The 42,826-nt window shown below is 39.3% G+C and carries 38 protein-coding genes and 1 pseudogene; 24 read left to right on the top strand and 15 right to left on the bottom strand.

Annotated elements, in window-relative coordinates; genetic code table 11:
* Positions 1-8 precede the first annotated feature (8 nt).
* Positions 9-842: an IS5 family transposase gene (locus tag ACVBDU_RS11850; protein WP_447177729.1), complete on the bottom strand. Its 834-nt coding sequence runs from the start codon at positions 840-842 to the stop codon at positions 9-11.
* Between the two features lie 125 nt (positions 843-967).
* On the opposite strand from ACVBDU_RS11850, the gene ACVBDU_RS11845 reads away from it, so the two are divergent.
* The 5 genes from ACVBDU_RS11845 to ACVBDU_RS11825 all read left to right on the top strand — a co-directional run bounded on the left by ACVBDU_RS11845 (position 968) and on the right by ACVBDU_RS11825 (position 5,301).
* Entirely contained in the window at positions 968-1,525 is a 558-nt protein-coding gene (locus ACVBDU_RS11845; protein WP_447179968.1) for a hypothetical protein, read from the top strand.
* A 95-nt stretch (positions 1,526-1,620) separates the two neighbouring features.
* The gene (locus tag ACVBDU_RS11840) at positions 1,621-1,875 is read left to right on the top strand and encodes a hypothetical protein (protein ID WP_447179967.1); all 255 of its coding nucleotides are present in this window, start codon (positions 1,621-1,623) and stop codon (positions 1,873-1,875) included.
* A gap of 189 nt (positions 1,876-2,064) precedes the next feature.
* A complete protein-coding gene (locus ACVBDU_RS11835) occupies positions 2,065-2,493 on the top strand; it encodes a PH domain-containing protein (protein WP_447179966.1) in 429 nt (142 codons plus the stop codon).
* A 219-nt stretch (positions 2,494-2,712) separates the two neighbouring features.
* On the top strand, positions 2,713-4,914 hold the full coding sequence (locus ACVBDU_RS11830) for a S41 family peptidase (RefSeq protein WP_447179965.1): 2,202 nt from the start codon (positions 2,713-2,715) through the stop codon (positions 4,912-4,914).
* A gap of 210 nt (positions 4,915-5,124) precedes the next feature.
* A complete protein-coding gene (locus ACVBDU_RS11825; protein WP_447179964.1) occupies positions 5,125-5,301 on the top strand; it encodes a BF3379 family histone-like protein in 177 nt (58 codons plus the stop codon).
* 52 nt (positions 5,302-5,353) lie between these two features.
* Here the strand turns inward: ACVBDU_RS11825 and ACVBDU_RS11820 are convergent, their stop codons facing one another.
* The gene (locus tag ACVBDU_RS11820; protein WP_447179963.1) at positions 5,354-5,725 is read right to left on the bottom strand and encodes a hypothetical protein; all 372 of its coding nucleotides are present in this window, start codon (positions 5,723-5,725) and stop codon (positions 5,354-5,356) included.
* Between the two features lie 18 nt (positions 5,726-5,743).
* Positions 5,744-7,522 carry a hypothetical protein gene (locus ACVBDU_RS11815; protein WP_447179962.1) on the bottom strand — a complete coding sequence of 593 codons (1,779 nt, stop codon included), beginning with the start codon at positions 7,520-7,522 and terminating at the stop codon, positions 5,744-5,746.
* A 564-nt stretch (positions 7,523-8,086) separates the two neighbouring features.
* Between ACVBDU_RS11815 and ACVBDU_RS11810 the strand changes: the two are divergent.
* A pseudogene (locus tag ACVBDU_RS11810) lies at positions 8,087-8,830 on the top strand (DUF932 domain-containing protein); the annotation flags it as partial.
* 1,066 nt (positions 8,831-9,896) lie between these two features.
* Here the strand turns inward: ACVBDU_RS11810 and ACVBDU_RS11805 are convergent.
* The gene (locus ACVBDU_RS11805) at positions 9,897-11,093 is read right to left on the bottom strand and encodes an MFS transporter (protein WP_447179961.1); all 1,197 of its coding nucleotides are present in this window, start codon (positions 11,091-11,093) and stop codon (positions 9,897-9,899) included.
* Between the two features lie 73 nt (positions 11,094-11,166).
* Here ACVBDU_RS11805 and ACVBDU_RS11800 point away from each other — a divergent pair, with 73 nt between their 5' ends.
* Positions 11,167-11,604 (top strand): winged helix-turn-helix transcriptional regulator, encoded by a 438-nt coding sequence (locus ACVBDU_RS11800; protein ID WP_447179960.1) that lies wholly within the window; start codon positions 11,167-11,169, stop codon positions 11,602-11,604.
* Positions 11,605-12,739: 1,135 nt separating this feature from the next.
* Here ACVBDU_RS11800 and ACVBDU_RS11795 read toward each other — a convergent pair.
* From ACVBDU_RS11795 to ACVBDU_RS11775, 5 genes are all read right to left on the bottom strand, one after another.
* On the bottom strand, positions 12,740-13,306 hold the full coding sequence (locus tag ACVBDU_RS11795) for a hypothetical protein (protein ID WP_447179959.1): 567 nt from the start codon (positions 13,304-13,306) through the stop codon (positions 12,740-12,742).
* A gap of 2 nt (positions 13,307-13,308) precedes the next feature.
* The gene (locus ACVBDU_RS11790; protein ID WP_447179958.1) at positions 13,309-13,947 is read right to left on the bottom strand and encodes a hypothetical protein; all 639 of its coding nucleotides are present in this window, start codon (positions 13,945-13,947) and stop codon (positions 13,309-13,311) included.
* A gap of 112 nt (positions 13,948-14,059) precedes the next feature.
* Positions 14,060-14,578 (bottom strand): C40 family peptidase, encoded by a 519-nt coding sequence (locus tag ACVBDU_RS11785; protein WP_447179957.1) that lies wholly within the window; start codon positions 14,576-14,578, stop codon positions 14,060-14,062.
* Positions 14,497-14,994, bottom strand: a complete 498-nt coding sequence (locus tag ACVBDU_RS11780; protein WP_447179956.1) for a hypothetical protein — start codon at positions 14,992-14,994, stop codon at positions 14,497-14,499. The genes ACVBDU_RS11785 and ACVBDU_RS11780 overlap by 82 nt, the downstream gene beginning before the upstream one ends.
* Positions 14,995-15,652: 658 nt before the next feature.
* The gene (locus ACVBDU_RS11775) at positions 15,653-16,486 is read right to left on the bottom strand and encodes an RteC domain-containing protein (RefSeq protein WP_447179955.1); all 834 of its coding nucleotides are present in this window, start codon (positions 16,484-16,486) and stop codon (positions 15,653-15,655) included.
* Positions 16,487-16,856: 370 nt separating this feature from the next.
* On the opposite strand from ACVBDU_RS11775, the gene ACVBDU_RS11770 reads away from it, so the two are divergent.
* The 5 genes from ACVBDU_RS11770 (at position 16,857) to ACVBDU_RS11750 (ending at position 20,475) form a co-directional block, all read left to right on the top strand.
* Positions 16,857-17,231 (top strand): DUF7793 family protein, encoded by a 375-nt coding sequence (locus ACVBDU_RS11770; RefSeq protein ID WP_447179954.1) that lies wholly within the window; start codon positions 16,857-16,859, stop codon positions 17,229-17,231.
* 42 nt (positions 17,232-17,273) lie between these two features.
* On the top strand, positions 17,274-18,272 hold the full coding sequence (locus ACVBDU_RS11765) for a helix-turn-helix domain-containing protein (RefSeq protein WP_447179953.1): 999 nt from the start codon (positions 17,274-17,276) through the stop codon (positions 18,270-18,272).
* Between the two features lie 350 nt (positions 18,273-18,622).
* Complete coding sequence (locus ACVBDU_RS11760) at positions 18,623-18,994, top strand: DUF7793 family protein (protein ID WP_447179952.1); 372 nt, start codon at positions 18,623-18,625, stop codon at positions 18,992-18,994.
* Between the two features lie 38 nt (positions 18,995-19,032).
* Positions 19,033-19,938 (top strand): helix-turn-helix domain-containing protein, encoded by a 906-nt coding sequence (locus ACVBDU_RS11755; protein WP_447179951.1) that lies wholly within the window; start codon positions 19,033-19,035, stop codon positions 19,936-19,938.
* A gap of 237 nt (positions 19,939-20,175) precedes the next feature.
* Positions 20,176-20,475: a DUF6520 family protein gene (locus tag ACVBDU_RS11750; protein ID WP_447179950.1), complete on the top strand. Its 300-nt coding sequence runs from the start codon at positions 20,176-20,178 to the stop codon at positions 20,473-20,475.
* A gap of 49 nt (positions 20,476-20,524) precedes the next feature.
* Here ACVBDU_RS11750 and ACVBDU_RS11745 read toward each other — a convergent pair whose 3' ends face one another.
* The 3 genes from ACVBDU_RS11745 to ACVBDU_RS11735 form a co-directional block, all read right to left on the bottom strand.
* Positions 20,525-21,961, bottom strand: a complete 1,437-nt coding sequence (locus ACVBDU_RS11745; protein ID WP_447179949.1) for a TlpA family protein disulfide reductase — start codon at positions 21,959-21,961, stop codon at positions 20,525-20,527.
* Positions 21,962-22,104: 143 nt separating this feature from the next.
* Positions 22,105-23,454 carry a RagB/SusD family nutrient uptake outer membrane protein gene (locus ACVBDU_RS11740; protein ID WP_447179948.1) on the bottom strand — a complete coding sequence of 450 codons (1,350 nt, stop codon included), beginning with the start codon at positions 23,452-23,454 and terminating at the stop codon, positions 22,105-22,107.
* Between the two features lie 45 nt (positions 23,455-23,499).
* A complete protein-coding gene (locus ACVBDU_RS11735) occupies positions 23,500-26,751 on the bottom strand; it encodes a SusC/RagA family TonB-linked outer membrane protein (protein ID WP_447179947.1) in 3,252 nt (1,083 codons plus the stop codon).
* Positions 26,752-27,429: 678 nt separating this feature from the next.
* Here ACVBDU_RS11735 and ACVBDU_RS11730 point away from each other — a divergent pair.
* The 11 genes from ACVBDU_RS11730 (at position 27,430) to ACVBDU_RS11680 (ending at position 39,075) form a co-directional block, all read left to right on the top strand.
* Positions 27,430-27,804 carry a hypothetical protein gene (locus ACVBDU_RS11730; RefSeq protein ID WP_447179946.1) on the top strand — a complete coding sequence of 125 codons (375 nt, stop codon included), beginning with the start codon at positions 27,430-27,432 and terminating at the stop codon, positions 27,802-27,804.
* A gap of 113 nt (positions 27,805-27,917) precedes the next feature.
* A complete protein-coding gene (locus tag ACVBDU_RS11725; protein ID WP_447179945.1) occupies positions 27,918-28,400 on the top strand; it encodes a hypothetical protein in 483 nt (160 codons plus the stop codon).
* A gap of 361 nt (positions 28,401-28,761) precedes the next feature.
* Positions 28,762-29,901 carry a right-handed parallel beta-helix repeat-containing protein gene (locus ACVBDU_RS11720; RefSeq protein ID WP_447179944.1) on the top strand — a complete coding sequence of 380 codons (1,140 nt, stop codon included), beginning with the start codon at positions 28,762-28,764 and terminating at the stop codon, positions 29,899-29,901.
* A gap of 78 nt (positions 29,902-29,979) precedes the next feature.
* Positions 29,980-30,501 carry a hypothetical protein gene (locus tag ACVBDU_RS11715; RefSeq protein ID WP_447179943.1) on the top strand — a complete coding sequence of 174 codons (522 nt, stop codon included), beginning with the start codon at positions 29,980-29,982 and terminating at the stop codon, positions 30,499-30,501.
* 296 nt (positions 30,502-30,797) lie between these two features.
* Positions 30,798-31,799, top strand: a complete 1,002-nt coding sequence (locus tag ACVBDU_RS11710) for a hypothetical protein (RefSeq protein ID WP_447179942.1) — start codon at positions 30,798-30,800, stop codon at positions 31,797-31,799.
* A 459-nt stretch (positions 31,800-32,258) separates the two neighbouring features.
* Positions 32,259-33,062: a hypothetical protein gene (locus ACVBDU_RS11705; protein WP_447179941.1), complete on the top strand. Its 804-nt coding sequence runs from the start codon at positions 32,259-32,261 to the stop codon at positions 33,060-33,062.
* 321 nt (positions 33,063-33,383) lie between these two features.
* The gene (locus ACVBDU_RS11700; RefSeq protein ID WP_447179940.1) at positions 33,384-34,334 is read left to right on the top strand and encodes a hypothetical protein; all 951 of its coding nucleotides are present in this window, start codon (positions 33,384-33,386) and stop codon (positions 34,332-34,334) included.
* Between the two features lie 634 nt (positions 34,335-34,968).
* Entirely contained in the window at positions 34,969-35,103 is a 135-nt protein-coding gene (locus tag ACVBDU_RS11695) for a hypothetical protein (RefSeq protein WP_447179939.1), read from the top strand.
* A gap of 182 nt (positions 35,104-35,285) precedes the next feature.
* Entirely contained in the window at positions 35,286-35,627 is a 342-nt protein-coding gene (locus ACVBDU_RS11690; RefSeq protein ID WP_447179938.1) for a hypothetical protein, read from the top strand.
* Positions 35,628-35,678: 51 nt separating this feature from the next.
* Entirely contained in the window at positions 35,679-38,783 is a 3,105-nt protein-coding gene (locus ACVBDU_RS11685) for a metallophosphoesterase (RefSeq protein ID WP_447179937.1), read from the top strand.
* 169 nt (positions 38,784-38,952) lie between these two features.
* Entirely contained in the window at positions 38,953-39,075 is a 123-nt protein-coding gene (locus ACVBDU_RS11680; RefSeq protein ID WP_447179936.1) for a hypothetical protein, read from the top strand.
* A gap of 270 nt (positions 39,076-39,345) precedes the next feature.
* Here the strand turns inward: ACVBDU_RS11680 and ACVBDU_RS11675 are convergent, their stop codons facing one another.
* On the bottom strand, positions 39,346-40,506 hold the full coding sequence (locus ACVBDU_RS11675; RefSeq protein WP_447179935.1) for an MFS transporter: 1,161 nt from the start codon (positions 40,504-40,506) through the stop codon (positions 39,346-39,348).
* Positions 40,507-40,604: 98 nt separating this feature from the next.
* Here ACVBDU_RS11675 and ACVBDU_RS11670 point away from each other — a divergent pair, with 98 nt between their 5' ends.
* Complete coding sequence (locus ACVBDU_RS11670; protein WP_447179934.1) at positions 40,605-40,964, top strand: winged helix-turn-helix transcriptional regulator; 360 nt, start codon at positions 40,605-40,607, stop codon at positions 40,962-40,964.
* A gap of 569 nt (positions 40,965-41,533) precedes the next feature.
* Here ACVBDU_RS11670 and bfi1 read toward each other — a convergent pair.
* Together bfi1 and ACVBDU_RS11660 are read right to left on the bottom strand one after the other, a co-directional pair.
* Complete coding sequence (bfi1, locus tag ACVBDU_RS11665) at positions 41,534-41,899, bottom strand: Bfi1 family immunity protein (RefSeq protein ID WP_447179933.1); 366 nt, start codon at positions 41,897-41,899, stop codon at positions 41,534-41,536.
* 6 nt (positions 41,900-41,905) lie between these two features.
* Positions 41,906-42,826: hypothetical protein (locus tag ACVBDU_RS11660; protein WP_447179932.1), on the bottom strand; the 921-nt coding region annotated here is incomplete at its 5' end.

Genomic DNA, 42,826 nt, shown 5'->3' with positions numbered 1-42,826 from the left:
GAATTCGTTTAAACTTTTTTCTTTTTGATGGGTTTGAACTTTTTCAAAGCTAACACAATAAAAGCAAGATAGTTAAACCCTGTCCAGCTTGCCACGGTGGTGTCAAACCTGTTTAGTAATGACCGGAAACTGTCCATCCAGGCATTGGTTCGCTCGATGGCATATCGCTGGTCATAAAGTTCTTTGTCAAAATAGTCATCTCTGTCCTTGTCACTGTTACGCCTGTTGAAACAGATATTGGCATTGATTTCCTTTTGGGCACAAGCCTGTCGGAAATCCTTGGAATCAAAGCCCGCATCAGCATTGAGGAACAACCCATCCACACGGAGGTCAGCATCTTCCAGAGTACCAGTGACTACTTCGAACTGCACCTCAATGTTATACAGGTCGTTATGATTGCCGGCAACAGGTTCAGACATAGCTAAAGGTAGTCCCTGCCTTTCGCTAAGGTATAGGGCATTGGTGGTTTTGCGCTTCTTACGGCCTTGGTATTCCACTTGTTCCCCGCCCCTGATGGCCGAGGTGTGACTGCCATCCAGGTCCACACTGGAAAGGTCAAGTTTTGATTTATGGCGGTTGAGGAAGCTCACCCAACAGTCTTTCCAAAAACCGCACAAGCACCATTTCCGGTAATGGTAGTAAACCGATTGCCAACTTAGCACTTTACTGTCAAAAAGGGCTTTTACAGGCACTTGATGCCACTGCACACCGGTCTTGAGCTTGTAGAGGATGGCGTTAACAATCTCAACCAATGGAACGGTCGGGGCAAATCCTCGATGAGTTTTAGGTATGTAAGGAACTATTTCCAATTCTATCGTATCTTTGTCAAGTACAGAGTACATAAAGGGTTGGTTTAGATAATTGTATGTTTCGCAACACAAATATCTTCAACCCTTTTTTATTTTTAAAAAAAGTTTAAACGAGTTCAATAAAATGGCCAATTGTTGTATTAATAATAATTCTTTTTTTGATAAAACCAATCAAAAGTTTAATCAATAGAGTTACCAAAGTTGGATATGGAAATAAATCAATTGAAGCAAGTCAACAAATTGTAACTAAAAAAATTGAAGAGCAAGAAATATCAGCAATCGACAGAGCATTAGGGATATTCAGGCCTGAAACTATTGAAATGTTTACCAATGCTGTTGAAGAAGAAACTGAACTATCAAAGTTAGAATCTAATAATGATAAAATTGAAAGGTTAAAGAATTACTCTACCATTATTTATATTAAGCGTCATTTTGACGCTATTTATTCCTCAATTTTCGGTTCTCAAATAAGAATCTTAGAGAGGCTTAACACTCTTCATCCTGAATCAAAGGAATCTTTGAAGCTCTATTATGAAAATGCCAAAAAATTTAATCCAAAGTTTTACGAAAACTACCCTTACAAAGATTATTTAAACTTTCTATTCAACTTTAATTTGATTAGAGAGGATACTGGGATTGTACAATTAACAATATTAGGGGGTGATTTTTTAAAATACCTGACAGAATCAAACAAAGATGTTAATAAGTTAAATTAAAAAACCACTAACATGTGTGTAGTGCATTAAACATACCATACACTGAACGATGCCGATGGGCGTAATAATTTGGGTAGATATTAAAAAATTGTCTTATGAAAATCAGTTACAGAAACCAAACAGTTCTTAAAATGCTACATACAGGCACCTTGGGACCAGTAGCTATTAATTCACAAGACAAAAATGAATTAACGGATGAGTTATTAGCTGAATTTGGGAAGCTATGGAAAATTAAAGCCGCTTCGTTTAACAAAAATGTAAAAGTTCTTTCGTTACCTTTTGCCGAAGCTGTGAACTGCTTTTTGCTGTCCGTGAGCCGTTTCAAAGTATCCGAACACAAACAGGAATAACGGCAGGGTTGATAAAAAGCAATAATGTTTTAACCATTGAATCACTTATGCCCAAAAACGGAATTATCTTTAGTGATGGGGCAGAGACCGACTTTTTAAGATTCAACAGCGGCGCGATCGTTACTATCGGAATTGCCCCCGAAACGGCTATGCTGGTAACGAAATCGAAGCTATAGATATACTGAAAAAATGAAATTCAAAAGTAAAAAAGACATATTATTCCGCTTTTTGATCCTTGGACTAAACGTATTCCTTGTTGGAATTACGGTTTTTGTCCTTATAATCGGGGAAGTAGACAAACATGAATATTGGGGGCTGATACTGATTCTTGGAGTAGTTGGACTTTTATTTTGGATGTATTTCGGAACAAACTACGAATTGTCGAAAGACAGACTGATATACAGGTGCGGGCCTTTAAAGGGAAAAATAGGCCTCGATTGTATCAAGGAAATTGTTAAAGGGAAAACGCTTTGGGTTGGATTTAAACCGGCGACATCGAGAAACGGACTCATTGTGAAATACGACAAATACAATAAAATCTATATTAGCCCTGAAACTAACGAATCCTTCATCGAAAAAATTTTGGAACTTAACAGTGACATAAAAGTAACAGAATAGAATTCCTCCCGACCGATATAACACTACGTAAATCTGCTTGAAAATGGTACAAATAAATATTTTTCGGAAAAGTATAAAGGATATATTTTCAAGGAATTAGGAACTTCGAATCCCGAAAAATACTTAAAAAAAGATCTTGTTTTTTTGATATTTAACAACTTTTTAGGTATCCTGTAGTAATTTTTTGTCTTTCTTTAAAGAAGGAAAATAAAACGTCTTATGAAAAAATACTACGTACTTCTTTTGCTTTTTATCCATTATGGTATCTACGCACAAACCGAAAATCTGAATTTGAGCTTTGAGGAAGTTGATGGAAAAACACCTGCGGGCTGGAGTCTTTCCGGAAATGATGATTATGATGCCTCAGTTGACCATACAATTTCAAAGGACGGCAAAAATTCTGCGGTTATAGTGTATTATGGGGACAGTCCGAACTTTAAAGCATGGACCTACAGTATCCCGGCCAAATACCAAGGCAAAAAAATAAAGCTTACCGGTTATATCAAAACGGAAAATGTCACGGATGGCTACGCCGGATTATGGTTGCGGATTGATCCCCGGGTTGCATTTGACAATATGCAAGACAGAGGGGTTACCGGGACAACAAATTGGGGAAAACATAAAATCACCCTGGACCTTAGACCGGATAAAGCACAAAAAATTGTTTTCGGAGGCTTGTTGGTAGGAAAGGGTAAAATGTGGATAGACGATCTGCAAGTTACCATAGATGGAAAACCCATTCACGAAGCTCCCTTAAAAGAATTATCAAAGGCTGAAAAGGATCGTGAATTTGATGAAGGGTCCAACATAAAATTCCCTGAACTCAACGATGAGGTGATTTCCGATCTCGATCTACTGGGAAAAATATGGGGATTTTTGAAATATCACCACCCCGAGATCGGTAAAGGAAATTATAACTTAGACTATGAGTTATTTCGGATATTACCAGAATTTCTCAATATTTCCGACAACAAAGAAAGGGATCGTGTTTTACTCGAATGGATTGAAAAATATGGCACCGTCGAAGTTTGCAAACAATGTAAAACTACCGCTAATGATGCTTTTTTAAAACCAGACCTGGATTGGATAAATAAGAGTACATTATCACCTGAATTAAAAAACAAACTTCATTATATCCGACAAAACCGGCATCAGGGAGAGCATTATTATATTGGTGGTGCGGCCAAGGTAGGCAAGCCGGAATTTAAGCACGAGAATCCCTACTCGGAGATGCCTTACCCGGATGAAGGCTTCAGATTGCTGGCACTGTACCGGTACTGGAATATGATTCAATACTACTTTCCATATAAGCATTTAATGGCCAAGGATTGGAATAATACGTTAAAGGAGTATATTCCCCGGTTTATCCATGCCGACGATGAATTGGAATACGAATTAACCGCCCTTCAGATTATAGGAGACATACAGGATACCCATGCTAATATACGGCAGGGAGGTAATGCCATTCAGGATTGGAAAGGTGCGTTTTATGCTCCCGTACAGGTAAAGTTTATAGAAAACAAATTAGTGGTTACCGACTACTATGACGATAGAATGAAAACATTTACCGGATTAGAAAAAGGTGATATAATTACCAAAATAAACGGGAAGCCTGTTGAGATCCTCATTGAGGAAAAGAAACCTTATTATCCGGCTTCCAATTACCCCACTCAATTACGGGATATGGCCAGGGATATCCTGCGCTCAAAGAAAGACACATTACACATAAATTATATAAGAAACAAAGAGGAATTGTCCAAAACCCTACAGCTTTACAATAGGGACTCTCTCCATATGGAATACTGGTATGCACGTGGTAAAAGCGATAAAAGTTATAAACTTTTGGATGGGAATATTGGTTATATTACGTTGAAAAGTATAAAAGATAAGGATATCAACGATATAAAAAAACAATTTAAGGAAGTCAAAGGGATCATTGTAGATATCCGGAATTACCCTAACACTTTTGTCCCGTTTAGCCTGGGGTCTTTCTTTACATCGCAGGTTTCACCATTTGTAAAGTTTACCAAAGCTAATTTTGATAATCCGGGAGAATTTACCTTTACTACCCCTCTTAAAATCCCACCCAAAGGAAAAAGCTTTCAAGGGAAGGTTGTTGTTCTTGTTAATGAAGATTCTCAAAGCAATTCGGAATATACGGCAATGGCATTCCGGGCAGGAGACAACGTAACTATTGTTGGTAGTACCACAGCCGGGGCCGATGGTAATATATCTGATATACATTTGCCTGGTGGACTAGTAACTTATATCTCCGGTATTGGTGTATATTATCCGGATGGTACGGAAACCCAACAAGTGGGTATTGTCCCGGATATTGAGGTTTTACCTACCATTAAAGGTGTAAAAGAAGGGATAGATGAAGTCTTGGAAAAGGCTATCGAAATCATCAATAAGGATTGATTCAAAGGCAGTAGTAAATACAAAGATTATCGTAATCCGTAGGCTCAAATCAAAAGTGGTTATTTAAAAATGTTATCGACGTTTTTTGTTACGTTGTAAAATTTTCTATTGATTTTGCTAGTAAACATTAAAAAGAATATTAACAAAAGGAAAGGGACCAATCCGCAATAAGACTAGGGGATAAACGTTATTATTCCAAAATTAAAAACAATGAAAGACCTATTAAGTAAAATTCAAACGGAAATCGAGACATTCAATGCTGATGCTGCCTCACAAGTGGAAAGTGGCAATAAAGCTGCCGGGACCCGGGCTCGAAAAGCTTCCCTGAACGTCGAAAAACTGATGAAAGAATTCCGGAAAGCTTCTTTGGAAGAAGCTAAAAAATAATTTCCAAAGGGCTGTCCGATTGTGACAGCCTTTTTGGTTGTATCCTAAAATTTCAATTCAGTTTCTCAATTAATGTCTGTACCATCTTTTTAAACCTGAATCTGGCCAGGACTATTCCGGAAATTTTTCCTGTCAAAGAGGAAACCAAAACTACCAGCAGCCCGTTGCCAATCAGGCTCCAGTTGAATATTTTCGACGTGACCAGGGTAAACAGGCAGTAACCTGTCAGGGATAGCACACAAAAAACAGCACCCAATTCACATCCGCAGGCATTGTGCCAATGATTTATTTTTTTTTCATAGGAGGTAGTTTCACTTTCCGTCAGCCGGTCTATTTGCAGTTTTATTTTTCCGGAAAAGTCCGGCCTGTCTTTCGAGACCAGTTCCAAAAGTTTTTTTGAATCATCAATGATAAAATCTTCCATACGTTGCGAATACATTTTTTAAGGAAATAAGCAAGAGTTGGCTGCTACTTTGGTAAGCCACCTCCAGGTTTCTCTCGAATCGTCCAAAGTAAAGGACGGTCCTCCACTAAGTAACAGGTACTCCAAAAAGGTATTTCCGGTAACCTTCTTATCATTTCCTGCGGGAGAGAACATAATATATTCCAAACCGTTATGGTTATCGTGGCATAGCCCGAAATAGTGCCCCAATTCATGCACTAATACCGTTTTAAAGATAAATGCAGGGATCCTGTCGGTAAAGCTTACACCACTCTTCCTTTGGTAGTGTGTGGTACTCTCACCGGGGCTTGAACAAGGGGTTTCGTACGGTGGGGGCCTGAACCAACTGGTCAGTCCGAAACTGGGATCGTCATTTAAATATTGGAATAGGGCCAGTGCCGGAACTTTACAAAGCGGATCGTTAACCCCATTACGTGGAAAATTTGTAAACACTTCGTCATGTACAGTTTTATTCATCGGGATAAACTGATTGTTGGGATCAAACTCCGAATCTATAGGATAATCTTTTATGACTCCCCAGGAAAACTCCAGGCCTAATTGGTGCCCTTTTTCTTTGGCAACCCTCAGGAAGCTTTCAAACCGGTCTAAGCGGATAGGGTAGACCGTAAATTCCGGTACGGCCCCGGGCCCTTCATCCACAAATCGTTTCAGGTCAAAATACGAAACCCTGATGTCGGTACCCGTATATACGACTTCACCCAGAACGGATGCCGTTTGGGTAGCCCATTTTTTTCCGGCACAACCGTTTATTTGCCCGGCCAATGCAAAAAGATTAATGTCCCCCCTTTGGTGCAGTTCCCTTAAATACCGGCCGGAACGGATGGCCATCCTTCTGGCGTCTATCTCAACCGGCAACCCCATCGGGCAGCTGTAAAAACGCATTTCGTCTTTAATGCGTTCAATGCGAGCCTGATCATCTCCAAAGGCTTCTGTAAGAGAGGAATCTATGATTTCTTTAAGCTTCTTCTTACGAACATTTTTGGCAATACCACTTACAAGTACCCATCCTATGATGCCAAAAAAATCGAGAACAACATGTCCGATTCCCGTACCGACGTTGGTCAGGCCGCCACTTATCCTGCATCCGTTAAGGTTCAGTATCCCGAACACTATATCACGAACCCCGCTGAGAAGATCGCAAACAGTCCCAATGAGGTGTTGAACAGCGGTGATCGCCCCGTCAACAAAGCCAAACAAAACCCGTCCTAACCACCCAAAAGATTCGGTGAGTGAGCAGGTAAGAGTTTTAAAATCGTTTAAATACTCAAGAAGGTCACATACAAGCCCCTTTATAAAATCAAAAATATCTTCTACAATATCCAGGATATCTTTCCAGAATTCCCAGATTGATTTTAACGCTTCCAGAGGATCGGTAAAAATACACACCAGGAAAGTAACGAGAAACTTCAGTATCCTTGTCACTAGTTTGACCACCACATCGACTACGATCATTACGATTTTGCATGCCAGGTAAGTAACCCATTTAATGATGGTTACAATAACCCAGGTCACCACTTTGACGACAAGGGTCACGATCCAGCAAAACCATTTGTTACAGCATAAACAGTACCATTTACACTTCCGTTTCTTGCATTTTTTCTCCTGTTTGGAAACCCATTTTTCAATAGGTTTCTTTACTTTTTCTTCAATCTTCTTCTTTACTTCGGTACATTGTTTTTTCGCTTTTTTAATAGCTTTTTCCACAGGTACCTGGACCTTTTCGGTGATCCACTTCTTTACTTTCTTGCAGGCGGTCATGATTTTATATTTTGATCATTAAACGGATAGGAACTTATTCTTGCTTTCATTCAAAAAAATCTTGTGCCCTAATGCACCGTATTTTTTCCTGATCCGGGTCACAGGAGAAAAGTGATGGCGTTAGCGATATCCGGCAGTTTTTGGAATATGTATTTCCCTCAAAAAATGGTGAAGTTCTATATGTTCTTACCAAAAACAATATAAAGATACTGATGTAATCACTTGAACAAAAGGGTGTTATTCCCCTTTTTGCATGAGGGAAAGTCCCCTTTTCACTTCGGTTTCAATGTAGCAAATACCGCTTCCTTCCTTCAAAGTGTATTATTTCAGAGTAGTATGAATAGTGTTTCAAATGGTAGTACACAAGGGGTCCAAATACATATTTTGGGCATCTCCCCTTTGGGGACCGGGCTTTCCGTTCCTATCTTTTCTATGGGAAAAGGATTTCCGCTCTAATCCCTGACGCGGCGTATCAGCTTTCATAAGATTCCTATACGATAACTTTCTTTCACTTCACACGGTTTATTCATCCTGCTTGCGCTACCACCACAACCCTCTGTCACGGATGCCTTTACCTTTTTCGATGCCATCGTAGGGGGCGGCGATGGTATCCTTTACGAGACTGCCGGGGCACTCGGTAAAGGGGAACGCGTTTTTATTACCGCCAAATTGCTCGGCTATATCCGGGTCGGGAACGGAGATGACGTCACCGAAAAATATGTGTTCCTCACGACTTCGCACGACGGTACAGGCAGCATTACCGCAGCTTTTACGCCTATAAAAGTGGTTTGCGCGAATATCTTTAACGCGGCTTTAAAAAATGTGACCCACGTGGTACGTATCCGCCATACGGCCAATGCCAAACAACGGTTGGAAGATGCCCATAAGGTCATGGGACTGGCCAATACCTTCAGCAGTGAACTGGAAGGCATTTTTAACCGTTGGGCGAAAGTGCGTATCAAAGACGAAGAAGTAAAAAAACTCATCCGTATGGCCATGTGCCCCAATAAGGAAACATGGGAAACCCTGAAAAACGGGGATGAAGACAGCCTGTCCACCCTGTTTAAAAATACCACTGATGATGCTTTTTCATACGCGATGATGGCAGACACCCAACAAATGGAAACTACCAAAGGGACTGTCTTTGGCTGCTATAATGCGGTAACGGGCTATTACCAAAATGTCCGCAGTTTCAAGAGCGATGAAGATAAGGTAAAGTCTATCCTTTTGGGAGGGACAGCCCAAAACAGAGCGCAAAAAGCCTTTGACCTCTGTGCTGATACGAAGGATTACTCTACCTTCTTGTAGCCGCATATTTATACAAAGAACTACTCCCTATTTTCAAAAGGGTGCGTTCTTATACGACCAGTTGGATACAGTCTAATTTAGAAAAGCGTAAAAAGAGTCTAGTCAAAAGTCTAAATTATGTCTCGGATAAAAATCCGGCACTAAAAGATATGGTCAAATAGGAGATTGAAAACATAATTTATTCCGATTTAACAGGTTACAATTGGCGTAGGCAGAAGCATTTACAGTTCCTAAACTTTTATAATAAAATTAAAGACAGGATTTCTCTAAAGGATTTTAAATTTTTATTTGGAAACTGCCATATTAGTAAAGATGGAGTTGTTTCGATTAAACCTACCTTTTCTACGAAAATTTATATGATCCAGAATTATATTTTTCTAGTGCTTTCGGTATTGATGTTTTTATGTCTTTTCGTACTTAGTTTTTTGGTTCACAAAGAACCATTTGGGATACAGTTTTTTATAGCTCTTTTATGTGTAATGTCATTGTTTGGAGGTTTCTTTTTATTTGGTGAGATAATGAGAATAAAGAGGCTAACAAAATTCATAAAAGAAAATTATGATAATTATTTGATCCCAGGTTATGAAACTAAATAGGGTATTTAACTGAATTGATCAGAATTTAATCTGACGGTCATAAGTAATTTTCACACAACACAAACAAGACGTAACAACCTATTACCTATTGATCTAAAAACATTGTCACTCTGAGATATCACATAAGAATTCCAAATCCTGTAAGAATTGGTTCGAGATTTGTACCTTTGGGCCCACAACAGCAACCACAAGGCCTCCGAAATTTCGGAGGCTTTTTTATTTCTGCCCGGGTACAACATTCAGGTACAACAAACACACTTCTTATTTTACTTTATTGCAAAAAAGTACAATAGCAGGACACGTTATTGTATTTTTGTGTACTTTTATATAATAACATACTCCCTTAGTATACGCAGAGAAATGAAAGGTTTTAAAGGATCATGCCCAAAAGTTGTGGGCTAGGCAAAATATTGGTTAGTCTGTATAGGAAAGTGTATATACCCTTGGCAAGCATTATTTCTTTTGAATATTTATTTTTTTGTAAAGCCGGATTGTTCTGACCACCACCACAACAGAAACACTATAATCCCTATGGTAGCTCCCAAAATACATACGCCATTCCATCCCCAGTGGGCAAAAACCATTGTAGAAGCAATAGAACCGGTTGCACTTCCCATAGAATAGAATATCATATACCCTCCGGTAATCCGGCTACGGGCTTCGGGATCAATTTTAAGAATAAGACTTTGGTTAGTTACATGTACTGCCTGAAGCCCCATATCAAAAATAACGATCCCCAGGATCAACAACCATAGCGAATGAAACATCAAAGCTATGGGCAGCCAGGATATGAGCATTAGTATCAAGGCAATACCGGAGGTCCACCGGGCATATCCGCGATCAGACAAGCTACCGGCCTTTGCTGCACCAAGTGCTCCTGTGACCCCGGCAAGCCCGAACATCCCGATAGCGGTATGTGAAAAGGAAAAAGGAGGCTGGCTAAGAGGCAATACCATAGGCGTCCATAAAACCTGCCCTGCAGCAAATATCAACATGGCCATAAGGGAGCGTATCCGAAACAAAGGATTTTTGCGGAAAAGGACAAATATAGAGCCGAGCAATCGGGGATAACTTACAAGGTTCTTTGGTTTTTCAGGGTCCGGAAGCGTACGGAATAATATAATACTCATAGCTATCACCATTATTGCCGATATGAGATAAACACTCCGCCATCCTGCTAATTCCGTAAGAGTCCCCGCCACGGTTCGGGCCAATAATAACCCGATAACTACTCCACCTGTAACAGTCCCCACTGTACGCCCCCTTGTTAGGTCATCAGCCATATTTGCAGCATAAGCCACGAGGGCCTGAGTTACTACGGCCATTAACCCTACGAGGAACATCCCGGCAAGCAACATAAAAACGGATGTCGCCAATCCGGCAATTAATAAAAACAATCCCAGCAAAAGGAATTGAAAAAGAATAAGTTTTCGCCCGTTTACCAGATCACCGAGAGGGACCAGTAATAACAATCCTATACCATAGCCTATTTGTGATATTGTAACTATAATTCCCACTTCGCCATGATGGATATGAAACGTTGCTCCCATGGTATCCAGCAGAGGTTGTGCATAATAAACATTGGCGACAGCAAGTCCACAGGCCACTGCCAGTAATATGACATGGGTGGAAGATAAGTTGTTGCTGCTTTTTAGTTCTTTTTTCATACTTTTACACTTGCAAAAAACAAGTACAAAGCAAAACAATAAACTTGCATTTTGCAAGTAATCGTAGGATTTTATGAAAAAATTCACAAACAGGTCTTTATGTCCTATCAGTACAGCATTGGATATATTTGGAGACAAATGGACGCTCCTGGTCATCCGGGATATTATTTTTGAAAGCAAATCATCCTACAAAGAATTTACCCAATCCGAAGAAAAAATAGCCACCAATATTTTAGCGGATCGGCTGAGTATTCTTGAAGCACAAGGATTAGTAGTTAAAGAGAAAACACCGGGTAACAGATCGAGACACCTGTATTACCCTACTCAAAAAGCCATTGCTTTAATTCCTGTTATCGCAGAACTCATCCTTTGGGGCAACACATACTATCCGGATACTTATACACATCCTAAAAGCTTACTTACCGATCTGAAAACGGATAAAACAAATACCATACAAACCTATACGGAAAAATTAATGGCCAATTTAAATCACCAAAAGGAAAAAAGATGAACTTGAAAAAAAATCTAACCCTTGGTATATATAGTTTACACACTTTTGGGGTAGTGTCAAAATTCCTCTTTCTTCATTCTGATAATAGATTGCTCAAAAATTCCAAATTTTCCAAAAATTGATGTGAGATTTGTATCTTTTGGGTCGACAATTGTAAACACAAGGAGGCCATCTAAAAAACTTTTTTAGACGGGCTCTTTTTTATTTTAACAATAAACTCGTTTAAACTTTTTCCATCCCGATATTATCGGGATACCCCGAGGTAGTTGACTATGCTTTTTGAGAAAAGTAAGGTGCGGGCGTGACGCTTGTAGCAGCCAGCCGGATTGCAGATAATATAATCCCTGTTGTTTTTTTGATGGCTACCGGCTTCGCAGCCATTTGACCGGCCGTTGTGTGATTGAATAATTGGTAGAGCGGACCTCATGACAGACACAGCCCCCAGGCATACATACCCATGGCAGGATCAAAACAGTATTCAACCCGTTACTCCCGCTTTAAAGCCCGGAAAACGGTCATAAACACAATCCCGTTTACACTGAAGGGAACTCCGTATGCAGCTGCCCCCTTCCCGTTAACCGTACACCGGTCCCCTTTTGATTCCATCCCCGGTTGCCTTAGCCGCTAACAGGATTGGGGTTATATTGTATTGGGAACGGGTGAACGGCCAGGGGAACCCTGTTTACCGCATACGTACTTACGTTGACCACTTACCGGATTGCTGTTCATTACCTACCCGGATGGGTTGACGGCTCAAGGAGATGTGTTTGCGGTGTAACGGACTGCATTCATCACCTACCGGATCATGTTTACGGCATACCGGACTGGGTTGACTGCTTACCGGATTACTGTTGATTTCATCCCGGGGTGGGTTTACGGCATAAGTAATCCTCCCGGCAGCCGGGAGAATTCCGTTTACGGCTCAGGGGAATAGGTATGTGGCTCGATACATCCCCTTAGCTGTAAAAAGATAAAGGGATGAATACATAAGCAGTTGGGTCAGCGGTCAACCTGGTTGCCTGTGCATGTGAACGCAAATGCAAAAGCGGCGGACTGATCTCAGTCCGCCGCTTACGGGGTTGCTTATGCGACATACAGGGGCCGGTTCCGTATATACGCATTCCCTTAAATGGTACTATCCGGGTTTGTCGGGGAATAAAAACCCTAGTAGTTTCCGCCACCGGAAACGCTTCCGGATGACCCGGGCAAGGAACACAAGGGCTACGAACGCTATGCCAATCAACCACCAGCGCCAGCCGGGGGCACCGGTGCGCTGTACGGCCCTGGCTTCGTACTGCCGGGCTTCCCGGGTATGGGTGCTGTCTCGCAGGTTGTGTTTTTCCTGCCGGGTATGGCTGTGGTGTTGGTTTTGCAACGCATCATAAACCACCTTACGCCGGTTATAGATCACCACTTTTTCAGCCTCCCCGCTAAAGCCAGAATCCCGGTGATAGCTAAACCGTCCTACAGGCACGATAGCCACTGCTTCCAGTTCCTGCCAAGCCTGGTGTACCTGTGCCAAAGACAAGCTGTCGAACTGTTCGACGGACATGGCGCGGAAGTCGGTTATTCGTGCTTCCGAACGCTGTTTAATTTCGCTTTGCCGGTGGCGTCCCGATGTGTATCGGGATCGGGAGATACTACAGCAGGCCATAAAAAAACAACCGGCCCACAGGAGGAATAGCTTTAGTGGCGTGTTCATGATCATTCCTTTACCGTGGCACGCATCGAGGACACGGGGCTCCAGGAGCTCACGCCGTTTTTGTTACGCGCCCGTACCCGGAAATAATACGTCACACCGTCCTGCACGGGGGCATGGAAATTACCACGTGAGCTCGAAGTCCGGCCGGCAGGCTGCCATAGGGGCTGCCCTGTTTCGTCCACCGCATCCGCAATCTGTTTTTCGTACTCATAGGCTTCCCGAATGGCCGGGAAATCCAGTAATATCTCGTCCGGTCTCCGGGAAGCGCGGATACGCGTCCACTCACAGGAAGAAGGGACACTGATACTCCTGGGGCTGGCTACGGGGTAGAACCCCGAGCTGAGCTGTGTAGAAGCCAGGTCGCTGAAGTTATTGATGTACGTCGTTACCCGGCGCATCATCGTCACCAGGGCGGCGCGGGCTTCGTCTTTTTCCTTGGTTTCCCGAAGGTTACCACCCGCAACGGTAATGGCCTGTTTGTTCAGGTAATCCTGCGCCACGGGTTCGTATTCCGCAAATGGCGGGTACAGGTCCGGGAAATGGGTATTCGTCCCCAGGGCATCCAGGGTTCGGGTGGCCAGTACGGCCAGGTCGCCATCACTCAGATGGCCGTAGTTTGTTACTAATTTTGGTCGTCTCATTTTTTTAAGTTTTTAATGTTAAACATTTTGTTCTGTGCAGCTTTGTGTCATAGTTTGTTTCACAGAGGCACACAGAGGTTTCACAGAGTTTCACAAAGGTTCAATAGTAGGTCTAATCTCCCGTCCACCGGGCAATAACGGTAAGGGTACGGACGGGGCGGCGTTTGCGTACTACGGCATTGTCTACATTGCCTTCTACGGTATAGGCCCAGTTGGCGGTCCACCGGTCTATAAAACCGGCGTGGGCTATACGGCCCAGCCTGGTATTGTAGAGGCCGAAGACGTCGCCGGCACGCGGGGTTTTTTGGGCCTTCCCTCCTTTTTTGTTCCTCCGGATCACCTTACGCTCCGGGAACAGTGCAGGGCTCCAGGGGGTGCGGGGTTGGGTGTAGCCCGCCTTGTTAAAGCAGAAGCTTACAAATGCAGCGCACCAGTTGTAGCCTTCGCCAAGGCCGGTATAGCGGAGGTATTCCGCTACCCGCCGGCCATCGTTCTGCCCGGTGGCTTCTTGTACACCCACTTCGGCCGTGTATACCCGGCGCAGGGTGCTTACATCATTTGCGAGAGCCAGAGGGCCATACCCCAGAATAAGGAGATATAGCCAACCAGGTAAATACATACGTGTTGCCATGGGTTCAGTTTTAGGGAATGTGTGGTAAAAGCGCTGTCCAGCAGCCGTCTGAAGCCGCGATACAGTTGTGCGGCCAATGTGCTGGCCAGCAGGTGGCAGGCGGCTACGCCCAGCAGTACCAGCAGCACCAGGCTCAGGGTGCCGGCATCTACCGTGGCTGCGGTGCTGTCCGCCAGCCGCAGCAGCGGACCGGCATACAGGAAGGCCGAGAGCAGGAGGAGGATAAGGACGGCTTGTCTCCCCCATCTTCGCAGGTGCCGGTATCGCGGCCCCTGGGCCTGGTCGTGCAGGAAATCGACATAGTCGTCTTCCCTCGTTACTTTCCGCAGCCGGAACGGTTCCGGACGCGGGGGTTTTCGGGTGTTGCTTTGTGTGTTCATCATTTTTTGTTTTTTAAGGTTATGTTTTGTGTTCATCATCAACATAGCAGGGCTATGGCAGGAGATCGAAATTCGCAGACAAGTACGGGGGGCTGGAGTCCTGGAGTCTTGGAGTTTGGGAGTCTTGGAGGGTGTTACTCATCAACTCACCAACTCATCAACTCCAAAAACCACAACAAGTACACGTCTCCCGATAATCATCGGGAGCGAACCCCCGCCCAAGCGGGGGTGTGGCAATCTCATCAGGCCGGCAGCATACCCCCAATGGTATGCGCATACTAGCTACCAGATCGCCGCTCCCGATATACATCGGGATCGCGAAGACGCTTTCCGTTTGGTTTGGGTGTTCTTCTAAAATCCCGAAAAAAACGTTTTTTCCAATTTGCACAACCCTCAAAACGTTGCCTCACCCAACTCCAGGACTCCAAGACTCCTCAACTCCCCCCGAGCTGACCTTCGCCATGCAAAGCTCCCCGTGAAATGTTAAAGCTTTTCCCCAGATGACACGTAATTACGTAAAACTTTAACATTTATAGGTTTTGAGCAGATTTAAGCCTTTTTGGTGCATGTATTGGATAGAACTCCCCTCAAACAGCCATAAATTATATGCCCAATGGAACAAAATTCTTCTTACGGATTTCTTTCGTAAGATCGAAGAAAATACGTACAAATAAGAGTCTGGAAAAGTGTTGTTTTACAGGATATCGTCCTCATCCATCTTTTTGGAAAGCCGGAAGATCAGTTCTTCCAGGAACCGTATGCGTTGTCCCTTGCGCATCCTGATCTCCGCATAAGTTTTGTAAACTTGTGGCAACCGAATATTGAAAAAGGTTTCAAAAGCAGCAGTAATATCACCGATCTCGGCCTGTCCGTGATTAAAGGCTTTCCCGCTATACAAGGCATAGATCAGTTCTGTCAGTGAAGCCTTGGATGCGGTCCATTCCAGGTGAGGTAGCAGGCTATTATCCGGGCTGGAAAACGGTCCTGGAAAAATTTGTTGTATGCCTTTATGAAGGTATTTCACTACCCGCTGCGTAGCCTGGACCCGCGCCCATAAAAAATCGTGTGAAGTGGAAAAATCCGGGTCCCGGTAGCCTTCACCGGGAGAGAACGGAACGTGTTCCCAGGCCTGCCGGGTAAAATATTCCGTATCCCGGTGGGTATGCCCCTGTTCCATATAATAGCTGAAATCCCGGTGTTTCCGGAAGAACTTTTCCGCCTTATGCAGTTGTTTTTTGTAGAACTGTTTTTGCTGCCCGGTATCTGCCCGTGGTTTTCGTAGCTCCAAAGAACCTGCTTCCGTAAAGTAGATCAGCCAACTTAAAGGGACTACTTTTACTTCCTTGAAAAACCGTATTTCGGCCGCTTCGGAATCCAGTCCGTTTTCCCCGACCATTTGCCGTAAACGGTACAGGGTTTTACGGCACAGATGTATGCCCCGGTGCGTGCGTTTTACCGTATCGGGGTTTAAAGGCAATACCTGTTGTAATTCCCGGTCAAACCCGGTGAGTATACGTTCAAATACCATATCCTCGGGGTATAGCTGTCAAAAAAAGGGATATGCCTGTTATGCGGTCCTTCGGGAGATTACCATACGATAACAGGGCTCTTTTCACCGGGGTAGGTTTTAGATCCTTTCCGATTTTTTTGGTGCATATGGTTCTTTTAATACGCGGTAAGCTATAAAAAATCTGCCGATAATACCACACATTTTATTTTCCCCCCTAAAAAACTCCCGCATATATCATTTCCGTTTCCTTAAGTACCATTTCATTTGCCAACCCCAGTAAAATCAATACATCACAGCGGTTAAAATACTGTATTTCAGCAGAAAAAGAAGATTTGCTAAAAATATTTTTTAGTAACTTGGGCTTACCCCTACCCTAAAAAAAGAGCTGATGATGAACCATGTAGAAAATACGTATGCCTGGTTGTGGATTTCCCGGGGGCTGCTTTTTATTGCTTACAAGCCTGGTACCGTAATTGATATCCGGGCAGCCCGGAAGGTGACTACAGACCGGCTGGCCTTGCAAAAAAAGGAAACTTTTCCTGTTTTTGTAGACTTCCGGGAAGTGAAATGCGCGGATAAAGAAGCCAGGGATTATTTTGCCACCGATGGCCTTGTTTTGATGCGCTGTATGGGTGTGCTCATTGCCACCGGTTTTGCCCGCACCCTTGTAGATTACTACCGCAAGAGCAATAAACCGACCATCCCGGTAGAGCTGTTTACCGAGGAAAGGGATGCTTTGAACTACCTTAAAAACTATATCTGAAACCCTGTTGTCCCTTATGTTTAAACCCTCAAATCCGAAGTTATGAAAAATAAAGAACACCTGCTTTTAAACAGTGATTACAACAAAAAAAGATTTGACCGGATCCAACAGGTACTCATGGAAGCTGCGTCCGGTAATTTCAATTACCGGGCAGAACGTTCCGGCAGGAATGATGCCCTGGAAGCCACAACCGTTATGACCAATATTGCCATGGAGGAGCTGGACGCCTTGTTTATAGGTATGGATTACCACGACTACGTGGCAGAAAACAGCATCAACCTTACGGCATTTTACCTGGATGAACAACTGGTTATCCGGGCCCTCCATCCGCACATTGCCGATATCCTGTCCTGGGACCCGGATTTTATGGCGGGAAAACCTTTGGATGATTTCCTGGCGGAAGATTCCCGTGCCGCGTGTAAAAGCATCCGGCAACGGTTAAAGCACAAGTCGGAGGTCAATGAAAATGTAAAACTGTTTTTTAGAACGGAAAACGGGCTGGTAATCCCGGCAGCATGTAATATTTCCTCCCTGTTCGGTGACCCGTTACCGCAGGGGAAAACGGTGAGCCTGACTTTCCAACATGTGAAAATACAACAGGGAGAGGCTTTGACCCATCTCATGGCACGCAGCCAGGAAAAGATCCTGGAACTCAAAACTACAAAACAGATTACCCTGCGTATGACCGATGTGCGAAGCCTGCGGAATATACATAATTACATATTGCGCCACCTGGAACAACCCCTGCCATCGATGAAGGTCCTGGCTCATACTTTTGGTATCAATGAATTTAAACTTAAAAACGGGTTTAACCAGCTATATGGTGTCCCGGTCTTCAGGTTTCACCGGCAGCAACGGCTTAAAAGAGCAAAATTTCTCATACAGACTACAGAGATGTATGTAAAAGATATCGCAAAGCTTGCCGGATACCCGGATACTTCTCATTTTACCAAAGCCTTTAAAAAACAATACGGATGCACCCCCCGTACCTTTAAAGGCATTCCCTGGGAAGAGGAAGAATCAACCGCTGCCGGACTGTAAGTCCGGAGGTTAGAAAGTGGCAAGCCTGTCCGTCCGGAAGGCGGGAAAATTGCCATAGTTATTGGGTTACTGGGTTATTTAGCCCACACGCAATAGCTTAAGAACCTTAGTACGTGACAAAATTCAATTGCGCAGGATTTTCCTCGATTTTTGACCCCGACCCTAAAGGGAGATCCCGATAAATATCGGGAGAGGAAAATCGGGTTCCATTTAGGCGCTGCATTGATCCCGATAAATATCGGGACAGTCGAAATGGGTAGGGTACAACTCATTTTCCGACAAATAGTGTCAGCATCTAATTTTGTCATTTACTAAACACCGTATTAATTTTAACCAACCGAAAATGAATTATGAACTGTCATGAAAACAAGTTTGCCCGGTTATGGGTACATAAAGGAATTCTATTTTTTGAGTATAAACCCGGCATTACGCTAAACAGCAGTATTTCTAAAAGAGTCCTAACCGCATGCCGGAAGCTCCAGGGGAAAAAGAGATATCCCGTATTTTGCGATATCCGCGGGGTTGTTGCTATTGAAAAGGCAGGACGGGATTACCTGGCCGGGGGGAGACTGACGCAATTCAAAGCCATTGGTTTTCTGGCAGAAGACCTCGCCATGCACATGATGATACGCTATTTCCGGGAAAAAAGTGATCCCGGTATCCCCATACGCGTATTTACCAACAAAAAAGCTGCCCTGAGATTTCTTCTTCGGCAGCTTTAAATGACCATATATGACCTCCAATCCAAACAGCAATTATTATGTATTGGGAGACCCAGCAAGAACGGATGGATATGTTATGCGATGTATTTGTGGAAATGTCCCGCGGCAATTTTGCCTATACCTTAAAACGCTCCGGGAAGCACGAAGAATTTGACGCTATTTGCCTGCTTATCAATATGGCCAACGAGGATATCCGGGAATCCTTTAAACATCATAGCCTGGTCAACCCCCGCCAGGCGTACCGGTACCTGTTGAATATGGGGATCATCCTGGACACGGATCATTGTATCCTCAATGTCAATACCGCCGCAACCGGGATATTAGGGAGGTCCTTTAAGGAATTACAAGGAAAACCATTAAAGGCGATACTGGCTCCGTCCTCCCGGAAAAAATGGGAGGAATTTAAAAAAGTTTTTTCGGAAAACCCCGACTGTAATCATTTTGAAAAGCTCACTTATGAGGTCTCCCCTGCCTTAACGGTCCCTGCTTTTTGTAATGTGTTGCGATTTCCCGGAAGCCCCCTGATCTATATCTTTTCCATTGTAATCTCCCGGCAGGAAGAACCCGCTGCACATAAGGCCGGGAAAGGAAGCCCCCAGCGATACCCTTCTTTCCAGGAACACGAAGCCAGGTTGATCCAGGACGTGCACGATTATATTTTAAGGTCCCCGGAACATCCCCTGCCTTCACTGAAAGCACTGGCCCGCCATTTTAGCACCAATGAACACAAACTGAAATCAGGCTTTAAAAAGTATTTTGGCGACACGATCTTTCACTATTTTAACCATAAAAGACTGGAAAGGGCGCTGTTTCTTATACAACACTCCCATATACCGCTCAAGGCTATTGCCGGAATGACCGGGTTTAAAACCTACCCCCATTTCTATAAAGCCTTTAAACTTAAATACGGGGATTCCCCCGGTACCTTAAGAAAGAAAGCATAGCCTTACAAGGCCTGTTTAAAATACTGTAATACAAACTTTATCTCCCGTATTTCTCCTGATTTGACATGAAAATACTCCTGATTTGAAATCTTCCTTTCCAATCCTTCTGCGGAACTTTATACTGTTTAAAAATGATGACCAAACGATATGAAGTTTTTACCATATTTATTGCGCGATGAATGCAGGGGATGCCGAAAACCTGGTAGACAGAGTAGGCGTAATTTTAAATTTTTAATGATGAAAAGATTGAAATTTGCCATAGCGGCTATGGTTATAGTCGTCGGCGTAGTCGGAGCGTTTGCGTTTGGTAACGCTAACAACAAAAAACCTGTGAAGGAAGAAGTTCAAACCACCTACTATGCAATTCGCATAGAAGGCACGAGTAACTTTTTTTGGTCTGATAATCCAAATGACATTGTAGGTAAAGATTGTCTTCCTCTTGCTGGGGCATCATGTAGTGTTGAAACTACTTCTCAACCAGATGACAACACAAACCCTGACCCAAGCCCGGATAATCAGGCTTGGCAAGAACCTTGAATTTTTGAAACAAAGCGTGTCAGCAAGTCATTTTTGCTGACACGTTTTTTTAGATTTTCTCCCGGATCAAATTTTCTAAATCTTCCCCATCATCCAACCGTGGGTCAATCGCCTTTCTCATCATTTTTCCCTTGGGGTCGATTAGTATTATAGTCGGGTATCCACGCACCTCGTAATTTTTAATTATGGGATGTTCCCTGCCACCGGTAAACACTTTAGTTGAATTATCAAAGGTGTAGTCTCCTTCAGCAACACTTTTCGTCCAGGTTTTTTCGCTTCTGTCGGCACATACACTAAGAAATACCACAGGAAGGGACTTAAACTTCTCCGCCACCTTTGCAAGATAAGGGGTCATCTGTTTACATGGGCTGCATCCTGTAAACCAGAAATCGAGCACTACTACTTTTCCTTTGAAATCAGAAAGCGAATACTGCTTACCGTCTTTATCTGACACGGAAAAATCGAAGGCATCAATACCCGAAATATGCTTTGCCGTCATCCGTTCGATAAGCTCTTTGTATGCTTTACTTTTAATGCTGTTCAACGCCATATTCCTGTACTTTGTCAGGCTATCTGATTTTAAGTTTTTAACAATCAGGTGTGTTAAGCACTTTTCTCTTAGCTCACCCGACAGTGTTTTATCCATAAAGCAATAACAATCTCCCAATTGAAATTTTTTGCCTGCCACCGTACAGGAATCATATCGAAATTTATGGATGAAATAGTTAGGAAAGCTCCTTAGCTCCATGTGGAGTGAAGAATCGATTAATTTACTTCCAATGATATCTTTAAATGAGTAGTTGAAATCTCCACCTTTCCTATTGGTTATATTAAACCACCAGTACTTTATGGCTTCGGAGCCATAAATAAAATCAAGGCGGATTATGTCAAAAGCACGCTTCGACATCTTTCCTTTCCAAGTATCTAAATATTGAAGCAATACCAAGTCTACGGAGTCTTTAAACGTAAATGCGGTCTTTAGATCGGCATCACGGTCTACAAAACTGCTATAAACCGAATTGTCTGTCATTTTCCTTTCCATTTTGTATAGAGAATATTGACAATTAAATTTTTCGGCATTTCTCCCTTCAAATTTAAAGTCCCCTTCATCGTAACATAAATATGCCTTATCTCCAGGCATAATGGTCAAGTATGTTCGCTGAAAGGAGTCGGCCTGTTTTTTATCGGGAACCCTGTTCATTGGAATACGAACTCGCATTGTTAATGGGCAGTTTATTTGGCCCCATTCAAAGAAAAACTTCCGGTCTTTGACTACCGCCGTGTACACACTATCTGTTCTTTCACTACCAATAACAAATTCAGTTAAAACTATACTGACGGAATCACCATCTTCCAAAAAATCCAGGTCACCACTGATAGAAGTAGTTTGCTCAAAATCGTGATCCGGGTTTTTATCAGTTCGGCAAGATACTATTTGAGAAGAAATAATTAATATTGATATGAGTAATTGAATATATGTCTTCATCTGTTTATTTTTTTATTGTTTTTCAATGGTCAGATGTAACCTTTGATGACTAAAACAATCATGGCTCTGTGAGTCTAAAGATTGTTTTTAGTCATGTCGGTTTCATTTTTTAATACATTAAGCGGTTAATGTCAATTATAGAGTTATCTTGGATTTTGCTGCAACCTATTAAGAACCGTCTCCGAATCGGGAAGGGGTAGCGCATAGCGCGGATCGTTGGGTGGTAGCGTGTACGTTTGCCCATTGATCGTTCTTGTAAGCGTTACTTTAAAGCGATCTTCCTTATTCAACCGGCGTAAGTCTGTCCATCTAAGACCACGAAATATTAGCTCTTTCCTGCGCTCATTCAGAACTAAAACAAGCGCATCTTCAGCATTAGCCGCCTCATAGGGTTTAAATTCGGCATCACTGCTCCATCTATGAGATAAAAGGGTATTCAGATCATCTATTGCTGCTCCTGCTTCCCCGTTACGAGCATAGCATTCAGCACGGATCAGGTAAATTTCATCCGTAGCAATTCCACTGTAAGCATAACCGTTATGGTTATAAGTTCCTGTAAAAGTATGATCCCCCGAACTGTTGATTGTAAATAACAGGGTTTTTCTTAAATCGTTATCATCGTAGGTGGCGATTAAAGCGGGATTGATTATTGCTCTGGTTCTCGATGTCACCCGGGTAGTTGTTAATGACGTATGAAAAGCGTCCTCGCCTAAGAAATCGGTGTGAATCGAATAACTTGTCCGTGAAAGGGAATTATAATCAGTCAATTCACTATTCCGGTGTAAATATTTATCTGCATACTGCAACGCCTGGTCGTAATCACCGATAGCCAAATATATACGGCTGAGAAAACCTAAAGCTGCCAGTCCGGACGGTTGGGTTTTGTACGTGACATCAGGCGGCAAGAGGTTAAGCGCCTCTTTTAGATCCTTTAAAATCTGGTCATAGCATTCTTTTACGGTATGCCTTGTTACCCTGACGTTCAGATTAGCTGTTAGCCTTAAAGGGATGCCCAAATCCTTTTCGGATGTTGCAGGGTCGTATGGCATAGCATAGGTCTGTATCAGGTTGTAAAAAGCCCAGGAGCGAAAAAAGAGGGCTATCCCCTTCACCCTGTTGAAGTCATTTTGTTGAGACGTATTTATGGTTAGTCTTTCTATACCTTCCAATACGGTATTGGCATAATAGACCTGTGTATAGGCGTTTCTCCATTCGTTTTCGCCATAGGTTTCACCCTCATAAATATCCCTGGCCCATATGTAGGCATTTCTATAGGTATTTTCGGATATCGTGTTGTAGTAATCAGAAGTTACTGTATATTCATCCGATGATACTAAGCCTAATGCCGGGTCTCTAAACAGGTTGAAAACGGTATTGTTATTTAACAGCTTTTCATAATCACCTAATGTATTGGGTACAACGAATGATTGATTGGGCTTCATATCCAAAAATTCCTCTTCCCATGTACACCCATTGATTATTGTACAGATCATGAGTGCGAGGATACATTTCACAGCTTTATGTCGGAAATTCATGTTCTAAAATTTAATGTTTAAGCCAAATGATAAAGAAAACGGAGCAGGATATCCCCCCGCATAAATATCAGGGTCTATATGACGGTTATTCGCTCTCCATAGGATGCCTATATTGTTTAAATAGCTGTATAGCTGAATAGAAGCTACCTCGCCATTTGTAATCCGGGATATATCCCAGTCATACCTCAAGGTAATGTCCTGGAGGCGTATGTGATCTCCCCGTTCAACAAAAATTTCAGATTGCGTATAAAAGCTTTGGCGGGCAGAATTTACAGGAGGTACCTGCATTGAAGGTATACGGGTTCTGAGTTCATCGCCAGGGTGCTGCCACCGGTCATAATAATCGGAGTGAATAAATAATCCGTTATTATAAATTACCCCGTTTTCGATGGTATTCCTTCTGAAATAGTAATTTGCTTTAAAAAGCAGGTTAAAAGAAACTGAAAACCGCTTGTAGGAAAACGTATTTCTAAAAGAACCGAATGTGGTTGGACGTGCCGATCCATGATAGACTAAATCGTCAACGGTTGTTCCTGACCGGATCTGGTTGTAATCTGTACTCAGCGCTCCATCCAGATATCCCTGCGGGTCTCCGGTATCGGATGTCAGTCCTCCCCACTTATAGCTATAAACACCAAATAGGCTATTTCCTTCTATGGGTTGAACAACACTTGGCCTTATGCCCACTAATAAACTTAATGGAGAAATATCCAGATGATATTGAGTCACAATATCTTTAACATAACTAAACAGAAGATTTGATGTCCACTTGAAAGCTCCTTTATGGATATTGGTTGAATTTAAATTGATATCAATACCGTTGGTTCTGACATTAGAAGTATTGCCGTAATACGAGTCCAATCCCGTTGATCCCGGGATTTGGCTGAGACCAAACAGATCTTCTCCCGATTTTATGTAATATTCAATGGAACCAGTAACAATTTGATTCCTGAAGCCAAAGTCCAGCCCGATGTTTAAAGTCTTTATCCGTTCCCATCTTAAATCAGGATTTCCGGGGTTAGCGATTGAGGCGTATGGTGTTCCGTAAAACCAGGAACGACTCAGGGACCGGAACGTAGTAACTGCAGTGGCCGATTTATCGATATTCCCATTTGCACCATAGGTGAGACGGATTTTTCCATAGGGCAGAAAGCCAACATTGTAAAAGTTTTCGTTAGAAAAATTCCATGCTAACCCGGTCGAAAACAACGGGACTGCCTTTTGGTTCGTGTTTACTCCAAATAGGTTTGACTTGTCTATCCGCCCGCTTACTGAAATAGTATACCTGTTGTCATAGATATAACTTCCATTTCCAAAATAAGACAGGTATCGGTCATTGAATCGGGTTATGCCAATGTTATTTGGGATAACCCGTGAACCAGTGGGTATAGTAGAAAATGATGTGGTATAATCAACATTGGTAAATGTTAGGTTTTCTTTATTATAGCCATATAAAGTGTTTGAATTTGATTTGGTAACCGTTTCGCTGACTTCCGTTCCCAAAAGCGCAACCACTTCATGTGCCTGCCAACTTTTTGAGTAGTCTAATTGTCCCCTTGCCCGGTGCGATGTTAATGTGGTATGGGATTCTAGCAGTATGCCACCCAACGGTACGGGATACCGGTCTTCGCTATTCAACCGGGTAAATTGGTTAATCAGGTCACGTGTGTGGTAGGTATCCTGGCTATAATGATCATTGTTTTGAGTACCGGCCCTTTCGTATTGGTACTGAAGGGATAGCTTAAGCCCATTCCCCATATCGTAATTTAGTCTTGTATTGAACCTGTTGTGAATTTGTGACTGACGATTGTCGGCAAACCGCATTTCATCATAAGGTCTGTAATGCCAGTCTAAAAGGCGTCCTCCTCCAACCGTATCAATATATGCAGGATTTCTACGTGCTACGGCAAACGCTTCGCCGGTTTTATCATTAACCAGATCGAGATAAGGGGGTGTCGGAAAAAGAGATGAGTTTAGTTGCTGAACAGCATCGTTTGATTTTGTATTACTATAAGTCAAATTTGCTGTTCCGGTAATAGTAAGCCGTTCCATTGGCGAAAGTTCTACCTGTAATCCTATCGTAGTGCGTGTATTATCGTTACCAATTGCCGTACTTCTGTTAATGTCGTGGCCAAGCGAAAAATAATATGTACTATTAGCTGAACCGCCGCGCATATTAACTGCGTACTGGTTGTTAATACTGCTTTGATAAAAATATTTCTTTAAATCATCCCGGTAATTATTGTTTCGGTAAGCATTGATCTGCCGATACCCCGCTTCACTATCCAAATTTCCCTTTTTAATCTGGTCAAGAATATGGACGACCGGGGTTACCGCGGGAAATTCGGACGTATTATCCAACGTAGTATTGTAGTATCCATCGTGAAAATTATTAATTTCAAGATCAATATAATCATTGGAAGAAATGCCAAGCATCGGTTTATAATAAAGGTCAGGTTTGTTTCCAATGGTGGTATTTATATTGGCCTCTACCTGAATTTTTTGGTTAAGGCGTCCTTTTTTCGTTGTTATTACAATAACACCATTTCCGGATTTCACTCCCCAGATACTTGAAGCCGCAGCATCTTTCAAAATCGTAATATCTTCAATATCGTTGGGATTGAGGTTTGAAATGGGACCATCATAAGGAAAATTGTCTACAACGATGAGAGGCTGGTCGTTTGCAAACAGGGTTGTATGTCCCCGGATATTCAAATCAAGCCCTCCGTCCGCACTTTCCGGAGTGTTTTTGTTAAATAAGAGACCGGGAATATTACCTTCGAGACGTTCCAGAATATTCGGGCTTACCCTTTGGTTGAGAAGTTCATTATCGGCATGAACAAAAGAGCCCGTGGAACGCTCTCCCGGTAATTGTTGATACCCTGTATTCAGCACAACTTCATCCAAAGCTACCACATCCTCTTCCAACTGCACATTTAAAACCTCTTGCTCCTTTACCGGCAATTCAACTTTTTTAAATCCCACATAAGAAAAGGTAAGAATGTCGGTAGCACTTACGCGCAAGCTATATTTCCCCTCCGCATCAGACATGGTACCGTGCTGTGTACCCTTTAAAATGATATTAACTCCCGGAAGCGGCAACCCATTTTCATCGGTTACGGTTCCGGTAACTTTTTGTTGTACAACAGCTTGCAAAGGCGGCAAAGCTCTAAGCGGTACAGGCAGGTTAAGTAAAATTAAGGCAATAGTTATGGGGCACCAGCAGGACAGGCCCGCTAATGTTACGTGTTTCATAATTTTAATATTTGAGTGTTAGTCAATAAAAATCCTATAACCCAGAAGGGGCAAGAAGAACAGTTACAGGATGTTTTGGAAGGGGTGTATACTGGTTGTCAGGTTTTAGTTATAAGGTAGTATTCTAGATGGGATTCCTGGGTTTAACCGGATATAGCCTTTCGGCAGGCGACGGGCCGTCGAAGAGGAAGTTACTGCCATGGGAGGCAAGTATAAGAGTAAGATAAAATAAAAAACTCGTTCTCATTCTGATAAGTTAAAAACGAGTCTCCCAAGCATATATAGAACCTAATACTATAGCAGGCCCTATCAACCGTACCGCAAGGTTCCGACGCCTATCAGAAACGGAATTACGATAGAGCCCTTGGTGCTATAGCGGTACGAATGTACACAAAATATCACCTCGGGCATTAACCTACCGTCTCGTTCTGATTACAAATTGTCGGAATTTGCGGTCGAGACTCTTTATTAATACCTATTTTTTCTAATATATTTACGATATAACCTGTTATATATCCTAAATAAATAGTATTTACACGTACAATATTAATAATAATATACTAATAAATAAAATAAATATCACGAATTTTCTAATATTTATTAGATATAATGTGATATTTCATTGATTATCAACATCATGGTGCCATCTTAGATTGAATTTTAAGAAATCATACTATCATGGCTAAAAAAGCAAATAAATCTGAAGAAAAAAACTCAGCGAAGTCTGAAAAAAGAGTAAACCCGCATTCTATGCGTGAAGCTTTAAGAAACCTTAAATCTCGCTTTGCTACGGGAGATATACGCTCAATGAAAGAAATTTCCGGTACATACTCCACAGGAATGCCATTTGCATTAGGTATGAGTTATGACACAATGGTCGATCGCTATAGTGATCCTAGGAGGTTAACCCTGGAAAATATCCTGAATACTGCCGATATTACCAGTACTGATTATGAGATCGTACTAAAGGTTGCTATGCGTGAGGCTATACGTAATCATACCAAAAGAGATATTTCCAAACTTTTACCAAATGATGGGGACACTGCCGAATAACAGGTTGGGCTTACACGTGGTTATATTGGCCAAATTGAAACGGATTAAAAGCACTTAAGCCTGATGCTCGTTTTAGTGGAATGGAAACGAGTACCCACTGTTACCTAACAATTATGAAAAACTTTTTGTCAATCATCATATTATGTTCCTTCACTGGGCTTTTCGCTCAAGAAAAAGTCGGTTTTCAAGAAATTTATATGGATAATGATTTAACATATAAAGTTGCAGACGACCAATTATTTTCCGGACAAGGGCAAAGGATTCGTAGAAATGGACATTTGGTGTATGAGGAATATTATGAAAAAGGAATTCCTATAAAATCAATCTCCTACTATAATCGGACTGAACCGCCTGTACCAGCCCGAATGACTGAATTTTACCGAAACTCATTCGACAAGAAAAAAGAATCAAATTACGGACTGGACGGAAACTGGCACGCATTCAAATATTACGACAAAAACGGAAAGAAAATCCTGATTGAGCAATACGAGAATAAAAAGCTCATCTATCGTTGTGAATATCATAAAAACAAAAAACACGGAACTGAATTTTGTATCGATGATAATGGAAATGAAAATCGAATATCGAAACGGTAAAAAAATTACGCAAAAATAACTGTATACAGGAGCTAAGGCTCGTTGCGTGTACAGGACGAACAATAAAGCCTTAGCTGTTGATTGAATTGCACCCATTATAGAAGTAGCAAAAAGCTTTATGGTTAATGTAGAGCTGTTTATTCAGCGACAAACGATGACAGAATACGTTTGACATTGAAAGTTATTAATGTCGTTAAAGAAAATGGGATGGCGAGGAATAAGTCTGTGGAGGTGGTTAAAGTGGAGCCAGTTGAATAACATGAAATAGTACAGTTTAATAAAATCATGCCAAGTTTAGAGCACAATTAAATTAGATAATAATATACTTTATTTTGAAAAACAATCTACTATTAACTATTTTATGAGATTTATAACTTTCACTGTACTTTGTTTGTTGTGTGTATATACTAACGCCCAAAACTGTATACAAGTAAATACAACGAACATATCAGGCATTAACACCATAATAAATAACTTGTCCTCCACTGGAGGAGGCTGTATTGAAATCGAAGCAGGTGATTACTTCGCAGTACCTGCTATAAGCTTAAAAAGCGACATTGTACTCAAAATTTATGGAAGATTGCACAGAGATTACAATATCATATCCGTTACCAATTGCGAAAATATCAGTATTATAGGGGATAATACCGGGAGCCTCATATATAACAGCAATAATCCGAATACCACGGCAAAAGGTCTTGAAATTAAGAATTCAAAAAACGTCAATATTGAAGGTTTAAATATTAGAGGTTTTGAAGATAAGGGGATCTTAATCAGGGGGTCAGGTACTACAAATATTACAGTTACAAATAATACAGTTTCTGGGGCGGTTAGTTCAACAGGAGTAGGAATAGCTGTCAGTGATGACCTTGGTGGGGTTTCCTTCTGTACTATAAAGAATAATACCGTTTACGATAATCGAATAGGAATATCTGTAAATAAGTCCAGGCATATAAATATTTTACAAAATCATTGCCGTGATAACAGTATTCACGGAATTGGACTGGACGGAATAACGTCATTATCCGGAGATGGTCCGCAAAATTGTATTATTTCCGGGAATCAGGTCTATAACAATGGAGGAACCTGTGTTACCGGTAGTGCAAAAGCCGGGATTTACTTAGGTAATGGTTCTCAAAAGAATATTATTTCTCATAATATGATTAAAAATAATAAATGCCATGGCATTTTGTATTTCGAAGAAACCAATAACTCAAATAGTGCATATAATAATTCTTTTATTAACAATCAAATTATTAATAATGAACAATGGGGTATTCGGTTAGTACGTATGAAACGTGGTATTATTTCTAATAATCAGATTATTGACAACGGTTCTGGAGGTATTCAACTGGATAACAGTAATTCTAACATCATTTCTTCAAACAATATAATCTTAAACGGAGAAATTGGGGTCTTCTTTAAAAACAGTACAAATAATAAGTGTCCGGATGAACTTAATATAATAGAAGGACAAACCCAAAAGTATAAGTATGAATAAAAGTACAATAAGGTCTACAGAGTACTGAAAGCAGGCAGCCCCACTGAATACATCCTGATAACATAAAAGTCTTAACAAATGAACGAAAGAAAAAATAGCAGAGAACAGTTTGAAGTAATTGGCGAATTCGTTTCAAAGGTTAATTTTATGGAGTTTACCATCAATATACTTTTGGAAAAAATTATCATGCAATACAGTGAAATATCAGATATAAAAGATATAGCCGAATATACCGTAGACCATATCGAAGAACAAAGTGTTAAAAACCGAATTAATTTTATAATACTATTTCTAGTGATGACAAATGGTGACTCTGAAGTTGTGAAACGGGCAATTATTGAACTCAAAGATTTTGCTAAGTACTATAATAAATACATAAGAAATATTCGGGATTTTATTGCGCATAACCCACATATAGCAGGCGGGGGTGATTCCTTAATAATTTCATCAAGGCGTTATAAGGGAAAGTTAAACTCCTTGAAAATAGAAGATTTAAAAACGCATGTAAATACCCTCATACCCAAAGTTATAGAACTGTTTAAATTGACCGAAGAACTATCGATACTCTATCCAAAAGAAATTGTACGTGAACTTTCCTGATGTCTTCCCTCACTCTAAAAAATATTTCAGATTCTGTGAATGTCTCTGACTTTACAGCCTATGCCCTATTTACACGAAACCGATTTTTTAATATTTATAGTTGCTAATGTCTGCTTTTGGTGGACATTTTTTTGTTTTTACGGGAAACCATAGTAATGTATGGTTGGCTTTAAGTATATTTGATTTTCAGTGTAAAAATGTTGTGTTATTCTGTATATATCCTTCTCAAAACAATGTTCTGAGAAGGATATAACTAGTTGACATTCAATATACCTACATTCTAATTTTCACTATTTATGGGAAAGAATATTGTTTATCCGTTTGAGACCTTTACAGAGTTTTTAGACGAGCCATACTTGAAGAAGTTATCACTCCTTTATGATAAGATATATGTTTGTGAAGCTTCCTTAAGTCTTCTTTTTGAAGGGAGCACTCCTGAATACTTAATTTATCAAAGAAGCACATTTGAATATCTAATTGAAAAGGAAATAATAAAAGTGTTTCCATATAACTTCAAAAAATTTGATAATCCTGAAAACAATAAAACTTTGAACGACATTCAAGAAGAATTAAGAAATGTTCTTTCACATTTTTCTTTACCAAACTCTAAGAGGTCGAATAAAGCAAATCTTTCAGATTTAACCCCTGATGAACTTGAAAAATTAAGACAAAAGTTCTTTTTTGATAATTTCTTGGCAAGCGATTTATCGACACGCCTAGATGCCATTTATCTGAGTCAAAAGACCAATGATGATTTCTATCCATTCCTGAGAATCAATCCAAGTACACCAATAGAAAATAAGAAGGCAAATGTCATAAATTTAATATTGAGTGATATACCTGAACCAGAACCAAATACTCCTTGGGAGGCAATATTGGATTACAAATCTGACGAAGATATCAGAAATAGATACCTTGCTTTGGTTAATTGGATAAACAAAGTTTCAAAATCAGAATTTAATGTAAATGAAATTAAAGATGAATATGACTATCTATTAAGTGAATATAAAAGACAATACAAAATACATAAACTTAAATCTCGAAGCTCAATGATTGAAGTTATTGTAAATATGGGTACTGGATTAATAACTACGCTTGGAAGTGGCGACTTCGTAGGAGCATTCAAAAGTATAATTAAAGCTACACCAGCACGCATAAAGTTGATGGAAGAAGAGAGTAAGCTCCTAGGGCGAGAACTTAGTTATGTATATCATACTCAAAATAGGTTTCAATCGGGGGAAGTCAATACATTTAATGTAGACAAGAACGTCCAATTAGTTAGAAGGCCCTTAAGCTGATAATTGTCGGTCTTGTGTTAATTAAGCAAAGGAGGTAAAAAAAACCGCTCAGCAAAGTGCACGCTGAAGGTACTATAAATGTATCTGACTTCGTAGCCTATGCCCTATTTATATTAACCCCATTTTTTATTATTTACTGTTGCTAATGTCTGCTTTTGGTGGGGGGTTTTTGTTTTTTACGGGAATCCGTATGGATGTCTTGCTGCAAAGAAGTTACTTTGTAAGAGTCTAATAGTAAAAGAATGGTATGAAAAAGACAATTACTGAATTACTACAATTATTAAGAATTTTATATAGTAATCCTGATTGTCAGAATAATAGAGCAACCGGGCAAGGTTATAATTCCTATAAAAAGCTATCAAATCGCCACGTATTTCACAATACCAACCTGATAAAAAAACTGGAGGGCCATTATACCATATTAGAAAACTGAGAATTATCAATCTGAAAATGGACAAGATGAATAATTGGACAATATTTGCACTTACCCTTGTTTTTATTGGAAATATAGGTGGACTTCTAATAATTATATTACAATCAACTAGTTCCATTCGGGATAAAAATCAAATAATTCAAGTTAGTCATGAAAATAAACAAAGACTAGAACAAGAATTGGTTGAGATTAGGAACGAAAGATCAAAACTAAAAATCGATCTTGAAACTAGAGATAATGAAAACAAAAAGTTATCTAAGGAGATAGTGAAATTGAATAGGGAGTTATTAGAAAAAACAAATGAATTCAATAATTTCATGGGAGCATCAGGAGTATTTCCTATAGTATCAATTAGTTCATTAGTTTCTACAGAGAAAGAATATAGCTTTACTTTCACGATTAATAACGATAATAAATACCCAGTCTATGACATTAATATAAATATAATGGACTTTAATAAAATATTAAAAAACTCGAAGCTTGAAAACGGTAAATACATTATTAAACAAGATAAATTCAAGGAAAGTTTAATAAGTGTATTCGAAGAGAAGCATCTTCCTGCATTCTCTAATATAATTACACCCACGGTGTATCATTACACTGATAATGTATTTTATTTAAAGATAAAAAGTAGATCTAGTTTTGTATTTGAGAAAATTGCTTTAGTTAGGGAGGGTAATAAAGTATATAACGGATTCCAAATAAAGAATCAAGAAGGAAAGGTATTAAAGGAATGGCTTGGTGAAAATACCCCTCCTAAAATCGAAACTAAATTAAGAGAAAATTTTGATTTAATTCCAGAAAAATTGGAAATGAACTTTATCAACTAACATGGCATAACAATGGTAATCGTTGCACAAGACTATAATTCTCCAATATTCAATTAAATTTTAGAAAGGATGTAATTCTATATCATTTAAAATCAATAATTTTAATAGCATTTGTTTTATGTTTTTTCCATAAAAATATCTGTTTAGAGGTTGTGCAACAGCCACAATCTATAACCGCAATTACAGTGGATTTGACTACGTCCAAATCCACTAGGAGTTGCTAAAAGTCAGTGACTAAGCTGTGAACTAATATAAAGAACCATAACTGACAGTTATACGAGACCCTTAGCAACTATTTTAAGAAACACCTGCATAGATAAAATGAAAGAGAAAATCTTTAATCTATTTGTATACTCGAATCTTGATATAATTTCCCAAGTAGGAGCTATATGTCATGAAATAGAGGGAAATGATAAAGAGAAATTGTCGTTTTTGAAAAGCCGAGTAAATATAGATTTTAACAATGTAGAATATTTTTCGCTACCTGAGAAAATTTCGACTTTATACAAAGGATTAAAACGTAATTCAATTGATTACAATACGTACAGAGAATTAAGTTATAGGGGCGAAGCTTTGATGATTTTTGAAAATGTTTTTATAAAATATAATGCAGTTAAGAATCCATTAGTTGTTGTAACTCCAGTAAGAAATGGTAAAATTCAGATAGATGGTCAAGAAAATATAAAAATGGCTGAAAAGGAATTTACGGGCAATATAGAAATAGAAAAACAGAATGATTGGTTAGTAGGATATATTGACAATAATGGATTTCATTTAGACCAATTAATCAATGATGATTTTTTCGAGGCCATTAGAATTCTATATAAGCAAGATCTGTGTGTTTCTGCGATGAAATTGCTAATGATTTGCATTGATACTGTCTCATATCTAGAATTTGGCGACATTTCCGGAAATTTTCAAAAATGGATAAATTTATACACGAAATTATCTGATTTGAATATAACAGCCAATGAATTGTGGGAGTTCAGAAACTCTATTCTACACATGACGAACTTGGATTCTAGAAAAGTGAAGCAGAATAAAGAAAGGCGATTAATGTTTTATGTATCACATCCTGAAACTAAGTATCAGGATGAAAGTGATGAAGGAAAATTTTTTAACTTCATAGACTTGTTAAATTGCATCGCTTGGGGTATTTCAAAATGGGGACAGACCTATAATACCGAGAAAAGTAAATTTGAAGAATTTGTAGCCCGATATGATCGGATTCTTTCTGATAAGAGAATGACCTATATACGTTACAAACATTAAAATCTACCATCCTGCTCTCCGAAGTGTTGTATACCATGCAAGTGTCTCTGACTTCGCAGCGTATGTTAAAGACCTAAAACTAACATAGGCCACTCAAAGTCTTGGGTGAAGAATTGTAAAAAAATCGTAACCTGCCATTATATTATTGATATTTTCCTATATTTATAGACGTATTGCTAACTTTTTAGTGAAGTAGCAATACACTCCCCCTACTTTTGCCCGGAATGAGATTCTTTGTTTTGGATGGTTTTTCTTGTTGGTTTTGTTGGTTGATTTTTAGAAAAATGATTGTGTTTACGGGAATCCACAAAATAATTTGTGGATAGTGCTATATTTTTATTCTCTGAATCTAATGATGCTAGGGGCGGCAACATATAGGTTGTTATAAACTGATAGAATGATATGTTACTATCAGAGTAATATGTTTGGCTATATTGCAATAAGAATTGGATTAAGGTGGAATGTTTTTGAAACAATATCTGCTACTATTCTATCTTTAAAAAGGTAAAATGCCATTAAGGGTTTCTTCAATAAAATTAACAAAGATCATGAGAACAAAAAAACTATTCAGAACAATTAAAAACCCAAAAAAGGGTTCTATGCAGCAATTGTTAACCTGGAAAACGTAATAAACATGGAATTAAAAGAATTTATCGAAGAAACCATTAAACAGGTTGCAGATGGTTTAGTTTCAGGAAGTTCACATATAAGGGATAACTATCCAAGAAGTGAAGGAGTTGAAGTTGGTTACAAAAAAAATAAAATTTGATGTTGCCATAACAACAAATGAAGAAGACTCGCTAGAAGGAGGGGGTAAAATTAAGGTAGCCCATTTATTTGATATAGGTGTAAAAGGATCTGGTTCATCAAACACAACAAACTACAATAGAATTGAATTTGAAACCTTGATCCAGGTAAATACCACTAATAATAAATGAATAAGAGTTAATTATGAAGAAAAGCATATATGAAATAACAATAGAAGACTTGTGGGGTACTTGGATTTCGGAAGGTAAAGAAGCTTCAGAACAATTTACAATATCAGAACGTTATAAACAATATAACACACAATACGTTTCTATTGAAAAGAATGAGGCAATATATGGGTTCCATGCAAAACTAAATCTATTACAACTTGGTAATGGTGAGTTGCCTCAACTAATTGTTGAGTCCATTATTGAAAACCCAATACATAATCAAAAAGATCCAATTATTATTTGGGAATATTCAGGAGATAATGTGCTCCTGGAATTTAGTGATGGTTCAAAAGTAGATTTTAAAAAAATCAGATAAGAATGAGTAAAGCTACAAACAGATTTTAGAGAATTTTAAAGAAATTAATTAATGAGAATATTGCATTTGACAGATTTCCATTTTGATGGATCTAATAAGTATAAAGAAAATGAATTAAGAACTATCGAATCGTTATTAGAGGCTTTAAAAGATTATAAGAATAAAATAGATTTAGTTTTCTTTACTGGTGATTTGGTTTGGAGTGGTGATGATTGTAACAGGTTTAAAAGAGCAAAGGAAATATTCCTTGACAGACTAGCTAATATTTTAGAAATAGATATTACTTCTATTTTTATATGTCCCGGTAATCATGATGTTTATAGAGGACAAGAATTAGAAGAATTGACAGCCTCAATATTAGGAATTAGTGATTCTGATGAACTAGACAACTTAGTAACTAAAAACAATGGAAAAACTTTACAAGCAAGTCTGGAAAATTTAGAGAACTATTTTACTTTCCAGAATGAATTTTATAAAGATCATATAGACAGGCTGGGAGATATAGAAGTAGATAATTTATACACTACTCACATTAGAATTATTGAAGGAAAAAAAGTGGGAATAACAACCATTAATTCAGCTTGGAGGGCAAATGATTCTAATACTGATTTTGGGAATTTGCTGTATCCAATTCATTATTTAAAAAATGCAATTAGAAAAGTTAAAGAATGTGACATAAAAATTTTGATGCTACATCATCCATTGACCGATTTCAAATATTGGAATCGATTTGAACTAGAAGATATTATTTTTAAAGATTACGATTTAATGTTTTCCGGACATGTTCACAATAATAGAGACACTGTTCATATTACTGCAGATATAGGAATTTATCATTGTACTTCTGCTGCAACTTTGAGTAGTAAAAACGATTCGATAGGGTTTACAATTGTAGACTTAAACCAAGATAGTTATGAGTTAGAAATAACAAATGCAATTTTTAACCGGAATGAAGAACAATTTTATTTTGGCAAGCCAAAATTAGCGGAAATTCCCTTAAATGAAAACAAAAGGGAACAGAACAAGTTTAGAAAAACAATAAGGAAAAGGTTTGAGGAAAAACTGAAAGAAGCAAACAAACTATTTCTTACTTACCAAGAGATTAAAGAAGAAAATAATTTTATTAAGTTATTTTCAACCCCGATAATAAAAAATGAATCACAATCGAACCCGAAACCAAAATCTAAAAAGTTAATTGATTTAGGGGAGTTAATAAGAAACAAAAGTGAAAATCAAGTTTTATTTGGCAAAGACAAGAGTGGTAAATCGGCAATTTTATATAAGATTTTTATTGATATTCTACAGGATTTCAATGACTTAAAAACACTACCCTTATTGATTGATTGTAAAAGCATAGTAAAATCGAGTACAAAAATTGATGTAATTGATTTATTAAGTGATTTATATGAAATGAATAAGCGAAAAGCAGAAGAATTAAGCAAAACATATCACATTAAGATTCTGCTAGATGATTTCAAAGGAAATGAAGAGTTAGTTTTAACTCCCTTATCAAATTATCTATCTCAAAACAACGCTTCTTTAATTTTAGCTTGCAATGAAACAGTGTTTTATTCATTTGCAGGTGGAATAATTGGGACTTTAAACTTTGTTAACAGGTATATACATGATATAACCAGAGCTGAAATTAGAATGTTAACACAAAAATGGCCAAATCTTTCTCAAAATAAGAAAGAAAAGGTGCTGGATAAAATTAACACTGTTTTTAATCAATTAAATATCCCTTCAAATTATTGGACAGTATCTTTGTTTATTTGGATTTTTGAAAAAAATATAGATGTTAATCTTGGAAATAACTTTCAACTTATAGAATTATATATTGACAGTTTACTTGATAAAGAAAACTTTATCTTATCTAATCAATACAAAATAGATTTCGATGATCTAAAAGATTTTTTGTCCTATCTAGCATATTATTTAATTACAAATAAAACATCAAACACTTATCAGGTAAATTACAGCGAATTCATTGCGTATATAGAAACATATAAAAAATCTAACAAACGATTTGTTATAGACACCAGAGAATTAGCTGATTTATTAATAAACAAGGGTATCATAAAGAGAAATCTTAGTGATGATTTATATACCTTTAGATTAAATGGGGTATTTGAATACTTTCTGGGGTATTACATGGCCTATGATGAAGATTTCAGAAATCAACTAATTGATGATGAACATTTATACTTATCGTTCAGAAATGAATTCGAAGTATGTGCAGGACTGATACCTCAAGATTATAAGTTTGTAAAAAAAATATTTAAAAAAACTAAATCTATCTATAAAGAAACGAACAAAAACATCGAAACAAATGATTTAGATAGTTTATTATTAGGTAAGGTTTCAGAAACATTTAATATATCTGGTGGGGTAAATCAGATACTTAAGGAAACCATAAAGGATTCCCTGGATCTTGAAGAACAGGATTCAATTTTAGAAACCTTATCGCCATCTTCAAATAGGGTTTCTGATGTGAAATTAAAGAAGTATTACCATGAAATTGGCAATAATTCTGATGATTTAGAAAATGCCTTGTATATATTAGGAAGAGTTTTCAGAAATTCCAAACTAAAAAACAGAGAAGATTTTAATGATAAGGTTTTCGATTTTGTTTTAAATTCAACTTGTACATTTTCTTTGTCTTTAATAGATGAAATTAGTTCTCAGAATTTTAATGAAATGGCAGGTGAAATTACAGAAGAGCAGTTAATCAAGCTATTAACACAATTTTTACCCATTGTAGCTCAAACTTTATTCTTTGACATTGCCATACAGACAAATCTAGAGACAGTTTTAATAGAAAAAATCAATGTATTAAAACAAAATAAGAATGGTAATGAACTTAAATTACTTATTTTATTTTTCTCATTGATTGATCTTGATGTAAAAAACCATTCCAATTATATAGAAGAATTAATAGATTTAATAAACATACCAATATTAAAACAGACAACGGTTTTTAAACTCTATTTATATCTAAGTTTTAAGTGTAATGGAAATAAAAATTTAAGAAGCAAAATAGAAAAGCTTATTAAAAAGCAAGAACTTAAAATTGATAGTAGTCAAAACATAGGTGCTTTGGAACAACGAATTAAATTGATGGAAAAATCAATGAATAAGAATAAAGATTTATTATAATAGCAATGGGTCTTATACTTATCCTTTTAATCCTTATTTTCTATCAGGTCATTGCCGGAAAAGCCCACTCGCGCTCGTTTCCGCTTTGCGCAAACGAGTGTCTATCGTTCAGGGCGTTTGCAACGCCAGGGAAAGGACTTGTTAACACGGCAGGAAGAAAGTGGGAAGCATGGAGTGGGAAGCAGGAAGCACGAAGCGGGAAGCATGGAGCAGGAAGCACGAAGCGGGAAGCATGGAGCAGGAAGCAGGAAGCGGGAAGGATGGAGCAGGAAGTGCGGGTATTGGGGATTAAGTATATTGCGTTTTTTGTGAATAATTGTTTTTGAAAAATGGTTAACTCTCGCTCTACGGAGTGTTCCGGGCGAATGTCTCTGACTTCGCAGCCAGCTATTGATATAAATGCATCTACCTTTTCTTTCTGACATGCAAGCATGCCGATTAAAGATCCTTCACTATGCCCAAGCACAATCATTTTGTTAATTTTTTTTTTCGGTTTTGAGGTTTCTTATAATTTTTGCTAAATCGTTTACATAGTCATCTATTTTTAGATCACTTTCTTAGATTAATTATTTTTGACCGATACTGTTCTTCGCTCCAGATAACTTCTCCACCCAATCATCAGGAAAGCCAAAATACCAAAAACAAATCCTATCCACGGATTATATGCAACACCTTTTGTAATGATTATCCAACCGCCTACCGTTGTTCCTAAGGTTACGCCCAGGTTGCCGAATGAAGTGGCCAGGCTGTTGGCAAATTCCAAGCTTTTGGGCACTGATGAAATCATATAGGTAGAAGCGTTCAGGAAGCTGGGCGAATACAGGAAACCCCAAATTCCAATTACAATAATGGTAGCTATGGTATTTCCGCCTGAGAAATGCAATAATATGGGTATCAGGATAGTTCCCGAAAGGAAAAAAGTGGTGGTTTTTACAATATTCTTATTCAGCATTTTCCCTGCAACCCAATTGGAAAACACGCCAATAACGCCAAATACAAACAGCATATAACTGACCATTGTGCTGTCCATACCTTTTGCCTTGTTTAGGTACTCGGCAAAATAGCTGTATGTAGAGAACCAAGCCGTAATCATAAAGAAGTTCATTGCGGTACTGATGATAAAAGTAGGTTTGGTCAATATCTTCAACTGGCTTCCGTAAGATTTCTTTGCCTTTACAGGCATTGATGGCAACACAAAGTTTATCCCTGCCAAAGCCACAACGCTCACGATTGCCTGCACCACAAAAGAATATTCCCACGACCATAAACTTGCCAGCCAGGTTGCAAAAGGAACAGTGGTTACCATGGCAATAGCAATCCCGCTGAATACAATGCTCATCACTTCGTTTTCACGTTTGTTATCCGCCTTTGAAACTGCGACCGCCAAAGCCGTTGCAATGTAAACAGGTTGTAGAAAGGCGGGCAATATTCTGACCAGCATCAATAGCCAGAAAGGTGGTGAAAATGAAGATACCACTCCTGTTATCAGAAAAATAAAGATGGCCGTCAACATTACTTTTTTGCGGTCAAAACCTGAGGCCAACAAGGTCATAAAAGGACCTGTCAGGGCAATGACCAAAGCAAAGGCACTCAATAAGTAGCCAGCCTTGTCAATGCTTATCTGATAGTGTTCCGCTACTTGCGGCAAAATGCCTATGATACCAAACTCCGTTGTAATGACAGCCAAAAGACCAAGGCAACCAATGTATGCGTATTTCTTCATCGTAATAAATCCGTTTAAAATGAGCCGCAAAATTAGTTTTTACCTCTACTTTTGCATAGCACACAATCAATTGTGAGGTACTAATAAATTTGTAAGTAATGGGAAAAAGAAAGGAAAATTCAACCAATATGTTGAATGAAAAAGTTATAATGGAATGTGAGTTAACGTATGCCGTATGTAAAATCGGTGGACGGTGGAAATTGCTTATTCTGTGTAAGCTCGAAAATGGTAAATTACGTTTCAGCAAGATAAAAAGACGTATCCCCGAAATTACAGATCGTATGCTTGCCCTGCAATTACGTGAGTTGGAAAAAGACGGTTTGGTAAAACGTACCGTTTTTGCAGAAGTGCCGCCAAGAGTGGATTATGAACTGACCGACATTTCCAAAGATTTAGTGCCTGTATGGCGACAATTGGAAGACTGGGCAGTGAAACACAAAAGACTTGTTAAGAAATGATGATATCACAATCCTTTGGATTTCCTATAGGAGCGGAGGGCTTTTCAAGCTATGAAAAATCGGTTGCAATCAAGTTTATTAAAAAAGGAAGTTTCTTTTGTTATTCGGTAAATGCGGTTTTTGTAAGTTCCAGGCTAGCATTCCACAGGTCTTTTTGAAAACCCTTATTGTAAGAATCAACTGATTTTTTAACCACTTTCCCGTCCGAAAAATAAATCCCTTTCAAGTTTTTGTACTTTTCAGCATAGGCAAGGTTTCCCCGCTCTCCGAAGTGTTGATGGCGAATGTCTCTGACTGAGCAGCCCACTGCACTTCCATGACAGGCCAATACGTTGCGCTCCTCTCTGAGGAGCTTCCAAAACGGTGTTTCAAAACGTTGAACTGCATTTGTGTAACTTGTTTAAAGCCTTCTTCATTGACCAGGTCTTTGCTGCAATAAATGAGTAAGACTTGTGAGAGACTGGAGTACACCTCGCATAGGCGTTTTTTATTTTTTCTTTTTATTGAAGGTTTGGGCTGCGAAGTTGCAAACTCGCAGAGCAGGGTACTTGAGCCATCACAGTCTAAATTCAGATTATAGCCAGCAGAACAAAAGAGCCTATAACATACAAAGCAACCAAACTCATTTTTATAATCTTCTGGTTTCTGCTTTCCTGGTCATATTTTGCAACTATTTTGAGGTATTTACCCTTGTAAGCAAAAGCCAAAAAGCAAACAATAACTAAAGCTATGAATACCCCAAGATATATCGTATTGCTTTCGTATAAGTCGGCTAAAAAATGGATGTCATATTTCAAAAGAATATTTTTAATCAAAATAAGATTAAAAGACAATATAAAAGCTAAAATAGAGCTTGACAGGTGTCCCGGTAATTCATCTTTTGAAGGCGTTATTAAAATGAATTTATATATAGCATAAAATACGTAATTGAGCATAAACCATTAAAATTTAGGGTTTCTTATTGGTCGCGCCATACCACGCCTTTTTCGCAATTTTTCCCGCATTATTTTAAGTCGTTCCTTTTCCGGGAGTTTCATCATTTCCTCAAAATCCTTCTCGGCCTTGTCGTGCATTCCCATTACATCTCCCATAAAATAATATATAACAGACACTCCAAAGCCCGCATATCCTCCTGCAATGCCAATAACGGTATATGCCGTATTCATGCCAAACCTTCCTTTGGAAACTGCACCTTTTTCATATAGTTTATAATCAAAGTAAAGGCTCCCTAATCCCGCAATTCTACCAAACCACCTAAAATAAGTCGCTGTAGTTTTGCTGATGCCCGCAATGTCCTTGGAGTACACATTCCATCTTCCCGCTGTTCCCACAGTAATTTCCCCTACTTTAGCAATACCTTTGTGGGCCAGGCCAATTTCTCCTAAAGTAAGGCCATTGCCTAACCAATTCAGAAATTCACTGGATTTGGACAGTAGGTCTGAGCCGTTACCATTAAGGATCACCAACCCTTCCGGCCCCATAACCATAACGCCACCGCCATATAAAAACAAGCCATATCCGCCAATATATGGCAGGTTATTCACCGGTACTGGGGTTTCCGCAAAATGGCTGGTGTGGCCTTTTATGATCTTACCCATATAACGTTTTACCTCCTTTTCCCAATGTTTCCCGAAATACTGGTCTGTAAAATTGGCAATATCTTGTTCTGAAAAGAACAGGTTTTTGTAATTCCACCGGGCATGGGTAACGATCCGCCCCCTGACCATGGCAAAATTTCCCTTTACCCTTTGATTGATCTGGTCTACGCTTTGGTTACGTATAGCATGGTCTATGGTTTGCTTTACCATATCCCGAAGTCGCATATGGGTGTATCTTTGAAAATTATGAAACTTTAACCGTTG

The organism is Sinomicrobium endophyticum, assembly GCF_052983315.1.
The sequence above is the reverse complement of the archived record's forward strand: the minus strand, read 5'-3'. Positions and strand labels throughout refer to the sequence as shown.

Bases quoted from the DNA above. Each gene is read 5' to 3' on its own strand.
- ACVBDU_RS11815 (WP_447179962.1), bottom strand. From the start codon at position 7,522: ATGACCGCCTGCAAGAAAGTAAAGAAGTGGATCACCGAAAAGGTCCAG.
- ACVBDU_RS11705 (WP_447179941.1), top strand. From the start codon at position 32,259: ATGAATAATTGGACAATATTTGCACTTACCCTTGTTTTTATTGGAAAT.
- ACVBDU_RS11695 (WP_447179939.1), top strand. From the start codon at position 34,969: ATGGAATTAAAAGAATTTATCGAAGAAACCATTAAACAGGTTGCAGAT.
- ACVBDU_RS11765 (WP_447179953.1), top strand. From the start codon at position 17,274: ATGAAAAATAAAGAACACCTGCTTTTAAACAGTGATTACAACAAAAAA.
- ACVBDU_RS11785 (WP_447179957.1), bottom strand. From the start codon at position 14,578: ATGGCAACACGTATGTATTTACCTGGTTGGCTATATCTCCTTATTCTG.
- ACVBDU_RS11740 (WP_447179948.1), bottom strand. From the start codon at position 23,454: ATGATCTGTACAATAATCAATGGGTGTACATGGGAAGAGGAATTTTTG.
- ACVBDU_RS11735 (WP_447179947.1), bottom strand. From the start codon at position 26,751: ATGAAACACGTAACATTAGCGGGCCTGTCCTGCTGGTGCCCCATAACT.
- ACVBDU_RS11755 (WP_447179951.1), top strand. From the start codon at position 19,033: ATGTATTGGGAGACCCAGCAAGAACGGATGGATATGTTATGCGATGTA.
- ACVBDU_RS11770 (WP_447179954.1), top strand. From the start codon at position 16,857: ATGATGAACCATGTAGAAAATACGTATGCCTGGTTGTGGATTTCCCGG.
- ACVBDU_RS11680 (WP_447179936.1), top strand. From the start codon at position 38,953: ATGGAGTGGGAAGCAGGAAGCACGAAGCGGGAAGCATGGAGCAGGAAG.
- ACVBDU_RS11670 (WP_447179934.1), top strand. From the start codon at position 40,605: ATGGGAAAAAGAAAGGAAAATTCAACCAATATGTTGAATGAAAAAGTT.
- ACVBDU_RS11775 (WP_447179955.1), bottom strand. From the start codon at position 16,486: ATGGTATTTGAACGTATACTCACCGGGTTTGACCGGGAATTACAACAG.
- ACVBDU_RS11820 (WP_447179963.1), bottom strand. From the start codon at position 5,725: ATGGAAGATTTTATCATTGATGATTCAAAAAAACTTTTGGAACTGGTC.
- ACVBDU_RS11830 (WP_447179965.1), top strand. From the start codon at position 2,713: ATGAAAAAATACTACGTACTTCTTTTGCTTTTTATCCATTATGGTATC.
- ACVBDU_RS11700 (WP_447179940.1), top strand. From the start codon at position 33,384: ATGAAAGAGAAAATCTTTAATCTATTTGTATACTCGAATCTTGATATA.
- ACVBDU_RS11685 (WP_447179937.1), top strand. From the start codon at position 35,679: ATGAGAATATTGCATTTGACAGATTTCCATTTTGATGGATCTAATAAG.
- ACVBDU_RS11725 (WP_447179945.1), top strand. From the start codon at position 27,918: ATGAAAAACTTTTTGTCAATCATCATATTATGTTCCTTCACTGGGCTT.
- ACVBDU_RS11730 (WP_447179946.1), top strand. From the start codon at position 27,430: ATGGCTAAAAAAGCAAATAAATCTGAAGAAAAAAACTCAGCGAAGTCT.
- ACVBDU_RS11710 (WP_447179942.1), top strand. From the start codon at position 30,798: ATGGGAAAGAATATTGTTTATCCGTTTGAGACCTTTACAGAGTTTTTA.
- ACVBDU_RS11675 (WP_447179935.1), bottom strand. From the start codon at position 40,506: ATGAAGAAATACGCATACATTGGTTGCCTTGGTCTTTTGGCTGTCATT.
- ACVBDU_RS11690 (WP_447179938.1), top strand. From the start codon at position 35,286: ATGAAGAAAAGCATATATGAAATAACAATAGAAGACTTGTGGGGTACT.
- bfi1 (WP_447179933.1), bottom strand. From the start codon at position 41,899: ATGCTCAATTACGTATTTTATGCTATATATAAATTCATTTTAATAACG.
- ACVBDU_RS11715 (WP_447179943.1), top strand. From the start codon at position 29,980: ATGAACGAAAGAAAAAATAGCAGAGAACAGTTTGAAGTAATTGGCGAA.
- ACVBDU_RS11720 (WP_447179944.1), top strand. From the start codon at position 28,762: ATGAGATTTATAACTTTCACTGTACTTTGTTTGTTGTGTGTATATACT.
- ACVBDU_RS11795 (WP_447179959.1), bottom strand. From the start codon at position 13,306: ATGAACACGCCACTAAAGCTATTCCTCCTGTGGGCCGGTTGTTTTTTT.
- ACVBDU_RS11790 (WP_447179958.1), bottom strand. From the start codon at position 13,947: ATGAGACGACCAAAATTAGTAACAAACTACGGCCATCTGAGTGATGGC.
- ACVBDU_RS11800 (WP_447179960.1), top strand. From the start codon at position 11,167: ATGAAAAAATTCACAAACAGGTCTTTATGTCCTATCAGTACAGCATTG.
- ACVBDU_RS11835 (WP_447179966.1), top strand. From the start codon at position 2,065: ATGAAATTCAAAAGTAAAAAAGACATATTATTCCGCTTTTTGATCCTT.
- ACVBDU_RS11840 (WP_447179967.1), top strand. From the start codon at position 1,621: ATGAAAATCAGTTACAGAAACCAAACAGTTCTTAAAATGCTACATACA.
- ACVBDU_RS11760 (WP_447179952.1), top strand. From the start codon at position 18,623: ATGAACTGTCATGAAAACAAGTTTGCCCGGTTATGGGTACATAAAGGA.
- ACVBDU_RS11780 (WP_447179956.1), bottom strand. From the start codon at position 14,994: ATGAACACAAAACATAACCTTAAAAAACAAAAAATGATGAACACACAA.
- ACVBDU_RS11825 (WP_447179964.1), top strand. From the start codon at position 5,125: ATGAAAGACCTATTAAGTAAAATTCAAACGGAAATCGAGACATTCAAT.
- ACVBDU_RS11805 (WP_447179961.1), bottom strand. From the start codon at position 11,093: ATGAAAAAAGAACTAAAAAGCAGCAACAACTTATCTTCCACCCATGTC.
- ACVBDU_RS11850 (WP_447177729.1), bottom strand. From the start codon at position 842: ATGTACTCTGTACTTGACAAAGATACGATAGAATTGGAAATAGTTCCT.
- ACVBDU_RS11745 (WP_447179949.1), bottom strand. From the start codon at position 21,961: ATGAAGACATATATTCAATTACTCATATCAATATTAATTATTTCTTCT.
- ACVBDU_RS11750 (WP_447179950.1), top strand. From the start codon at position 20,176: ATGAAAAGATTGAAATTTGCCATAGCGGCTATGGTTATAGTCGTCGGC.